General features: G+C 66.9%; 43 protein-coding genes and 8 tRNA genes. 20 read left to right on the forward strand and 31 right to left on the reverse strand.

The features are described 5' to 3' along the window. Window positions 1–146 precede the first annotated feature (146 nt). Entirely contained in the window at window positions 147–1,895 is a 1,749-nt protein-coding gene (locus QM470_RS11360; RefSeq protein ID WP_283339349.1) for a M14 family metallopeptidase, read from the reverse strand. Window positions 1,896–2,060: 165 nt separating this feature from the next. Next, on the reverse strand, window positions 2,061–3,953 hold the full coding sequence (locus QM470_RS11365) for a DEAD/DEAH box helicase (RefSeq protein WP_283339350.1): 1,893 nt from the start codon (window positions 3,951–3,953) through the stop codon (window positions 2,061–2,063). A gap of 263 nt (window positions 3,954–4,216) precedes the next feature. Here QM470_RS11365 and ettA point away from each other — a divergent pair, with 263 nt between their 5' ends. After that, window positions 4,217–5,878 (forward strand): energy-dependent translational throttle protein EttA, encoded by a 1,662-nt coding sequence (gene ettA, locus QM470_RS11370; protein WP_066533469.1) that lies wholly within the window; start codon window positions 4,217–4,219, stop codon window positions 5,876–5,878. 273 nt (window positions 5,879–6,151) lie between these two features. Further along, window positions 6,152–7,147, forward strand: a complete 996-nt coding sequence (locus tag QM470_RS11375; protein ID WP_283339351.1) for a Bug family tripartite tricarboxylate transporter substrate binding protein — start codon at window positions 6,152–6,154, stop codon at window positions 7,145–7,147. 144 nt (window positions 7,148–7,291) lie between these two features. Here the strand turns inward: QM470_RS11375 and QM470_RS11380 are convergent, their stop codons facing one another. Then, window positions 7,292–8,293 (reverse strand): P1 family peptidase, encoded by a 1,002-nt coding sequence (locus tag QM470_RS11380; protein ID WP_283339386.1) that lies wholly within the window; start codon window positions 8,291–8,293, stop codon window positions 7,292–7,294. A 226-nt stretch (window positions 8,294–8,519) separates the two neighbouring features. On the opposite strand from QM470_RS11380, the gene QM470_RS11385 reads away from it, so the two are divergent. The 3 genes from QM470_RS11385 to QM470_RS11395 all read left to right on the forward strand — a co-directional run bounded on the left by QM470_RS11385 (window position 8,520) and on the right by QM470_RS11395 (window position 12,011). After that, entirely contained in the window at window positions 8,520–9,347 is an 828-nt protein-coding gene (locus QM470_RS11385) for a MetQ/NlpA family ABC transporter substrate-binding protein (RefSeq protein WP_283339352.1), read from the forward strand. 413 nt (window positions 9,348–9,760) lie between these two features. Then, on the forward strand, window positions 9,761–10,825 hold the full coding sequence (locus QM470_RS11390) for a porin (RefSeq protein ID WP_283339353.1): 1,065 nt from the start codon (window positions 9,761–9,763) through the stop codon (window positions 10,823–10,825). Between the two features lie 355 nt (window positions 10,826–11,180). After that, a complete protein-coding gene (locus QM470_RS11395) occupies window positions 11,181–12,011 on the forward strand; it encodes a MetQ/NlpA family ABC transporter substrate-binding protein (RefSeq protein WP_283339354.1) in 831 nt (276 codons plus the stop codon). 149 nt (window positions 12,012–12,160) lie between these two features. On the opposite strand, the gene QM470_RS11400 is transcribed toward QM470_RS11395, so the two are convergent. The 11 genes from QM470_RS11400 to QM470_RS11450 form a co-directional block, all read right to left on the reverse strand. Then, complete coding sequence (locus QM470_RS11400; RefSeq protein WP_283339355.1) at window positions 12,161–13,360, reverse strand: leucine-rich repeat-containing protein kinase family protein; 1,200 nt, start codon at window positions 13,358–13,360, stop codon at window positions 12,161–12,163. 127 nt (window positions 13,361–13,487) lie between these two features. Next, complete coding sequence (locus QM470_RS11405; RefSeq protein WP_283339356.1) at window positions 13,488–13,913, reverse strand: copper-binding protein; 426 nt, start codon at window positions 13,911–13,913, stop codon at window positions 13,488–13,490. Between the two features lie 17 nt (window positions 13,914–13,930). After that, window positions 13,931–14,443, reverse strand: a complete 513-nt coding sequence (locus QM470_RS11410) for a DUF411 domain-containing protein (protein ID WP_280014209.1) — start codon at window positions 14,441–14,443, stop codon at window positions 13,931–13,933. Window positions 14,444–14,465: 22 nt separating this feature from the next. Next, the gene (locus tag QM470_RS11415) at window positions 14,466–14,975 is read right to left on the reverse strand and encodes a cupredoxin domain-containing protein (protein WP_283339358.1); all 510 of its coding nucleotides are present in this window, start codon (window positions 14,973–14,975) and stop codon (window positions 14,466–14,468) included. A 13-nt stretch (window positions 14,976–14,988) separates the two neighbouring features. Further along, window positions 14,989–16,380, reverse strand: coding sequence for a multicopper oxidase family protein (locus QM470_RS11420; protein ID WP_283339359.1), 1,392 nt, complete (start codon window positions 16,378–16,380; stop codon window positions 14,989–14,991). A gap of 1 nt (window position 16,381) precedes the next feature. Next, on the reverse strand, window positions 16,382–17,818 hold the full coding sequence (locus QM470_RS11425) for a TolC family protein (protein ID WP_283339360.1): 1,437 nt from the start codon (window positions 17,816–17,818) through the stop codon (window positions 16,382–16,384). After that, entirely contained in the window at window positions 17,815–18,243 is a 429-nt protein-coding gene (locus QM470_RS11430) for a hypothetical protein (RefSeq protein WP_283339361.1), read from the reverse strand. The genes QM470_RS11425 and QM470_RS11430 overlap by 4 nt, the downstream gene beginning before the upstream one ends. 94 nt (window positions 18,244–18,337) lie before the next feature. Beyond that, window positions 18,338–18,913: a hypothetical protein gene (locus tag QM470_RS11435; RefSeq protein ID WP_283339362.1), complete on the reverse strand. Its 576-nt coding sequence runs from the start codon at window positions 18,911–18,913 to the stop codon at window positions 18,338–18,340. A 102-nt stretch (window positions 18,914–19,015) separates the two neighbouring features. Next, window positions 19,016–19,207: a hemin uptake protein HemP gene (hemP, locus tag QM470_RS11440; protein WP_192333659.1), complete on the reverse strand. Its 192-nt coding sequence runs from the start codon at window positions 19,205–19,207 to the stop codon at window positions 19,016–19,018. A 162-nt stretch (window positions 19,208–19,369) separates the two neighbouring features. Further along, complete coding sequence (locus QM470_RS11445; RefSeq protein WP_283339363.1) at window positions 19,370–20,026, reverse strand: DUF6198 family protein; 657 nt, start codon at window positions 20,024–20,026, stop codon at window positions 19,370–19,372. A gap of 357 nt (window positions 20,027–20,383) precedes the next feature. Further along, window positions 20,384–22,534 (reverse strand): heavy metal translocating P-type ATPase, encoded by a 2,151-nt coding sequence (locus tag QM470_RS11450; RefSeq protein WP_283339364.1) that lies wholly within the window; start codon window positions 22,532–22,534, stop codon window positions 20,384–20,386. A gap of 39 nt (window positions 22,535–22,573) precedes the next feature. Here QM470_RS11450 and QM470_RS11455 point away from each other — a divergent pair, with 39 nt between their 5' ends. Continuing rightward, window positions 22,574–23,029 (forward strand): Cd(II)/Pb(II)-responsive transcriptional regulator, encoded by a 456-nt coding sequence (locus tag QM470_RS11455; RefSeq protein ID WP_283339365.1) that lies wholly within the window; start codon window positions 22,574–22,576, stop codon window positions 23,027–23,029. A gap of 161 nt (window positions 23,030–23,190) precedes the next feature. Then, a complete protein-coding gene (locus tag QM470_RS11460; protein WP_283339366.1) occupies window positions 23,191–23,898 on the forward strand; it encodes an HAD family hydrolase in 708 nt (235 codons plus the stop codon). 88 nt (window positions 23,899–23,986) lie between these two features. On the opposite strand, the gene QM470_RS11465 is transcribed toward QM470_RS11460, so the two are convergent. From QM470_RS11465 to aat, 3 genes are all read right to left on the reverse strand, one after another. Continuing rightward, window positions 23,987–24,784: an IclR family transcriptional regulator gene (locus QM470_RS11465; RefSeq protein WP_066533436.1), complete on the reverse strand. Its 798-nt coding sequence runs from the start codon at window positions 24,782–24,784 to the stop codon at window positions 23,987–23,989. 79 nt (window positions 24,785–24,863) lie between these two features. After that, window positions 24,864–25,631 carry an arginyltransferase gene (locus tag QM470_RS11470; protein WP_283339367.1) on the reverse strand — a complete coding sequence of 256 codons (768 nt, stop codon included), beginning with the start codon at window positions 25,629–25,631 and terminating at the stop codon, window positions 24,864–24,866. Continuing rightward, entirely contained in the window at window positions 25,628–26,383 is a 756-nt protein-coding gene (aat, locus tag QM470_RS11475) for a leucyl/phenylalanyl-tRNA--protein transferase (RefSeq protein ID WP_283339368.1), read from the reverse strand. The genes QM470_RS11470 and aat overlap by 4 nt, the downstream gene beginning before the upstream one ends. 209 nt (window positions 26,384–26,592) lie before the next feature. On the opposite strand from aat, the gene QM470_RS11480 reads away from it, so the two are divergent. Beyond that, window positions 26,593–26,937, forward strand: coding sequence for a hypothetical protein (locus tag QM470_RS11480; protein WP_280011976.1), 345 nt, complete (start codon window positions 26,593–26,595; stop codon window positions 26,935–26,937). Window positions 26,938–27,030: 93 nt separating this feature from the next. Here the strand turns inward: QM470_RS11480 and QM470_RS11485 are convergent. The 5 genes from QM470_RS11485 to QM470_RS11505 form a co-directional block, all read right to left on the reverse strand. Then, window positions 27,031–27,106: transfer RNA gene (locus tag QM470_RS11485), tRNA-Asn, on the reverse strand. A gap of 43 nt (window positions 27,107–27,149) precedes the next feature. Beyond that, window positions 27,150–27,225: transfer RNA gene (locus tag QM470_RS11490), tRNA-Asn, on the reverse strand. Window positions 27,226–27,266: 41 nt separating this feature from the next. Further along, a tRNA-Asn gene (locus QM470_RS11495) sits at window positions 27,267–27,342 on the reverse strand. Window positions 27,343–27,388: 46 nt separating this feature from the next. Continuing rightward, window positions 27,389–27,464 (reverse strand) — tRNA-Asn (locus QM470_RS11500). An 84-nt stretch (window positions 27,465–27,548) separates the two neighbouring features. Beyond that, window positions 27,549–27,971, reverse strand: coding sequence for a YbaN family protein (locus tag QM470_RS11505; RefSeq protein WP_502846835.1), 423 nt, complete (start codon window positions 27,969–27,971; stop codon window positions 27,549–27,551). A gap of 129 nt (window positions 27,972–28,100) precedes the next feature. On the opposite strand from QM470_RS11505, the gene def reads away from it, so the two are divergent. After that, window positions 28,101–28,640 carry a peptide deformylase gene (gene def, locus QM470_RS11510; RefSeq protein ID WP_283339369.1) on the forward strand — a complete coding sequence of 180 codons (540 nt, stop codon included), beginning with the start codon at window positions 28,101–28,103 and terminating at the stop codon, window positions 28,638–28,640. 203 nt (window positions 28,641–28,843) lie between these two features. Here the strand turns inward: def and QM470_RS11515 are convergent, their stop codons facing one another. Continuing rightward, the gene (locus QM470_RS11515; protein ID WP_283339370.1) at window positions 28,844–29,869 is read right to left on the reverse strand and encodes an HD-GYP domain-containing protein; all 1,026 of its coding nucleotides are present in this window, start codon (window positions 29,867–29,869) and stop codon (window positions 28,844–28,846) included. Window positions 29,870–30,043: 174 nt separating this feature from the next. Continuing rightward, window positions 30,044–30,529: a YajQ family cyclic di-GMP-binding protein gene (locus QM470_RS11520; RefSeq protein WP_066533969.1), complete on the reverse strand. Its 486-nt coding sequence runs from the start codon at window positions 30,527–30,529 to the stop codon at window positions 30,044–30,046. 86 nt (window positions 30,530–30,615) lie between these two features. Here QM470_RS11520 and murB point away from each other — a divergent pair, with 86 nt between their 5' ends. Next, window positions 30,616–31,674 (forward strand): UDP-N-acetylmuramate dehydrogenase, encoded by a 1,059-nt coding sequence (gene murB / locus QM470_RS11525; protein WP_066533413.1) that lies wholly within the window; start codon window positions 30,616–30,618, stop codon window positions 31,672–31,674. Window positions 31,675–31,793: 119 nt separating this feature from the next. Here the strand turns inward: murB and QM470_RS11530 are convergent, their stop codons facing one another. The 7 genes from QM470_RS11530 to QM470_RS11560 form a co-directional block, all read right to left on the reverse strand. Next, complete coding sequence (locus QM470_RS11530; RefSeq protein ID WP_283339371.1) at window positions 31,794–32,489, reverse strand: Crp/Fnr family transcriptional regulator; 696 nt, start codon at window positions 32,487–32,489, stop codon at window positions 31,794–31,796. Window positions 32,490–32,610: 121 nt separating this feature from the next. After that, window positions 32,611–32,928, reverse strand: a complete 318-nt coding sequence (locus QM470_RS11535) for a DUF4148 domain-containing protein (RefSeq protein ID WP_066533405.1) — start codon at window positions 32,926–32,928, stop codon at window positions 32,611–32,613. Window positions 32,929–33,219: 291 nt separating this feature from the next. Further along, window positions 33,220–33,708 carry a hypothetical protein gene (locus QM470_RS11540; protein ID WP_280011968.1) on the reverse strand — a complete coding sequence of 163 codons (489 nt, stop codon included), beginning with the start codon at window positions 33,706–33,708 and terminating at the stop codon, window positions 33,220–33,222. 225 nt (window positions 33,709–33,933) lie between these two features. Continuing rightward, on the reverse strand, window positions 33,934–35,271 hold the full coding sequence (gene argG, locus QM470_RS11545; protein ID WP_283339372.1) for an argininosuccinate synthase: 1,338 nt from the start codon (window positions 35,269–35,271) through the stop codon (window positions 33,934–33,936). 135 nt (window positions 35,272–35,406) lie between these two features. Then, the gene (gene ppnP, locus QM470_RS11550; protein WP_280011965.1) at window positions 35,407–35,724 is read right to left on the reverse strand and encodes a pyrimidine/purine nucleoside phosphorylase; all 318 of its coding nucleotides are present in this window, start codon (window positions 35,722–35,724) and stop codon (window positions 35,407–35,409) included. A 211-nt stretch (window positions 35,725–35,935) separates the two neighbouring features. Then, a complete protein-coding gene (locus tag QM470_RS11555; protein ID WP_283339373.1) occupies window positions 35,936–36,682 on the reverse strand; it encodes a glycine zipper 2TM domain-containing protein in 747 nt (248 codons plus the stop codon). A gap of 403 nt (window positions 36,683–37,085) precedes the next feature. Then, window positions 37,086–37,448: an ArsC family reductase gene (locus QM470_RS11560; RefSeq protein WP_283339374.1), complete on the reverse strand. Its 363-nt coding sequence runs from the start codon at window positions 37,446–37,448 to the stop codon at window positions 37,086–37,088. 48 nt (window positions 37,449–37,496) lie between these two features. On the opposite strand from QM470_RS11560, the gene folC reads away from it, so the two are divergent. The 10 genes from folC to QM470_RS11610 all read left to right on the forward strand — a co-directional run bounded on the left by folC (window position 37,497) and on the right by QM470_RS11610 (window position 45,302). Continuing rightward, window positions 37,497–38,819 carry a bifunctional tetrahydrofolate synthase/dihydrofolate synthase gene (gene folC / locus QM470_RS11565; RefSeq protein WP_280011964.1) on the forward strand — a complete coding sequence of 441 codons (1,323 nt, stop codon included), beginning with the start codon at window positions 37,497–37,499 and terminating at the stop codon, window positions 38,817–38,819. 32 nt (window positions 38,820–38,851) lie between these two features. Continuing rightward, on the forward strand, window positions 38,852–39,766 hold the full coding sequence (locus tag QM470_RS11570) for an SPOR domain-containing protein (RefSeq protein ID WP_283339375.1): 915 nt from the start codon (window positions 38,852–38,854) through the stop codon (window positions 39,764–39,766). Window positions 39,767–39,786: 20 nt separating this feature from the next. After that, entirely contained in the window at window positions 39,787–40,281 is a 495-nt protein-coding gene (locus QM470_RS11575; RefSeq protein WP_066533394.1) for a CvpA family protein, read from the forward strand. Window positions 40,282–40,364: 83 nt separating this feature from the next. Continuing rightward, a complete protein-coding gene (gene purF / locus QM470_RS11580; protein WP_280011961.1) occupies window positions 40,365–41,873 on the forward strand; it encodes an amidophosphoribosyltransferase in 1,509 nt (502 codons plus the stop codon). 259 nt (window positions 41,874–42,132) lie between these two features. Beyond that, window positions 42,133–43,347 carry an O-succinylhomoserine sulfhydrylase gene (locus QM470_RS11585; protein WP_280011960.1) on the forward strand — a complete coding sequence of 405 codons (1,215 nt, stop codon included), beginning with the start codon at window positions 42,133–42,135 and terminating at the stop codon, window positions 43,345–43,347. After that, the gene (gltX, locus tag QM470_RS11590; protein ID WP_283339376.1) at window positions 43,344–44,750 is read left to right on the forward strand and encodes a glutamate--tRNA ligase; all 1,407 of its coding nucleotides are present in this window, start codon (window positions 43,344–43,346) and stop codon (window positions 44,748–44,750) included. The genes QM470_RS11585 and gltX overlap by 4 nt, the downstream gene beginning before the upstream one ends. Before the next feature lie 72 nt (window positions 44,751–44,822). Beyond that, window positions 44,823–44,898, forward strand: a tRNA-Ala gene (locus QM470_RS11595). Window positions 44,899–44,939: 41 nt separating this feature from the next. Continuing rightward, window positions 44,940–45,015 (forward strand) — tRNA-Glu (locus QM470_RS11600). A gap of 48 nt (window positions 45,016–45,063) precedes the next feature. Continuing rightward, window positions 45,064–45,140 (forward strand) — tRNA-Asp (locus QM470_RS11605). A gap of 86 nt (window positions 45,141–45,226) precedes the next feature. Further along, window positions 45,227–45,302: transfer RNA gene (locus tag QM470_RS11610), tRNA-Glu, on the forward strand. Window positions 45,303–45,400 lie beyond the last annotated feature (98 nt).

The raw sequence follows: 45,400 nt of genomic DNA on the forward strand, positions 1-45,400 counted from the left end.
GCAGCCCCGCCAGCGATAAAAAAGCCCCGGAGCCTGAGCGCCGGGGCTATTTGTTGGGGTGGGATGTCCGGGGGCTGCCGATGGGCCGCGCCGCTGTGCCTGCGCACCGCTGCGCATCATTGCGCCTGGGGCTGCTTCAGTCCTATTCAGTCTTCTTCGAACACCAGGGTGGTGGGCGCCATCACGCGGGCCAGATCGCCCAGTGTGGGGATGATGCCCTGCTTCACATAGCTGTAGGGCGTATCGGGCTCCAGCGCGGCGGCGGCCACATTGGCCAGCGGCTGGTTCATGCTGATGAAGTAGCTGCCGGGCACGGCGTCGATGGCGTTGCGCACCACGCTGATCTTGGCATCGGCACCGGCGGCGGCATAGCCGTCGCTGAGCACCGGGGCCTGTTCGGCCACGCGCTGCACCTGCACGCCCAGCAGGCGCAGGCGTTCCACCGCGCGGTCGCTTTGCGGCGACAGCCAGTAGCCGCAGGGGCGGGGGCGCTGCAAGGAGGGGCGCAGTTCCTGGCTGGAACGCCAGGCGGCGCGCACCGTCTTGTCGGCGCCAGTCAGCGGATCCAGCATGACCACATCGCGCTGGGTCTGCTGTGCCTGCGCGGCCACGGTGAGCTGGCCCTTGCAGGCCTGGGAAGCCACATCGCGGGTCACAAAGGACTGCACCTTGCTCAGATCGTCGGCACGGGCAATGGTGTCGTTCAGCGCGGCCGTCAGTGCCGTCACCTGGGTGTGGACCCGGCGCTGGATGTGCAGGCGCTGCAGGTCGGCGCCGCGGCTTTGCACCGTCAGGCTGGGCAGGTTCTTCAGCGCCGCCATGTTGAACAGGCTGGTGGGCGCAGGGCTGCCCGTGCTCAGCACCTTGTCGGTGGGGCTGGCCGTGTAGGCCCAGTCCACGCGCTGTCCGGCCTGGGTCAGGCTGTCGGTGATGGGGCGGTGCAGCCACTCGCGTTCGGCCTTGGCCACGAACTCGTGCACATTGGGGCTCAGGCCGTACTGCAGGCCGGCATCGTCGGCGCGCAGGGCGTCGAACTGCTCCAGCGTGGGGTGGATGGCGGCAAATTCCTCGGCATTCACCACCACGGTGGGGCGGTAGTCCCGCACCAGCTTGGCCAGTGCGCGGGCTTCGGGGGTTTGTAGCAGCAGGTGATCCTGCGTCAGCAGCGTGCCGTCCGCAGTGGCGGCGCTGCCGGCTTCAAAGCCATCGGGGTTGGCGCGGGGCACCAGCACCACATTGACCTGGCCCAGCAGGGGGTGCAGTCGGCCACCGGCATCCAGTTCCTGGCTCATGGCCAGCAGCGCCTCGGTGGGGGCAAAGTCCGTGCCTTGCTGGCCGGCCACGATCAGTACCGTGGGGCGGCGGGTCTCGTCCAGGGCTTCGGGGTTGATGGCGCTGGCCTTGGCGGCCACCAGCGCATGGATGGGGCGGCCTTGCTGGCTGGTGCCGATGGTGATCAGGCCCAGGCGCACGGGCTGGCCCAGTGTCTTGGTGGACAGGGTCTGCAGCAGCGTGCTCAGCTCTTCATTGGTGGTGAAGCTGCGGCGGCCGTTTTCCAGGCCGGGCGTCTGGTAGCGCACGGCGGGATCGGGGAAGCGCAGCGCCACTTCACCGGCGTAAGGCAGGGCTTCCAGCGCAGGGGCTGGGGCGATCGGCGTGGTTTGCGCCGTCGACAGAATGGAGGAGGGCGAGCCGCCGGCGGCCTCGGGTGCGGGTGTGCGCGCCGGGGCCGGAGCGGGCGCGGGCCGGCTGGGTTGCCAGACGGGCAGCGGGGTACTGGCACAGCCGGCCAGCACCGTGGCGGCGCCCAGGACGCTCAGCCACCGCAAGGGGGCAGAACGGGCTTCCGAACGATCCTGAAGGGAGGAGGGGGCGAAAGTGGAGGGCGTGGTCATGGTGTGCGGGTACCTCGGGTCACGGTCAGGCCATTCCGCAGCCGCAAGGGCGTGCGGGTGGCGCAGGGGCAATGCTAGCTGCAGCGTGGGGAGTCCGTGTGTCAGCGCAGGGCGCGCTGCTGCAGTTCGAAAACCTGCAGGCGCAGGGCCTGCAGGTGGGCGGGATCAGCGGTTGTAACCGCCGCCACCGCCACGGCGGTTGCCACCGCCAAAGCCGCCGCCGCCATTACCGCCACCGCCGCCATTGCCACCGCGGCGGTTGCCGCCGCCGAAGCCGCCACGGCGGCCGCGATCGGCCATGCTGTCCACGCTGGTGCGCATCGGGTCAGGCTGGCCGCCATTGCCGCCGCCGCCATTGCTGCGCGGAGCGGCATTGCGGATCACGCCCACATGGGTGCCCAGGTGGGCGTTGGCGCGAGGGGGTTGGTCGTCAAAACGGCTCGGCCCTTCGTAACCGTCGCGGATCTGGCGCTGGGGTTGGCTGCGCGGTGCGCGTTGCTCGTCGCGGGGGAAGTCGCTGCGCGGTGCATCGGCACGCGGGTTGTCACGCGAGGGGCGTTGGCGCGAGCGATTGAAGCCCTGGCCGCTGCGGCGTTGCTGGGCGTCGCCCTCACCGGCGAATTCGGGGCGCGGTGCACGGGCCTGGTCGTTGCCACGGCGGTTGCTGCCGTTGCTGTGACCCTGGCGGCGCTGGCCGTCTTCGGATGCCGCGGCACCCTGGCCACCTGCGGCGGGGCGGGGGCCCTTGCCCTTGCCGGCGGCACGGTCGCCACCCTGGGCCACCTTGTTGGTGCGGATGCGGTCCATCATTTCCTGGCGCGCAGCCTTGGCGGCGGCCTGCATCACGTCGCGGCTGGGGGGCTTGCCGGCGCCGCCCCAGATGGTCTGGCGGCCCATGGCGATGGGTTCGGCCTTCTCATCGGCTTCGGGGCCGAAGCCTTCGAGCACCTGCACCGGGATCTCCTGCTTGGTGAAGCGCTCGATCTCCATCATGAAGCCTTCTTCGTCCATGCACACCAGGCTGACGGCATGGCCTTCGCGGCCGGCGCGGCCGGTACGGCCGATGCGGTGCACGTAGTCTTCAGGGACGTTGGGGATCTCGTAGTTCACGACGTGCGGCAGCTCGTCGATGTCGATGCCGCGGGCCGCGATGTCGGTGGCCACGAGGGCGCGCAGCTCACCGGTCTTGAAGCCGGCCAGTGCCTGGGTACGGGCGCTCTGGCTCTTGTTGCCGTGCAGCGCCATGGCGCTGATGCCGTGCTTGGTCAGGTAGTCGGCCACATTGTTGGCGCCGAACTTGGTGCGGGTGAACACCAGCACCTGGCTCCAGTTGTGTTCCTTGATGATGTGCAGCAGCACTTCCTTCTTCTTGCCGCGGCCCACGGGGTGGATCACCTGGGTGATGCGCTGCACCGTGGTGTTGCGCGGCGTGACCTGGATGGACTGCGGGTTCTTCAGCAGGCTGTTGGCCAGCTCGCGGATGTCGTCGCTGAAGGTGGCGGAGAACAGCAGGCTTTGCTTGTCCTTGGGCACCAGGTTCAAGACCTTCTTCACGTCATGGATAAAGCCCATGTCGAGCATGCGGTCGGCTTCGTCCAGCACCAGGATTTCGACCTGGGACAGGTCCACCAGACCTTGCTGCTGCAGGTCCAGCAGACGGCCGGGGGTGGCCACCAGAATGTCCACGCCCTTGCGGATGCGGTCCACCTGGGGCTTCATGCCCACGCCGCCGAAGATGACGGTGGAGGTGACGTCCAGGTACTTGGCGTAGCTGACGAGGTTTTCGTTGATCTGGGCAGCCAGCTCGCGGGTGGGCGAGAGCACCAGAGCGCGGATGCCGCCGGCCGGAGCCTGGGTGCCGCCTTGCGTGAGGCGGTGCAGCATGGGCAGCGAGAAGGCAGCCGTCTTGCCGGTGCCGGTCTGGGCGCCGGCCAGCAGATCCTGGCCGGTCAGCACAGCGGGAATTGCCTGTGCCTGGATAGGTGTCGGGTTTTCGTAACCCTGTTCGAGCACGGCCTTGACAATGGCGGGTGCCAGGTTCAGTTCTTCAAATGTCATTCTTGTCGATACGCCCGTCCGGGGCGCTGGGTATCAGCCTGTCGGGGCAACCTGCGTTGGTTGCCGGGCCAGTCTTAGGCAGATGATTTCAAGGAATGGGAGCCTGGAGCAGCGTCCGTCGTCCCCAGCTGAAATGCTGATGCCAAGGGCAACTGGAGCTCTTGGCTATGCATATTGTCGCATGCGTCGATAATCATGGTTGGTCGGCAGCCTCCGGTTGCCCAGATTTCTCACCAAAACCCAGATTTTTTTCGTAAGCATCCATGGCCCAATACGTCTTTTCGATGAACCATGTCACCAAGACCGTGCCGCCGAAGCGGCAGATCTTGAAGGACATCTCCCTCAGCTTCTTCCCCGGCGCCAAGATCGGCGTGCTGGGCCTGAACGGCTCCGGCAAGTCCTCGCTGCTCAAGATCATGGCTGGCGTGGACAAGGAAATCGAAGGCGAAGCCATTCCGATGGCCGGCCTGTCGATCGGCTACCTGCCCCAGGAACCCCAGCTGAACCCCGAGCACACCGTGCGCCAGGCCGTGGAAGAAGCCATGGCCGAGGTGAACAACGCCAAGGCACGTCTGGAAGAGGTGTATGCCGCCTACGCCGAGGAAGATGCCGACTTTGACGCCCTGGCTGCCGAACAAGGCCAACTGGAAGCCATCATTGCCGCCGCCGGTACCGACTCCGAACACCAGCTGGAAATCGCCGCCGATGCACTGCGCCTGCCCGCATGGGACGCCGTGATCGGCCAGCTCTCCGGTGGTGAAAAGCGCCGCGTGGCCCTGTGCAAGCTGCTGCTGTCCAAGCCCGACATGCTGCTGCTCGACGAACCCACCAACCACTTGGATGCCGAATCCGTGGAATGGCTGGAGCACTTCCTGCACCGTTTCAGCGGCACTGTGGTGGCCATCACCCACGATCGCTACTTCCTGGACAACGCGGCCGAGTGGATTCTGGAACTCGACCGTGGCCACGGCATCCCCTACAAGGGCAACTACTCCGACTGGCTGCTGCAAAAGGGCAACCGTCTGGAAGCTGAACAAAAGGGTGAAGAAGCCCGCGCCAAGGCCTTGAAAAAGGAACTGGAATGGGTGCGCCAGAACGCCAAGGGCCGCCAGGCCAAGTCCAAGGCCCGTATCGCCCGCTTCGAGGAACTGAGCGATTACGAATACCAACAGCGCAACGAAACCCAGGAAATCTTCATTCCTGTGGCCGAGCGTCTGGGCTCCAAGGTCATCGAATTCAACAATGTCTCCAAGGCCTTTGGCGACCGTCTGCTGATCGACAACCTGTCCATGAACGTGCCTGCGGGCGCCATCGTCGGCATCATCGGCCCCAACGGCGCCGGTAAGTCGACCCTGTTCAAGCTGATCGCCGGCAAGGAACAACCCGATTCCGGTACCGTGGACATCGGCCAGACCGTGAAGATGGCCTTCGTGGACCAGCACCGCGATGCGCTGGCCAACGACAAGACCGTGTGGGAAGACATCTCCGGCGGTCTGGACATGATCAACGTCGGCAAGTTCACCATGGCCTCGCGTGCCTACGCCGGTCGCTTCAACTTCAACGGCCAGGACCAGCAAAAGAAGGTCGGCAACCTCTCCGGTGGTGAGCGCGGCCGTCTGCATCTGGCCAAGACCCTGATCCAGGGCGGCAACGTGCTGCTGCTGGACGAACCGTCGAACGACCTGGACGTGGAAACCCTGCGTGCCCTGGAAGACGCGCTGCTGGAATACGCCGGCACCGTGATGGTGATCTCCCACGATCGCTGGTTCCTGGACCGTATCGCCACCCACATCCTGGCCGCCGAAGGCGATTCGCAATGGGTGTTCTTCGACGGCAACTACCAAGAGTACGAAGCCGACAAGAAAAAGCGCCTGGGCGAAGAGGGCGCACAGCCCAAGCGCTTCCGCTACAAGGCCCTCAAGTAATTCTTGCGGTCCTGCAAAAAGGCTCCTTCGGGAGCCTTTTTTCATGGGAGATGGGGTGCAGCAAGTACCGGCGGCCCGTGTGCACGCCCCGGGGGCCGGCGGTGCACGGCGTGGCTTCCCCTGTCGCTGGCGCGACCGGGCGCTGCCGGCGCAGGGGCAAATCCCAGTGCCACGGAAGGCGCAGGCCGCCTAGATTCGCGGGGTACCGCGGCCCAGGCGGGGGCAACACCCAGCCATGCCGCACCGTCCTAGCATCTTCCGGAGACTCTCCCCATGCCCGTTTCTTCTTCTCTGCCCCTGTCACGCCGCGGCATTGCCCGTGCCGCAGCCGCCTTGCTGGCCACCTGCGCGCTGGGTGCCGGCGCGCAGACTGCCTACCCGAGCAAGCCCGTGCGCGTGGTGGTGGGCTTTTCGGCCGGCGGCACCACCGACGTGGTGGCGCGCATCATGGCCAAGGAGCTGACGCAGGCCCTGGGCCAGACCTTCATGGTGGACAACAAGCCCGGTGGCGGCAGCAACATCGCCACCGATCTGGTGGCCGCCGCCCCGGCCGATGGCTACACCCTGCTGTTTGTGGCCGTGACCAGCGCCATCAACCAGACCCTGTACCCGAATGTGAAGTTCGACCTGAACCGCGACTTCGAGGCCGTGGCCCTGGGTGCCAAGGTGCCCAATGTGCTGGTGGTCACGCCCAATGTGCCGGCCAAGAATGTGAAAGAGCTGATCGCCTGGGCCAAGGCCAACAACGACAAGGTGTCCTACGCCTCATCGGGCAGCGGCACCTCCATCCACATGGCGGGCGAGCTGTTCAAGGTGCGCACCGGCCTGCAGACCCAGCACGTACCGTACAAGGGCAGCGCGCCGGCGCTTACCGACCTGATGGGCGGGCAGGTGCAGTTCATGTTCGACAACATGCCGTCTTCCTGGCCCCAGGTGCAGGGCGGCAAGCTGCGCGCGCTGGCGGTGACCACCAAGACCCGCTCGCCCTCGGCGCCGGACCTGCCCACCATGGAAGAAAGCGGCGTGGCGCCGTTCGACGTGAGCAGCTGGTTCGGCCTGATTGCCCCCAAGGGCACGCCCAAGGACATTGTGGACAAGCTGAACAAGGCCATGAACGCCGCCTTTGACAAGCCCGAGGTCAAGGAAGCCTACGCCAAGCTGGGTGCCGTGGCTGAGCACAATACGCCGGCCCAGTTCAGCAGCTTCATCCGCTCGGAAGTCAGCAACTGGGCGCCGGTGGTCAAGGCCTCGGGCGCCAAGGTGGACTGAGGCAGCCCTCCCAGTCCCCATCTCCGCCCACCGGCCACCCGGTCCGTCCGGGTAGGCGGTGGATGCGTGATGCCGGCATGTTCCCGGCGTGCACCCGGCGTGTGCCCGGTACCCTGCCCGCTGTGGGGCCGCAGGGTTAGCGGGCTAGCGGGCAGGGCGCAGCCCGTCGCTCCAGCACGGCAGCCCGGCCTGACCGGGGACCTCCACCGCGCCGGCCAGCAGGATGGCGCGGGCCGTGGCCACGGCCACGGCTTCGGCGGCCAGGGTGAACAGCGTCATCAGGCCCAGCGTCCGGCCGGACTGGCCCGTGCCCAAAGCAAACAGGGTGTCGCCGTCGCTCATGGTGTGCACCGGGTTGATGGCGCGCGCCAGGCCGTCGTGGGCCACGGTGGCCAGGCGCTGGGCCTGGGGCTTGGTGATCTGGGCATCGGTGGCCACCACGCCGATGGTGGTGTTGCTGCCGGCCAGAATGGTCTGCGGACTGTCGCCGCGCAGCAGGGCATCGCGGGCGCACAACAGAGCGGCGCCATCGGCCGTGCGCGCACCGGCCAGCAGCTCGCCGGTGGTTGGGTGGTAGACATCGCCCAGGGCATTGCAGGCCACCAGGGCGCCCACGGTAACCCCATCAACGGTGAAGCTGGCCGTGCCGATGCCGCCTTTCATGGCCCGTGCAAAGCCAAAGATCTTGCCCACCACGGCGCCAGCGCCGGCGCCCACGCTGCCTTCGGCCGGGCGTTCGCGGGTGGCGGCCTGGCAGGCCGCATAGCCGGCGGCGGCATCCGGGCGTATGGCCATATCGCCCAGCATCACATCGAACAGCACGGCAGCGGGCACCAGCGGAATGCGCCCCACGCCAATGTCCAGCCCGGCACCCTGGGCTTCCAGCCAGCGCACCGTGCCGCTGGCGGCATCCAGCCCCCAGGCGCTGCCGCCCGCCAGGGTGATGCCGTGCACCTGCTGCACCAGGTTGGAGGGGGCCAGCAGATCCGTTTCGCGGGTGCCGGGGGCGGCGCCGCGCACATCCACACCGCCCACGGCGCCCTGCGGGCACAGCACCACGGAGCAGCCGGTGGGGCGGCGGGTGTCGGTGTGGTGTCCCACGCTGATGCCCTGCACCCGGGCGATGTGGCCGGGATGCTGCAGCAGGTCGAGAACAGCGGCGGAAGGCGCAGAAGCGGCGGGGAAGAAAGCGGTCACAGGCAGGCTCCGTCAGGGCGATGGCCGGGTTTATATGGGATGGGTGATAAACAAATAGTTTTTTTATCTCTAGGGTTTACCCATGGCGGCGCGATACTGAAGGGCGACCGCCACCGTCCGGTGGCCTGGATTCTCTCCCCCCATTCTCTCTTTTGTCCCTTTTGCGAGTTTTCCCATGACCTCCCGCTTTGTTTCCCGCCGCGCCGTGCTGGCCGCTTCCACCCTGGCCCTGGTGGCCGCCCTGGGCACACCCGCGCTGGCGCAGGACGCCGCCAAGAAGAAGCTGCTGATCGGCGCCACCGCCGGCTCCAACTACGACCTGCTGCAAAAAGGCATCCTGCCCCAGCTGCAGAAGAAGGGCTACCAGATCAAGCTGGTGGAGTTCAACGACTATGTGCAGCCCAATCTGGCCCTGAGCGACGGCTCGCTGGATGCCAACTTCTTCCAGCACCGCGCCTACTTTGACCAGTTCACCGCCGACCGCAAGCTGGCGCTGAGCGCCATCGTCCAGGGCCCTGTGGCCCCCATGGGCGTCTACAGCAAGAAGCACAAGTCGCTGCAAGGCATCCAGAACGGCGCCAAGGTGGCCCTGCCCAACGACCCCAGCAACCTGGCGCGCGCGCTGCTGGTGCTGCAGCAGGCCGGTCTGGTGCAGGTCAAGTCGGGCGTGAACCCCGCCCGCATCTCCGAGCTGGACCTGGCGGCCAACCCGCACAAGCTCAAGTTCCTGCCGTTGGAAGCCGCCCAGCTGCCGCGCGTGCTGGAAGACGCCGACTACGTGGTGGTCAACGGCAACTTCGCCATCTCGTCCGGCCTGAAGCTGAACGACGCCGTGGTGCTGGAAAAGACCCCCGAACAGTACCTGAACGTGGTGGCCGTGAAGACCGGCAACGAAAACAGCCAGTGGGCCAAGGACCTGGCTGCCGCCTACCGCTCGGCCGAGTTCAAGGCCGTGGTGGACAGCCAGTTTGCCGGCTACGCCAAGCCGGCCTTCCTGCAGTAAGCATCTGCACGGGCCGCTGCTGCGGTCTGCCGGCCTGAGGGCCTGACTGGCTGGCACCAGGCACCAAAAAGGGACTGCAGGGCAGTCCCTTTGCTTTGGGCGACGTTTTGCTGCGGGGCAGGGCACAGGGCGTGCTGGAGGGTGTGGCGCTGCCGGTGCCTGAAGAGGGCGGAAAGGGGGCAGATAAGCCGCGAAAAGGGCGCCGCAAGGAGAAATGTCCGCGGTGTTGCCAAACCATGGGTTGCACCAAGCTGGTGCGAAAGCAGCGGCTTTGTCGGCGCTTTGGCCGCGAATTGTTGCTTTTTTGCTTCAATTTTTCCGCTCAGGGCAAAAAAAGCGGGCTCCAGCCTCTTGCATGGTGACGCCCTCTGTGCACACAGCAGAGAATCGCCGCATTGTCACAAGGAAACAACATGAAAAAAACTCTCATCGCCTTCGGTGCTGCGCTGACATGCCTGGGCGCTGCCCACGCACAAAGCAATGTCCAACTGACCGGCCTGGTCGACATGTATGCCGGCTCCATGAAGCTGGCCGGTGAAGACCGCAAGAGCGTGGTCGGCTCCGGTGGCATGTCCACCTCCTGGTGGGGCGTGCAAGGCTCGGAAGACCTGGGCGGCGGACTGAAGGCCGGCTTCATGCTGGGTGCTTTCTTCCGTGGCGACACGGGCTCTCCCGGTCGTTACGACCTGGCTTTTGGTGAAACCTTTTTTGCCCGTGACGCGAATGTGTCGCTGGCTGGCAGCTTCGGTAAGCTGACCCTGGGCCGCACCTCTGCGCCCAACTTCCTGCCTTCCGTGTTTGCCAATCCGTTCGGCGATTCCTTCACCGTGTCTCCGCTGATCCTGCACGAGAACATGTGGACGGACTACTCGCGCGCCGATCTGAAGGCACTGAATACCTCGCCGGCTGACACCGGCTGGAGCAACCAGATTCTGTACTCGTCGCCTGACTTCGGTGGTCTGAGCTTCAACCTGGCTTACCAATTCGGTGAAGTGGCCACGGCCAACAGCAAGAAGAACGTGGGTGTGAACGCCACCTACCGCACCGGCGGCCTGATGCTGACCGGCTTCTACGAACGCGCCCAGGTGCAGAACCCCACCGGCGGTCTGCTGGCCAGCGGTACCAAGCAGGACTGGATGCTGGGTGGCTCCTATGACTTCAAGGTCGTGAAGGTCTACGGTACCTACGGTCAAGCCAAGACCAAGGACAACGACAACTACGAAGGCAAGACCGTGTCGCTGGGTCTGGACGTGCCTGTCAGCTCGGCCGGCACCATCAAGGCCGCCATCGCCCGCACCAAGATCGAAACCCGTGTGGCCGGCGTGCTGGACCTGGATGGCAACCGTACCACCACCACCATTGGCTACGACCACAACCTGTCCAAGCGCACCGACCTGTACGGCGTGGTCATGAATGACCGCCTGAGCGGCCTGAAGTCCGGCACCAGCTTTGCTGTCGGCATGCGCCACCGCTTCTAAGCAGTTGCAGACCTTGTGTCTGCCCTGCTGGACCTACCCGGCCTCGGCCGGGTTTTTTTATGTCTGCGCGCCACGGCGCACGCCGCAGGCTCCCCCTCCCCGTGGCATACCTTCCGCCAACGGTTCAGTCTTCATATGAATAATTGAATAAGGATTGGAATTTTTATTGGTTGGAGATTGAAGCGACTCTGGACATACTGCCGCCAGACGTTTGCAGCAGGCCGGCACCACCGGTTTCCTTCGTGACAGAAGCGGGGGCTGAACCAGCCCCCGACACCCGCGCTACCTGCACAGACAGACCGTTTTTCAAGACCCGCGCCGCAAGACGGCCAGAGAGATCCCAGGAGAAGCCACCATGTCCCGTTTGTTCACCACCCGCCGTTCCATCCTGGCCGCTGCCGTGCTGGCTGCCGCCTCGGTCGGCCTGTCGGCCCCGGCGCTGGCCCAGGACGCCAGCAAGAAGCAGCTGGTGATCGGCGGCACGGCCGGCTCCAACATCGACCAGCTGCAGTACGGCATCGTGCCCCTGCTGCAGAAGAAGGGCTACAAGGTCAAGCTGGTGGAGTTCAACGACTACGTGCAGCCCAACCTGGCCCTGGCCGATGGTTCGCTGGACGCCAACTTCTTCCAGCACGAGGTCTACTTCAACCAGTTCAAGGGTGACCGCAAGCTGGACCTGGTGGCACTGACCCAGGGCCCCATCGCCCCCATGGGCGTGTACAGCAAGCAGCGCAAGAGCCTGGCCGACCTGAAGGAAGGCGACCGCGTGGCCCTGCCCAACGACCCCAGCAACCTGGCGCGTGGCATCCTGCTGCTGCAGCAGGCCGGCCTGGTCAAGATCAAGGAAGGCGTGAACCCGCTGCGCGTGTCGGAGCTGGACCTGGCATCCAACCCCAAGAAGATCAAGCTGGTGCCGCTGGATGCCGCCCACCTGCCGCGCGCTCTGGATGACACGCAGTTCGCCATCATCAACGGCAACTTCGCCATCTCTTCCGGCCTGAAGCTGACCGAAGCCGTGCTGCTGGAAAAAGTGCCCAACCACTACCTGAACATCGTGGCCGTGAAGACCAAGGACAAGGACACCCAGTGGGCCAAGGACCTGGCCGAAGCCTACCGCTCCGCCGACTTCAAGGCCGTGATCGACAGCAAGTTTGCCGGCTACGCCAAGCCAGCCTTCCTGCAGTAAGCCCTGCCGCAAGGCGCTTGCCCAAGTACACCAGGGACCGCCATGCGGTCCCTTTTTGCTTGCATGGTTCGTTCGTGATGCTGCCGATGCACTGCGCCGTGCGGGCCGCCGGGCCACCGGGCCGGGACCGAAAGCCGTGCTCGCTGCTGTCAGCGCGCTACGGCGTAAAGCTCGTCGCGCAGGATGTGGAGCGCGCGCAGCTCGATCTGCTGCAGCGCCCGCACCTGGGCGGTCGGCAGTCCCCGCGTCAGCAGGGCGGCGCCCAGGTCGCTGAGCATGGCGGCCCCGGTCTGCGGGTTCCACAGGATGTTGTGCGCATACAGATCGCCATGCAGCACACCGCTGTAGTGCAGGTGGCGCACGGCGCCGCTGATCTGCGCCAGGATGTGCTGGGCCGCTCCGGGCGACAGCGGCAGGCCGGGCGCATAGATATCGCGCGTGCAGCTGCGCAGGCTGGGCGGGCCGGCCAGCGGCTGCATGCCTTCGGGCAGCAGCGGCAGGGCCATGGCCAGCTGGCCCTGGGGAAGGCCGCTGACGGTGGCCAGCGGGGTCAGCAACTGGGGGTGGGGCGCCACCGCCATGCCCGCCGCCAGCTCGGACTGGGGTGTGCCGTCGCTGGTGTGGGCGGCCTTGAAGACCTTGAGCGCCAGCTCCGTTCCGCTGCGCGTGTTGCGGGCGCGGTAGATATGGCCGCTGGCGCCTTCGCCCAGCAGCGCACCCACCTCCAGGTCCGCAAAGGGCAGGGCCTTGTCGGCAGCGGTGGCATGCAGCTGCTGCTCGCCGGCCTGGGTCAGCGGGTTGCCGGCCAGTGCCGGCCAGGCCAGCTGGGGCAACTGCAGCAGCACCTCGGGCACGGCGGTGAAGCGGTTGCTGGCCATGCGCAGCAGCTCCAGCCGGTTGCAGCGCACCAGGCTGGCGGGCAGGGCGGTCAGCTGGTTGCAGGACAGCATCAGCTTCTGCAGGCGCGGGCGCTCGCCCAGTGCGTCGGGCACGCTGGTCAGGCAGTTGTCGGTCAGGATCAGCCAGCGCAGGCGTGCAGGCAGGCTGTGCGGCGGGACCTCGGCAATCCGGCAGGCACGGAAGCCCACCATCTCCAGCTCCGGCAGCTGGCCCAGCACGGGGGGCAGCTGGGTGAAGGGGTTGTGGGAGGCAAACAGCACGCGCAACCGTGCAAAGCGCACGAATTCGGCGGGCAGGGAACTGAGCTGGTTGCCGGACAGGTCCAGCAGCTCCAGGGTATCGGCCAGGGCGAACAGGGCCGGCGGGATGGTCGTCAGACCCTGGTTGCAGAGTCTCACCTCGCGCGCTCCGGCCAGCGCGCCACTTTCTAATTGATCCAGGGTATGCATGCGGGCGCCAAGTGTAGGCGCCCGCCTGTCACCTTCCCGGCAAGATGGGTGGGCCCACGCGGATTTTTTTCTCGGCGTGGGCCGGCCTTGATGTACCGCAGCCCGGGGCCGCGGCTGCGACCCGGGTTCAGTGCACGGCTTCGATGTGGGTGATCAGCAACTGGCCTTGGGCGTCTTCCACATGAAAGCGCACCTGGTCGCCAGGCTTGAATTGCGCCAGCTGGGTGTGGTCCTTCAGCGCAAACACCATGGTCATGGCCGGCATACCCAGGTTGGTGATGTCGCCGTGGCGAATGGTGAGCTTGGCGCCGCGGGCGTCGACCCGGGTGATTTCACCGGAGGTCAGCACCGTGGTGGGGTCGGCCGCAGCCGCTGCCTGCGGGGTTGCAGGGCTGTCTGCCACCGCAGCGCCGTGGGCGCCATGCTGGCTGTGGTCCATGGGCGCGGCGGCACCCTGGGCCTGGGCGCTGCCCCAGGCCAGGCCCAGTGCCAGCAGGGTGGCGCCCAGGGCCGGGGTGCGCAGGGAACGTGTGGAGGGGGAAAAAGCAAACATGGCAGGTCCTGGGTGCATCAACGGTAGCTGGAGAAGACGCGGGTGCCGACACCGCTGCCCATCAGATTCTGGGTGACCAGCAGCACATCGAACGGGTCCTTGCGGCCACCGTATTCGGGGCCGTCCATGCCGGGGCTGCCCACGGGCATGCCGGGGACGGTGATGCCCAGCGCCTTGGGCTTGTCCTTGAGCAGCTTGAACACATCGGCCGCAGGCACATGGCCTTCGACCAGGTAGCCGCCCACCAGGGCGGTGTGGCAGGAGCCCAGGTTCTGCGGCAGGCCCAGCTTGGCGCGCACGGCGCTGTTGCCGCTGTCGTGCACGGTCACGGCAAAGCCGGCTTTTTCCATCAGGGCGATCCAGTCCTTGCAGCAGCCGCAGTTCGGGTCTTTCCAGACTTCCATCGGTGTCTTGGCGGGTGCGGCGGCCAGTGCGGGCAAAGCGCCCAGACCGGTCAGGCCGGCGAGGCCAGTGGCGGCCAGCAGGCCCAGGGCGTGGCGGCGGCTCGTGCTTGTGTTGGTGGTACGCATGGTGTGTCCTTTTTTGAGGGGGTTATTCGGTGACCGTGAAACGGCCTTGCATGCCGGCCTGGTAGTGGCCGGCAATCAGGCAGGCAAAGTCGAAGCTGCCTGCGCGGTTGAAATTCCAGACCAGCTCTTCGGTCTGGCCCGGGGCCACATGGGCCATATAGGGCTCGGCGTGCTCCATGCCGGGGTACTTCAGCATCATCTGGGCATGCGCGTCCAGCGAGTCCCGGGTGCCCAGCACCGCTTCGTGCATCACCTGGCCTTGGTTGACCACGCGCAGGCGCACGGTTTCGCCCCGCTTCACCTGGAAGTGGTCGGGGCTGAAGCGCATGTCATCCGTCATGGTCAGGGTGATGGTGCGCTGGGCATGCTGGCCATCGCCGGCCAGGCCCCAGTCTTTTTGCACCGGGCTGGGGGTGGGGCGGCTGGCACCGGGCGCCGCATGGGCGTCCGTGCCGTGGGCCCAGGCGGGAAAGGCGCCGGCGGCCGCGCTGGCGGCCAGCACCAGGGCCGCCATGCAGGGAAATGTCTTCATGGGAGTCTTCCTTTCAATGCGCATGGCCTGCCGCCGGGGGCAGGGATTCCGGTTTGTGCACGCTGGCAGCGCCCGGGGCCGTACCCGGCGCGGTCTGGCGCGGGGCCTGGGCATCCAGCGGTGCGCCCTGCCATTCATAGGCCACCGTGCCCTTGGGGTAGCGGTACCAGCCCGGGTCGCGGTAGTCGTTGGCCCCCAGCTGGCTGCGCACCTTGAAGGTGGTGAACATGCCGCCCATCTCGATGTTCCCGAACGGCCCCTGGCCCGTCATCATCGGGAAGGTGTTGTCGGGCAGCGGCATCTGCATGGCGCCCATGTCGCCCATGCCGCGCTCGCCCATCAGCATGTAGTCGGGCACGATCTTCTGGATCTTGCCCACCAGACCCTGGTGGTCGACGCCGATCATGGTGGGCACGCCATGCCCCATGGCCCCCATGGTGTGGTGGCTCTTGTGGCAGTGCAGCGACCAGTCGCCCGGCGCATCGGCCACCAGTTCCAGCTGGCGCATCTGGCCCACGGCCACATCGGTGGTCACCTCCGGCCAGCGCGCCGTCAGCGGTACGGGGCCGCCATCGGTGCCGGTCACCTCGAACTCGTGGCCGTGCAGGTGGATGGGGTGGTTGGTCATGGTCAGATTGCCCACGCGGATGCGCACCCGGTCCCCCTGTTTGGCCACCAGCGGGCTGATCGCCGGGAAGGCGCGGCTGTTGAAGGTCCAGATATTGAAATCCGTCATCTCGTTGACCCGGGGCGTGGCGGCGCCGGGCTCCACCGCGTAGGCGGCCAGCAAAAAGGCGTAGTCGCGCTGCACCTCGGCAATCAGCGGGTGGCGGGCCTTGGGGTGGGTGATCCACAGGCCCATCATGCCCATGGCCATCTGCACCATTTCATCCGCATGCGGGTGGTACATGAAGGTGCCGGGGCGGCGCGCCTCGAACTCGTAGACAAAGGTCTTGCCGGGCGGAATGGCCGGCTGGTTCAGGCCGGCCACACCGTCCATGCCATTGGGCAGGCGCTGGCCGTGCCAGTGGACGGTGGTGTGCTCGGGCAGGCGGTTGGTGACGAAGATGCGCACCCGGTCGCCTTCCACCACCTCGATGGTCGGCCCCGGCGACTGACCGTTGTAGCCCCACATGTTGACGAAAAAGCCGGGCGCCACTTCGCGCACCACGGGCTCTGCCACCAGGTGGAATTCCTTGACCCCGGCGTTCATGCGCCAGGGACAGGTCCAGCCATTGAGCGTGACCACCGGGTGGTAGGGGCGGCCGTTGGGGGGCGTGAGCGGCGCAGCGGTGTCGGCACTGGCCTGGATCACGGGCTCGGGCAGCGCGGCCATGGTCACGCGGCTGACGGAAGCGGCGGCCACGGCCGTGGCGGCGCCAGTGAAAAAGGATCGGCGTTGCATATCAGTGGCCTGCCTCGGTGGTGGCAGCCGGCGCTGCGCTGGGGGTGGCTGGGGAGGGCGGCGTTCCGGGCGAGGTGCCCGTCAGCGCCAGCTGCAGGTCCACGTCGGCCAGCCAGAAGTCGCGCTGGGCCTCGGTGGCGGTGGCCACCGCCTGGGCGGTGCTGCGGGCCTGGGCCAGCAGTTGCCAGACGCTGATGAACATGCCGTTGTAGCGGTACACCGCTTCGTCCTGCAGAAAGCGCGCCAGCGGCACGGCCTCGGTCTGCTGCTGCTGGGCCAGGTCATAGGCCGTGCGGTAGCGCAGCCAGTGGCTGCGGGCCTCGCTGCGCGCGCGCAGCGCGGTCTCGCGCAACTGTGCGGCATTGCGCTGCAGGGCGGAGCGGGCGCCTGCGCTGGCGGCGCCGCCCCAGTCGAACAGCGGCAGCGGCAGCTCCAGCTCCCAGCCGCGCGTGATGTCGTCATGGCCGCTGGCGCGTTCGGTGCTGGTGTTGCGGCTGTAGCTGGCGCCGATATCGCCAAACATCGCACCCACGCGGGCAAAACCGTTGCGCTCGGCCGTGGTGTCCAGCTCACGGCGCAGGGCGCGCAGGTCCAGGCGCTCGCGCAGGGCCGTGGCTTCGGCATCGTCGCCGGCGCGCAGTGCGGCGGCGGCGGGCAGCGGCGGCAGGGTGGCCGGCAGCACAAAGTCCGCTTGCGTGCCCCACAGGCCCATCAGCCGGGCCAGCTGCTCGCGCTCCAGCGCGGCATTCAGGCGGGCGCGGGCCAGGTTGGCGGCGGCCTCCTGCTGCATGCGCAGCTCCTGGGCCTGCTCCAGCTTGCTGAAGTTGCCCACGCGCGCCATGCGCCGGGCCAGCTCACTACCGGCGGCAGCGGCTTCGTGCAGGGTCTGCGCCGTCTGCAGCTGCTGCTGTGCGGCCACGGCGCGCAGCCAGGCGCGGCGCGTGTCGGCAGCATGCAGCAGCACCTGCTGGGCGGTGATCAGCGTGGCCTGCTCCAGCTGCCAGCCTTGCCAGCGGGCTCGCCAGGGCAGGGTGATCAGGCTGACCAGACCAAAGCTGAGCTGGCGCTCGATCTCGCGTTCCTGGGCGTTGACAAAGCGCCCCAGCGTGAGCGTGGGGTTGGGCAGGGTCAGCGCCTGTACGCGCTGGGCATCCTGCACCCTCAGCGCGGCCACCTGGGCTTCCAGGGCCGGGCTGTTGAGCAGGGCGATGCGCACGGCGGTGTTGGCATCCACCGGTTGCTGCAGCCAGGCCGCCATCTGTGCACGGGCGGCAGCGCGGGCCTGGGGGGCGGGGTCGGCCAGCTGGCTGCCGGCGGGCAGGCGGCCTTCCGTATGGGTCGTGACGGCGCTGCGCTGGCCGTCCGGCGCCACGCTGGCGCAGCCGGCCAGCACCAGGGCCGCGACCACGGGGGTGAGGCGAAGCAGGCGCGGGCTCATGGCTGGCCTCCGTGGTGGTGACCCAGGTGAGCACCTGCCGCAGGTGCTGCAGTGGGCGCAGCCGGGGTGTGCGGGCGGTGGGCGGACCCGGCGGGGGTGGTGCCCGCCTGGGCTTTTTCCCGCTGCAGCACATCGGCATGGCCGCGGGGGAACTGGGCGACGGCGGCATTGGCGGCCTGCCAGGGCGTGCTGGCCTGCTCCACGCCGCCGCTGGCGGGCAGGGGCTGGTGCTGCAGCGGCCGGCTGGGGGCCGTGGGTTGCAGCCAGTCCGGCAGGCGGTAAGGCGGGGCCGCCTCTGCGCCTGGGGCTGCGGCCATGTGGTCGGCAGGAGTGGGCGCGGCCGTCTGGGCCCAGGCGCCGGGGGGCAAGGTGGTCAGGGCGGCAGCCGCCATCCACCAGGGGGTGAAAGAGTGCGCAAAGCGCATGCAAAGTCTCCTGCAACGTGACAAACACGGCGTCCTGCCGGGTGGTGTGCACAAGGCCACCGCACGGCTGCGGACGCACTTCGGGCGTCAGGTCTCAGGAGATGGGGGGTTTGGATGCCTGCAGCGGCTGGGCGCTGGCAAAGCGTGCAGCGCCGCCCACGGGCTGGGCGTGGGGCGGGGTGTCGTTCGCGGCCAGGGGCAGCGACATGGGAGAAACGGCGGAGTGGCAGACCACACAGGCGGCGCAGGGCGCACCGTGGCTGTGCTCGCAGCCGGAAGCAGACTGCGCCCCCGGGGCCGCACACCGGTCCGATGGTGTCAGTGCGGCATGCAGGTCCGCGCCATCAGCGGGTGTGGAATGGTGCGGCACCACCGCATCGCGGTCGGCATGCTCCGCGTGGTGCCCCACCAGCGGCCCTTGTGGCCCATGCGCCATGCCATGGGAGTCCGCCTGCGTGGCACTGGCAAGGAAAGAAGAGGGGGAGGGGGTGCCGTGGTCCATGCCCGGCATGCTGTGGTGCACGGCCGCCGTGCTGGCGCCCATGGCCGGCAAGGTGCCCATGGCCATGGCATCGCCTGCCAGACCCCGCAGGGCCAGCAGAACCACCAGGAAAAAGGACAGCATGCGGCGCATGCAGGGAATGATACCGCCCACGTCGGGAAGTTCCACGGTCGGAGTGATCGGGGCGGTGGGCACGGGCCGCACGGCCAAAATGGGGCGTGGCGCCCGGTGCGGCATGCCGGGTCCGGCCAAGGGGGCCGGACCGTCGGCTTACTTGGTCAGGATCAGCTTGCCCAGCTTGGTGGCCTGCAGGCGGTAGGTGGAGCCGTTGTGCACGATGGTGACGGCCTTCTGGCCTTGCAGCAGCTCGGCGCTGTCCAGCTGCATATGGGCCGGGGACGCAGCCACGGGCAGGATGGAGGTGGAGGAAGAGGTGGTGCGCAGAGCGGGCTGGGTGTGCATGGTGGGATCCCGAAACGGTTGAGTTGTGCGAATGATAATAATTCTTATTTGATAACGCAACCACCCTGCTGACAATCGGGCTTTATCGCGGCGTATCCATAGCCGCCGCCTTCACTGCAAGCACCGCCATGGCCGCAACCCCCGCCGTGCGACCGCTGCGGCTCACACCACCTGGTAGCGCCCCGGGCGGTGGTTCATGGTCAGTGCCAGGTTCAGCGTGATGGCGGCCACGATGGACCAGCCCACGCGCGAGGGCTCCACCGTCACGCAGGCGGCCAGCAGGATCAGGCAGTCCAGCGCCATCTGCACCTTGCCGGCGCGCCAGCCGTAGCGGTCCTGCAGGTAGAGTGCGGCAATGCCGATGCCGCCCAGGCTGCCCCGATGGCGGAACAGCACCAGCATGCCCACACCCAGCAGCAGGCCACCCGCAATCGCCGCGTACAGCGGGTGCAGCGGGCCCAGCTGCATCACATGGGGCTGCAGATCGGTCAGCAGCGACAGCAGCAGCACGGCGGCAAAGGTCTTGAGGGTGAAGGCGCGGCCCATCTTCTTCCAGGCCAGCCAGTAGAACGGCAGGTTCAGCGCAAAGAACAGCTGGCCTATAGGCAAGTCGGTGGCGTAGTGCAGCACAAAGGCCAGGCCCACCATGCCGCCGGTCAGCAGCTTGGCACCCGAGCACAGGGCGATGCCCACGGAAATCAGCGTGCAGCCGGTGAACAGGGCGGCAGCGTCTTCCACCAGCGTATGGGGCACGGCCGGCGTGGGTGGAGCGGGAATGGTCGGTGTCACGGAGGCCGTGGCAGGGCGGGGCGCGGTCATGGCAGAGGCAGTGTGAAGCGAAAGCGCAGCCAACCCGGCCGGGGCGATCCGACCCTGCGCCGCACCGCCGGAGGGCCCCGGCGGCGTGGAACACACAAAGCCCCCGGACTGCTGCAGCAGGGCGGGGGCCAGAGAGAGCGGGCGGACAGCGACCCGAAAAGCGACGGCATAGCCGCCGCCCGGGTCGGATTGATTGCTATTTAATTGATAGCGATTGGCAAAAGTTTAGCTGGCGCGCCACGCAGTTTTCATGCAAAACACAGCCGGTCCGCCGCGGCCGTGGCGTGGGGGCGACAGCGCGGGCCGCCGCCCGTGCAGGCCGCAGCCAGCCCGGCATCGGCCACTGCGCCCACCGCATCAACCGCGCCAGCGGCGCAGCCGCAGACCGTTGGCCACCACCAGCAGGCTCACGCCCATGTCGGCCACCACGGCCATCCACATGGTGGCCATGCCGGCCACGGCCAGGGCGAAGAACGCAGCCTTGATGCCCAGGGCCAGGCCGATGTTCTGCCACAGCACGGTGTGCGACTTGCGCGACAGGCGGATGGTCTCCGGAATGCGGCGCAGATCGTCGTTCATCAGCACCACGTCGGCCGTCTCCATGGCCATGCCGGTGCTGTGGCGCCCGCCCATGGCAAAGCCCAGGTCCGACTGGGCCAGGGCCGGCGCGTCGTTGATGCCGTCGCCGGTCATGCCGGTGGGGCCCACATCGCGCTGCAGCACGGCCATGGCGTCCAGCTTGTCCTGGGGCAGCAGGCTGCCGCGTGCATCGGCAATGCCGACCTGGGCGGCAATGGTCTGCACCGTGGCCTGGTTGTCGCCGCTCAGCACCACGGGCGTCACGCCCAGGGCCTGCAGCTGGGCCACGCCTTCGGCCGCCTGGGGGCGCAGCGGATCGGCCACGGCAAACAGGGCGCGCACGGCCTGGTCGTCGGCCAGCAGGGTCACGGTGCGGCCCTGGGCTTCCTGGGCCTCCAGCACGGCTTCCAGCGCCGGGGTGGACAGGGACTGCTCGCGCGCCCAGCGCAGATTGGCCAGGGTCCAGCGCTGGCCGTCGATCCGGGCCTGCACGCCGCGGCCGGGCAGGGCCTGCAGTTCCTGCACCGCATCGGCGCCCGTGCCGGCAGGCAGACCGGCGGCAATCGCCCGCGAGACCGGGTGGTCCGAGCCGCTGGCCAGCTGCCAGGCGGTGCGGGCCAGATCGCCGGGCTGCGAGGCTGTGGTATCGGCGGCATCGGCGGCCTGCCAGTGCACCAGGGCCGGGCTGCCGCTGGTCAGCGTGCCGGTCTTGTCCAGCGCAATGGCGCGCAGCAGGCGGGCGGTTTCCAGCGAACGGCCGCCTTTCATCAGAATGCCGCGCTGCGCTGCAGCGGTCAGCGCGCTGACCACGGTGACGGGCGTGGACAGCACCAGCGCGCAGGGGCAGGCAATCACCAGCAGGGCCAGGGCCTGGTACAGGGCGTCGTGCCAGGTCCAGCCCAGCAGCCAGGGCGCCAGCACGGCCAGCAGCACGGCCAGCACCAGCACGATGGGGGTGTAGACCTGGGCAAAGCGGTCCACAAAGCGCTGCGTGGGGGCGCGCGTGGCCTGGGCCTGCTCCACGGCGTGGACGATGCGCGCCAGCAGGCTGTCGGTGGCGGGCGCCGTCACCTCCATGGTCAGCTGCCCGTGCTGGTTCACGCTGCCGGCAAACAGGGCGTCGCCCGGGGCCTTGTCGGCCAGCGCACTCTCGCCGGTGATGGGCGCCTGGTTGACGCTGCTCTCACCCTGCACCACGGTGCCGTCCAGCGGCACGCGGGCGCCGGGGGCAATGCGCAGGCGCGCACCCAGGGCCACCCGGGCTACGGGGGTGGCGGCCACGCTGCCGTCGGGCTGCAGCACATCGGCGGTTTCCGGGGCCAGCTGCAGCAGGTTGCGGATCGCCTGGCGGGCGCGGTCCATGGCCTGGTCTTCAATGCGTTCGGCGGCGGCGTACAAGGCCATCACCATGGCCGCTTCGGGCCACTGGCCGATCAGAAAGGCGCCGGTCACGGCCACGGCCATCAGCGCGTGGATGCCCAGCTTGAAGCGGGCCAGGTCCTTCAGCCCGGCCTTGTAGACGCCCAGGCCCGACAGGCCGATGGCCACCACGGCCAGGGCCATGCCGCCATAGCTCAGCCAGGGGTGCAGCGACGCGCCCCAGTGCGCGGCCTCGGCCAGCACGGCCAGCACCAGCGCGGCGGCAATGCGCGGCCAGCCCGGCAGCACGCCGTGGTCGTGGCCGGCATGGGCATCGGCAGCAGCGGCATCCGTGCTGTCCTCGCCGTGGCGGTGGTCGTGGCCTGCATGCTCGCCGTGGTCATGGTCATGGTCATGGTCATGGTCATGGTCATGGTCATGGTCATGCCGGGCGGGGCGCGCTGCGCCCTGCGGGGGGATGGAGGGAGAGGGCTGGGGGGCGCAGCTGCCGCCTCCGCAGCCGCAGCTGTGGACATAGGCCTCTTCGTGGCGCGGGTGGTTCTTGCTCATGCGATGATTGGAAACCTGAAACCCACTTCAAGGTCAAGCATGTCCCAGTATCGTATTGGTGAAGCGGCGCGGCTGTCCGGTGTCTCGGCCGCCAACATCCGCTATTACGAGCGCGAAGGCCTGGTGCGCCCCAGCGGCCGTGCCGAAAACGACTACCGCTTCTTCACCGACGCCGACCTGCACCGGCTGCGCTTCATCCGCATGTGCCGGGCGCTGGACATGTCGCTGGACGAGGTGCGCACCCTGCTGGCGCTGGACCTGAACAGCAAGCAAGACTGTGCGGCGGCGAACGCCACGGTCAACGGCCACCTGCAGCATGTGCGCGAGCGCCTGCACGAGCTGCAGATCCTGGAGCAGGAGCTGCTGGCGCTGCGCGGGCGTTGCGATGGCAGCGACGCCCACTGCCACATCATCGAAGCGCTGCACGCCCAGGCCGATGCGCCGTTGGAAGAAGCCCGTCCCCCGGCGGCCGGCGCCAGCAAGCGCCACGTCTGACCGACCGCAAAGGGGGACGCCGGCACCGCAGTGCCGCGCGCGGGTATGGGCGGCGCTGCCACGCGGTCGTCATGTTGCAGTGCAAAATTAACCATGGATGCGTGGCGGCCTGCGCCCGCGTCCGCCCATGTTTTCAACCCATGACAGGAGGGGCGCTGCCCATGTCCATGCCGCAATCGCCCGTGCAGTGGCACCAGGTGAAGGCCTGGGTCTTCGATCTGGATGGCACGCTGCTCGACAGCCGGCCCGACATTCTGGCCGCCGCCAGCGACACGCTGGTGGACTACGGCCATGCCCCGCTGCCGGCGGGCTACCAGCTGCCCAATCTGTTCGGCACCGCCGGAGAGCTGGTGCGCGATGTGTTCGTGGAACGCGGCTACCCGGCGCCCACCGATCTGGTGCGCCTGCGCGCCGAGTTCGAAGCCCATTACGCCGCCCAGAACCCCAGCCAGGCCCGCCTGTACGATGGGGTGCCGCAGTGGCTGGACTGGGCGCGCCAGCATGGCGTGGCGTTGGGCATCTGCACCAACAAGCTCGAGCGCCTGGCGCGCGACGGCATGCAGCAGCTGGACATTGCCGAAGGCTTTGGCGCCATCACCGGCTCGGACACCTACGGCGTGGGCAAACCCTCGCCCGAACCGCTGCTGCGCACCCTGGCGCAGCTGGGCGTGGCCCCGCAGGAGACGCTGTTCTTTGGCGACACCCATGCCGACGCGGCCTGCGCCCAGGCGGCCGGCGTGCGCTTTGCCTGGCACAGCGTGGGCTATGGCGATGCCCGGGTGCAGGCCCTGCCCCAGGTGCTGCGCTACGCCGGCTACGGCGAGCTGCTGTACCAGGTGGCGACCCAGCAGCCGGCGCTGTCTCTGTAAGGCGCAGGCCCCAAAGTCCAACGCCCTGCAGGGCAGGGCGTTGTGGCACGGGCAAGGCCCCGGCAAGGGGCTAGAGCGCGGGAGTGGCTTACAGATCGCGGCGGCGGTCGCCCGAAAAACCCAGCGAGGCCGAGATATCGTGCGCAGCCTGCTGCAGCTTGGGCAGCCAGCCTTCGTCCAGGCGGTCGGCGGGGGCGGAAATCGACAGGCCGGCCACCAGCTTGCCCTGGTCGTCGTAGATGCCGGCGGCCATGCAGCGCACGCCCAGCTCCAGCTCCTCGTTGTCGCGGGCAATGCCGTACTGGCGGGCCTTGGACAGTTCCTGCTCCAGCGCATGCAGCTGGGTGATGCTGTTGTGGGTGTTGCCGGCCAGACCGGTGCGCATGGCGTAGGCGCGCACGCGCTGGGGGTCGTCGGCCGCCAGGAACAGCTTGCCGTTGGAAGTCAGGTGCAGCGGCGCATGGCCGCCGATGGCGCGCACCACCTGCATGCCCGAGCGTTCGCTGTAGGCACGCTCCACATACACAATCTCGTCGCCCTGGCGCACGCTCAGGTTCACCGGCTGGTGGATCTGCTTGTGCAGGGCGCGCATCGGGCCCAGCGCCGCTTCACGCACGCTCAGGCGGCCCTTGACCAGATTGCCCAGCTCCAGAAAGCGCATGCCCAGGCGGTAGCTGCCCGACTCGGGGCGGTCCACAAAGCGGCCGATGGCCAGGTCGTTGAGGATGCGGTGGGTGGTGGAGGGGTGCAGCCCGGTCTTTTCGCTGATTTCCTTCAGGGAAACGGCTTCTTCGCGCGAGGCCAGGACATCGATCAGGATGAACATGCGCTCCAGCACCTGGACGCTGGGCTTGGCAAGGGAATCGTGATCGGTTTTGTTGGTCATGGGCTCTTGTTATGCTGCGTTGGGCGGATTCTATGCCGCGTTTGCGGCACCGCACAAAAGTTGTGCCGGTGCGCGGCACTCAATCCGGGGTGTGGGGTCGCTCGGGCGACGTCTCGACCCGCTCCCAGAGCTGGTCGTGCAGCACCTCGTGGGGCAGAAAGAGTGCTTTGTAGCGCATCTTGGCGCTTTGTGCGATCCAGTAGCCCAGATACAGATACGGCAGGCCCATGCTGCGCGCCTGCGCAATCTGCCACAGCACGTTGTAGGTGCCGTAGCTGGCGGTGGGGTCGGGCTCGTAGAAGGTGTAGACGGCCGAGATGCCGTCGTCGAGCGCATCCAGGATGGACACCATGCGCAGCACGCCGGGCGCATCGCCCACGGCGGGCTCCCGGAATTCCACCAGGCGGGAGTTGACCCGGCTTTGCAGCAGGAACTGGGTGTACTGGTCCACGCTGTCGTGGTCCATGCCGCCGCCGCTGTGGCGGGCGTGCTGGTAACGCTGGTAGAGGTCGTAGTGCTCGGCCGAATAGCTCAGCCGCTGGATGCTGGCCTCCAGCTGGGCATGCTGCTTCCAGGCCCGCTTCTGGCTGCGGTTGGGCTGGAACTCGTTGGTCAGCACCCGCAGCGGCACGCAGGCGCGGCAGCCGCGGCAGTAGGGCCGGTAGGTGAACATGCCGCTGCGCCGGAAACCCTGGGCCACCAGCTCCGAATAGATGCCGGTCTGGATCAGGTGGCTGGGCGTGGCCACCTGCGAACGGGCTTCTTTGCCCTCGATATAGCTGCACGGGTACGGGGCCGTGGCATAGAACTGCAAGGTGTGCAGCGGAAGATCGTTCGGATGCGTCATGCGGAATCAACAGAGGACGACAAGATGGCATCCCAGTATACGGAATGAAACCGCCAATCCATATCCGGCTGCTTGCGCTGGCGCCCGACCTCGATCAGGAACAGGCTGCGGGGTATCTCGTGTGCCCCCAGCGACGCCAGGTGGCGCGTGGCCTGCTGGCAATCGATCTGCGTGGCGCCCTGGTGGCGGCACAGGCCCACCAGCGCCGACAGCGCAATCTTGGAGGCATCGCTGGCATGGGCGAACATGGATTCGCCGAACACCGCGCGGCCCAGTGCCACGCAGTACAGGCCGCCCACCAGCTTGCCGTCGATCCAGGTTTCCACGCTGTGGGCCTTGCCCTGGCGATGCAGCGCGGTGTAGGCCGCCACGATGCGGTCCACGATCCAGGTGCCATCCTGGCCGGGGCGCACCGTCTGGGCGCAGTGGCGCATGACCTGCTCGAACGCGGTGTCGATGCGCACCTCGCAACCCGGCGTCTTGCGGAATTTCTTCAGCGTCTTGCGCAGCGAAGGGTGCAGGCGGAAATTCTCCACCTGCAGCACCATGCGCGGGTTGGGGGACCACCAGAGCACGGGCTGGCCCTCGCTGAACCAGGGGAAGATGCCCTGGGCGTAGGCGGTCTGCAGGTTGTCGGCATCCAGCCGACCGCCGGCGGCCAGCAGGCCGGGCAGCGGATCATCCAGGCCCCAGGCGCTTTGCACAGGGGGGAAGACATCGTTTTCCGAAAGCCAGGGCAGCTGGTGGGTCATGGCTCAATCAATTTCGCTGAATCAAATCGTCACACAGAACCGGTACTCAGGTTTGTACGCTGTGTGCAGTAGTGGGGTAAGGGCTGTTCCTACAAATGTAGGTGCGGTCAAGGGACAAGACAGCCGGTCGGCGAACCGTATGCTGGACCTTATCGCTTCTGGCAGTTGTCGGTATGCTTGTGTTAGGAAATTGTGAAGGAGTCCAGCTTATGTTCTTCCGCAAAATTTTCAGTGGCAGCTTGACGGAGCCGCGCTATATCCGTCGCACCCGCGCCTACCTGGAGGAAGCGCGCATGGCCATGCTGGAGCACTCCATTGCGGCAGAGCACTACCAGTCTTCGGCCGACATGTATGCCGAGCGCGCCCGCCGGCTGGAAGCCGAACTCGAACACTGGGAAGCCCAACGGGACGCAGAGCGCGATGCGGCCCGCAGCAAGCGCAATGGTGAAGAGAGTGTGGCGGCCACCAAGCAGATGGGACCGCCCAAGCTGGAGGCAGCGCCGGTGGTGACCCCTGCACAGCCGGCCGCGGTGGGCATTGTGCGGGCGGCGTAGGCCGCAGCCGCTGCGGCCTGTCATGGGGCGGTGTGGGGTTCCGTGCGCATGCGCCAAAGAAAAAAGGCTTGCATTGCTGCAAGCCTTTTTATATGGCTCCCCGACCTGGGCTCGAACCAGGGACCTGCGGATTAACAGTCCGTCGCTCTACCGACTGAGCTATCAGGGAACATTTCGGTAGGGCCGCGTGCGATTGCGCAGCCCGAAGTTTTTGGCTCCTCAACCTGGGCTCGAACCAGGGACCTACGGATTAACAGTCCGGCGCTCTACCAACTGAGCTATTGAGGAAAAAGGTGTATGGTTGCGTGCGATTGCGCAGCCAGAAAAAGTGGCTCCCCGACCTGGGCTCGAACCAGGGACCTGCGGATTAACAGTCCGTCGCTCTACCGACTGAGCTATCAGGGAACATTTCGGTATGGCTGCGTGCGATTGCGCAACCAGATCAATTCGGTGGCTCCTCAACCTGGGCTCGAACCAGGGACCTACGGATTAACAGTCCGGCGCTCTACCAACTGAGCTATTGAGGAACAAGACCTAGATTATATACATAGAAAAAATACGCTCCGGACAAAGCGCTACAAAAAATCAAAAGACCGCCTGATGCGCCCCTCTCAGGGCTCGGGGCGGCACCACAGCCAGGCCAGCACGCAGGCCATGCAGCTGCAGGCCAGCCAGCGCACCCACAGCGGGGTGGGCGCCAGCCACAGCACGGCGGCGCACAGGGTCATCATGATGCTGGCGCTGTACTTGGCCCGGCGGCTGACCTTGCCGCCCTGGCTCCAGTTGACCAGCATGGGCCCGAACAGTCGGTGCTGCCACAGCCAGCGGTGCAGGCGCGGGGAGCTGCGGGCCGCCGCCCAGCCGGCGATCAGAATGAACACGGTGGTGGGCAGGCCGGGGATGAAGACCCCGGCAATGCCCAGGGCCAGGCTGGTGACGGCCAGCGCACGCAGAAGAAAGCGGACCAGCCAGTGGGCCACAGGCTGGTGGGGCGGCGGCGCGACAGGCGGTGAGACGGAATCGGGATCGGGCACGAAAACAGCAGTCAGCAGGGATGGTGGCATTGTGCATGGGTTGCACGGCCTGGCGCTATGCTTTGCCCCATTCCCGCTGCGGTTCTGCGCTGCAGGCGCATGCGGCGGGCACCACTGAAAGAATTTGCCATGGCGATTTGCACCATCCTCAAGATGGGAGATGCGCGGCTGCTGGAGCAGGCGCAACCCGTACAGACTTTTGACACCCCGCAGTTGCATGCGCTGATCGCCGACCTGCGCGACACCATGCGTGCCGCCAACGGCGCCGGCATTGCGGCGCCGCAGATCGGCGTGGGCCTGCAGGTGGTGATCTTCGGCTCGGACCAGCGCAACCCGCGCTACCCCGACCGCCCGCTGGTGCCGCCCACCGTGCTGATCAATCCCACCATCACGCCGCTGGGCGATGCCGAAGAGGGCGACTGGGAAGGCTGCCTGTCCGTGCCGGGCATGCGCGGCTGGGTGCCGCGCTGGCAGCGCATCCGCTACACCGGCTGGGATCCGCTGGGCCAGGTGATCGACCGCACGGTTGACGGTTTCCACGCCCGGGTGGTGCAGCACGAATGCGACCACCTGTGGGGCAAGCTCTATCCCATGCGGGTGCGCGACTTCACCCGCTTCGGGTTCACCGAGGTGCTGTTCCCGGACATCAGCGCGGCCGAGGACGATTGAGGCCTTGGGGCGCTGAGTGCCTCCCCCGGGGCTTGCCGCCCCTGGCGTCTGTGCTACAGGGCTGGCGCAGTCTCTCTATAAGTGAGGGAATCAGCAAGGGCGCAAGCAGGCAAGGGAAAAACGCAGCGCAGCCGTGCGCCGACATACGGCGCGGTGCACGGGGGCCGTGCCGGCCGTGTAACGGCAGTGCGGTCCGGGGCCGCTCAGTGCGTCCCCGGCAGCTGTACCAGGTGCTGCAGCCCTTCGCTGTAGCGCGCGGCGTACAGGCCCAGCTGCACCATGGCGAAATGGTTCACGCGCAAGCTGACTTCGGTGTGGGTCAGGGCGCCGCTGATCCGCGCATCGCTGGCCTGCAGGTGCACCAGCCGGGGCTGGCGCAGCGCAAAGCCCTGGGCCGTCAGCACCTGGGCGACCAGCGGGGCCTGGGCCGTGGGGCTGCGGCGCAGCACGATGGCGGTTTCATCGTTGTCCAGGCGCACGAACACCCCGGGCGGGTAATGGCCGGCGCACTGCACCAGCGCCTGGCCGGCTTCATCAAAGACGCCCGAAGGTCCCTGGGTCACCGCCAGGGTTGAATCCACCACCGAACGCCCGGGGCGCGACTTGCGCGGGCTGATCATGGCCGCATAGCGGTCGGTGGTGGCCAGAATCCGGGCCAGCCGTTCGGCCACGGGCTGCTGCAGCAAAGGCAGCTGCGTGGGCGGCACCGCATGGTGCAGGCTGACGATGTCCAGCCACAGCGCATCGTTCACCCCCTGCTCCTCCAGCAGACGGCGGCTGGCCTGCGGGTGCTGGTCGATCGCCTGCTGCTGGGCCGGGCTGGGGCGGTCGCGCTGCAGGGACAGCTGGTCCTGCAAGGTGGTCATGCCGATGTTCATGGTCAGCGCGGCGCGCACCAGGCTGTGGCGTTCGTGCGGCGGCAGCTCGAAGGAGGTGGACAGAATCTGGCACAGCGTGGCGCAGACCAGGGCGTGCGAAGCGCTGTAGCCCACGGTGGACGTGCCCGCCAGCTGGAACATCAGGTACAGCGCCGCGTCGGTGTCGTGGGCCACCAGGTCGCGCATCCAGGTTTCCAGCTGCTGGATCTTGGCCGGCAGCTCGGGCACCAGTGCGGGCGAGGTCAGGACCAGGTGCAGGCTGGCTTCCAGGTCGGACCACAGACCCAGCAGGTCTTCGTAATGGTCATCGTCCGTGGCAAGGGCTGCGGGCAGAAGGGAAGAAGTGGGCATGGTGGTGCGACTCGGCAGCGCGGGGGAGCCGCGCCATCCGGCCATTGTGGCGCGGCAGGGGGCAGACGGCCAGTGGGCAGGACCAAAGGCAGGTGCTGCCATCACAGCAGGCAGGGTGGCCGCCGCGGGCCACCGCTGCACGCGGCAGAGGGGCGCCCCGTCGGGGCGCCGGGCTCAGTCGCGGAAGTTGTTGAACGACAGCGGGTGGTCCGCCAGGTCCTTGCGGATCAGGGCCATGGCGGCCTGCAGATCGTCGCGCTTGGCGCCGGTGATGCGCACGCTTTCGCCCTGGATGGAGGCCTGCACCTTCATCTTGCTGTCCTTGATCAGCTTCTGCAGCTTCTTGGCCAGCTCGGACTCGATGCCGTTCTTGATCTTGACGACCTGCTTGACCTTGTCGCCGCCCACCTTCTGGGGCTTTTCGATGTCCAGGAAGCGCACGTCCACATTGCGCTTGGTGAGCTTGTTGCGCAGCAGGTCTTCCACCTGTTGCAGCTGGAACTCGGCATCACCGTACATGGTGATTTCCTTGTCTTTCAGTTCCACGGCAGCCGATGTGCCTTTGAAGTCAAAACGGGTGCCAATTTCCTTGGAGGCGTTTTCGACGGCGTTCTTGACTTCGACGAAGTCGGCTTCCAGCACGGTGTCAAAAGAAGGCATGGGGTCACTCTTTCCTTGAATGGGGTTCACGGGGCCATCCGCCGGCGGCGCCATGGGCGGCATGCGGCGGTGCGACAATTGCAGGGATGTTAGTCGAGAAAAACACCCCCCTGCAGGACTGCAACACCTTTGGCATCGTGGCCAGTGCCGACACGCTGGTGCGTGTGCGCAGTGTGGCCGATGTCCAGGATTTTGCCGCCAGTCCCGTCTACCGCGGGCGGCGCAGTTTTGTGCTGGGCGGCGGCAGCAACATCGTGCTGACCGGGGATGTGGTGCGTGCGGTCGTGGTGAAGGTGGAAATCCCGGGCATCCGCCTGCTGGAAGAGACCGAGCGCCACTGGATCGTGGAAGCCGGCGCCGGCGAGCGCTGGCACGACGTGGTGGCCTGGACCGTGGCCCACGGCTACCCCGGTCTGGAAAACCTGGCCCTGGTGCCCGGCACCGTGGGAGCGGCGCCGGTGCAGAACATCGGCGCCTACGGCATCGAGCTGCAGGACCGCTTCCATTCGCTGGACGCCGTGGACCTGCGCAGCGGCGCCGTGTTCTCGCTGGACGCCGGGCAGTGCGCCTTCGGCTACCGCGACTCGGTCTTCAAGCATGCGCCCAGCAGCAACGGACTGGGCATGGGGCTGGCGGGCTGCGCCGTGATCACCACCGTGCGCCTGGCCCTGCCCAAACCCTGGAAGCCCGAGCTGAGCTACCTGGATCTGCAGCGCCGCCAGCAGGAAGAAGGGGTGGAGCAGCCCACGGCACAGCAGATCTTCGACTGGGTCTGCGCCATCCGCCGTGCCAAGCTGCCCGATCCGGCCGTCATCGGCAACGCCGGCAGCTTCTTCAAGAACCCCACGGTCAGCGAAGACCAGTGCCGCGACATCCTGGCGCGCGAGCCCAAGATCGTGCACTACCCCATGGACGACGGCAGCATCAAGCTGGCGGCCGGCTGGATGATCGATGCCTGCGGCTGGAAGGGCAAGTCCCTGGGCCATGCCGGCGTGTACGACAAGCAGGCCCTGGTGCTGGTCAACCGCGGCACCGGCGGTGTCAACGTCACCGGTGGCGAGGTGATGACCCTGGCCAGCGCCATCCAGACCAGCGTCTACGAACGCTTCGGCATCCGGCTGGAACCCGAGCCGGTGGTGGTGTAAGCGCGGGCGCTTTCCAGCTCTCCAGACCGCCGCGCCGTGTGCGGGGCATGCCCCTGAACTGAACTTGCTGACCTGAACGCAACGGGCCTGACCCGGCGCTGTGCGGGGGCTAGCTGCTTTTATTCGCCCGCCATCACCCGGCGGCGCAATGCATCCACATCCAGCACGCTCAGGCTGTGCGCCCCGGTCTTGCGCACCAGGCCTTGTTTGGCCAGCGCATTCAGGGCGCGGGTCACCTGTTCGCGGTTGGCGCCGATCATGCTGGCCAGAATGGCGTGCGAAGGCAGGGGCTGCAGATGGGCCTGTCCCTGCGCGTCGGTGCCGGCGGCCTCGCACAGGCGCAGCAGCTCGGCATGCAGGCGGGCGGGCACGCCCAGGGTACTCAGCTGCACCACCCGCTCGCTCAGGCGCCGGATGCGGGCGGTGAGCGAATGGATCACCCGGTGGGCCAGCAAGGGCTCCTGGTGCAGCAGCTCCGTGAAGGCATCGCGGTCCAGTGTGGCCAGCACCGTGGGCTCCAGCGTGGTGCCGAAGGCCGTGCCGGTGTGGCCTTCCAGCGCGGCAATATCCCCGATGTGCGACCCCGCACCGCGTTCGCTGAACGACACCTCCTTGCCGTTGGCGGAATAGGTGGCAATGCGCAGGCTGCCGGAGCAGACAAACGCCACCTGCTGGTTCTGCAGCAGTTGGGTGTGGGGCTCCAGCACCCACCACGCGCAGCGGTTGGCAATGTGCTGCAGGCAGGCGGGACTGAGGCCGCGGAACAGTTCGATGGACTGCAAGGCCAGTCCGGAGCGTGGGGGCGAAGGCTGCATGGGGACCAGCCCGCGCGCCGTGGGCGCGCAGGCAAGGAAAGACCTGAAAGATCTGAATGGCCTGAAAGGCATGCCGGTGGCGCAGGCCGTGGACTGCACGGCCCCCGCCACCGGCACGGGGTCAGTGGACCGAGGTGCTGGCATCGCCGCTGGGGATCAGGCCAGCGCGCAGCGCCTGGGCCGCTTCGGCACGCACCGTGGCGCGGTCCAGGTGGCTGGCGGCGCTGGGGGCGATGTACATCTGATCGCCCTGCATGGCCAGGGTTCCATGGTCGCGTGCGGCCTGGGTGTCGGCCTGCACCTGTGCACGGCTCAGCGGCGTGCCGCCCTGGGGCAGCGGCGGCCAGTCGCTGCCTTCACCGGCAGGGCCGCCGGCAAAGGCGGTGCCGGCAGCACAGGCCAGCAGGGACAGGGTCAGGATGGTGCGAGGGGATGGCATAAGGGTTCTCCGGTTCTGGTGGTCAACATGCGTGGGAGGCCTCCATGCATGGCTGCAGTGTCGACCGCACCGGGCCTGCGTGTATGTGCCAAAACGCACACTTTCGCGCGAAAGCGAACCAGAAAACAGGCCGAGCGAATGCCGGGCGCAATGCCGAACGCAATGCTGGGCGGAATACCGGGCCGGCAGCCCGGGGCCATCGCCCATGGGCCCATGAAAAAAGCCGCCGGCACGGGCCAGGCGGCTTTGGGGCGGCGGCTGCACGCACCGGGCATGCAGCGTGCGCGCGGTTTACTTTTTCCAGTAGCCGGGGCGGATCAGCAGGCTGTGGATGCGGTAGGGGGCTTTTTCTTCCACGGCGATGTCCATGGGCACAAAAGCCTTGTCGCACTGCAGCAGATAGCCGGCGGCGTAGGAGGTGGGCACGCGCATCTGGGCGGTCACGCGGCAGGCGCCCACGCTCTGGTGCACCTGTTGCAGCACTTCCTTCATCTGCTCGGGCGTGACCTGCTTGTTGAACTCTTCGGAGAAGCTCTTGCTGTCCGGCAGGGCGGCCTTGCCTTCAAAGGCGGCAAAGATGGACTGGAAGCGTTGGCCCAGTGCCTTTTCCGCGGCGGGATTGGGCTTGGGGGCTTGCTGCTGTTGCTGTTGCGGTGCAGCAGCGTCGGCCGGGGCGGGCGCTGCGGCAGGTGCCGGATCGGCGGCAAAAGCAGGGGCTGCCAGGGCAGCGGCCAGGATGAACAGGGCCGGTTGGCTCCAGCGGCGGGTAGAACGGGACATCAGCGCTCCTTTGCGCAATTACGTTGGTTGCCACTGTAGCCGCTGCCAGGGTGCACGGGGTAACTCTTCGTTTTGGTAGCGGCCTGTGTACGGTTTTGCGGCATTTCAACGACAAACCTGCTGGAAATCAAGGCTGCACAGGCATTGACTGCTCATAAAAAAAGCCGCTGCAGGGGCAGCGGCTTCCGTGTAAACCCTGATTTTTCGGACCAGGGCTGGCAGAACTTACTTCTTGTCGCCGCCCAGCTGGGGCAGGGCGCTGGTGCTGCTCACGCTCAGCAGGCCGGCCTTGGAGTAGATGGCCAGCTTGTCGCGGGTGTCGATCAGGTCCAGGTTGCGCATGGTCAGCTGGCCGATGCGGTCCACCGGGCTGAACGGCGCGTCTTCCACCTTCTCCATCGACAGGCGCTCGGGAGCGTAGGTCAGGTTGGAGGATTCGGTGTTCAGGATGGAGTAGTCATTGCCGCGGCGCAGTTCCAGCGTCACGGTGCCGGTGATGGCGCGGGCCACCCAGCGCTGTGCGGCTTCGCGCAGCATGATGGCCTGGGGGTCGAACCAGCGGCCCTGGTACAGCAGACGGCCCAGCTTCAGGCCGTTCACACGGTACTGCTCGATGGTGTCTTCGTTGTGGATGCCGGTCACCAGGCGCTCGTAGGCGATGTGCAGCAGGGCCATGCCGGGGGCTTCGTAGATGCCGCGGCTCTTGGCTTCGATGATGCGGTTCTCGATCTGGTCGCTCATGCCCAGGCCGTGGCGGCCGCCGATGCGGTTGGCTTCCAGGAACAGGGCCACGGCGTCGTCAAAGCGCTGGCCGTTCAGGGCCACGGGGCGGCCTTCTTCGAAGGTGACCGACACTTCTTCGGCCTTCACTTCGACTTCGGGCTTCCAGAACGCCACGCCCATGATGGGGTTCACGATGCGGATGCCGCTGTTCAGCTGCTCCAGATCCTTGGCTTCGTGGGTCGCGCCCAGCATGTTGGAGTCGGTGGAGTAGGCCTTTTCGACCGACATCTTGTAGCCGAAACCTTCCTTGATCAGGAATTCCGACATTTCGGTACGGCCGCCCAGCTCGTTGATGAAGGCGTTGTCCAGCCAGGGCTTGTAGATCTTCAGCGCCGGGTTGGTCAGCAGACCGTAGCGGTAGAAACGCTCGATGTCATTGCCCTTGAAGGTCGAACCGTCACCCCAGATGTTGACGTCGTCTTCCTTCATGGCGGCCACCAGCATGGTGCCGGTCACGGCGCGGCCCAGCGGGGTGGTGTTGAAGTAGGTGATGCCACCGGTGCTGATGTGGAAGGCGCCGGCCTGGATGGCGGCAATGCCTTCGTTGGCCAGCTGGGTGCGGCAGTCGATCAGGCGGGCCTTTTCAGCGCCGTATTCCATCGCCTTGCGGGGGATGGCGTCGTAGTCCTCTTCGTCAGGCTGGCCCAGGTTGGCGGTGTAGGCGTAGGGCAGGGCGCCCTTGTTCTTCATCCAGCGCAGGGCGGCCGAGGTGTCCAGGCCACCGGAGAAGGCAATGCCGACCTTCTGGCCGACGGGAACGTTTTGCAGGATGGTTTCCATGGTGTGCTTCTCAATCAAAAGACAGCTGCTGGTGCGCGCGGCGAGCCCGGGGCTCTCAGCGTGCCAGCGGCCAAAAACGGGTGCAACGACCGGCTGTGGCGATTGCAGGGGCGTTGGAGTGTCGCCCCCTGGCGCTCAGGCGTAGTGGCAGATGTAGTGGTAGGCCTCGGCCACGCGGATGTCGAACTTGGAGTTCGCAGGGATGTGGAAGCTCTCGCCCGCCACGGACTTCTTCCATTCATCGCTGCCGTCCAGCTTGTACTCGCAGGCACCGCCCACGCATTCCATGATCTCGGCGGCGGCCGTACCAAAGGTCAGCGTGGCAGGCAGCACCACACCGACGGACTTCTTGGTGCCGTCGGCCAGGGTGAAGCTGTGGCTCACGCATTTGCCGTCAAAGTAGACATTGGCCTTGGTGGTCAGGGTGACGCCGGAGAATTGGTCGGTGCTCATGGAGTAATGCGCGCGGTGCGACAAAGGTGGTCGAAACCGATCATTTTAGGCCAGCGTAGCGCTGGACGGGCGCGAAGGGGCGCACAAGAAAAAGCCCCTGCCGGAAAGCAGGGGCTGGATGGGGGCGTGAGTGGGGGGGTTGACGGAGGTATTGGCGGGGACAAGGGCGGCTGCCGCAGCGTGCTGCGCGCCCCGTGCCTGCGCCCCTGCCTCAGTAGCCGTAACCGTAGCCGCGCGGCTGGGGCCGGCCTGGATAGGGCGGGTAGGCGGGGTAGCCCGGATAGCGCGGGTCCACATTCACATCCACCACGATGGGGATGTTGGACTGCGGCGCTTCGTAGGTGATGCTCTCGGTCACCGTCACGCCGGGCGGGGCCGAGCTGTAGGTGCCGCTGGGGCCGACAAAGCCGCTGCCGGTCACCGACGAGCTGCTGTAGCTGCCACGGGGCTGCACCTGCACCGGCACCCAGCGGCCGGGATCATGGTCCATGCGGGCGGTGTAGCGGCGGCCGGCGTATTCATAGGTCACGTCGTAGCCCACGGTGCGGTTTTCGTACACCGTCTCGTTGGTGCAGCGGCGCACCGTCTGGTAGGCCGGTGTGCCGCCGTTCATGCCTTCCACCTGGTTGCCGATCAGGCCGCCGGCCACCGCGCCGATGATCGTGGTGGCACCCCGGTTGGAGCCGTAGTACTGGCCGTGGCGGCCATAGTGGCCGCCTGTGCCCAGGGCATTGCCGGCCACGCCGCCCACCAGCGCGCCGATCACGGCGCCGGCGCCCGACGTCTGCTGGCCGCGGTAGACGGGCTCATCGCCGCAGACCTGCTGCGGTATGCCCACCTGCTGCACCACGGGGACGGATTGCAGCACGCGGCCACGTTCCTGGGCGTTGGCAGTGCCGCAGGCCAGGCCTGCAGCAGCGGCCAGCGTGCCCCAAGTCAGCCAATGTGTGATCCTCATGGAATGCTCCTTGTCCAATCTGTGTGCCACGGCGCTCCGGAGACCGGCTGCCTTGGCTGTCTACAACGCAGGGCGCCTGCCCCGTGTTGACATGGGTGCTGCTTGCGCTGTCCCATGCCTTGCAGTCTAGACCCGGTGTGTGAACGCTCGCCCGGGCCGGGGTAAAGTTGCGCAAAGCCCGTGTGAGGGTGTGCAACCGGGCTGCGGCGCGCCCGGGCGGCGGCGGTCTGTGCTGTCGCACAGGGCTACATCCATGCCCATCCCCATGCGCCTTTGTCTGCATGTCCTTTCCCCCGTTAGGGTGGGGCGCAGTGCGCAAAGTTCCCGTGCGCCCCGGCCGCGCGGTACCGACGGCGGGGGCGCCGGGCATACGGGCGTCGGGCTTACGGGCGCCGGGCCTGGGTCAGCGGCCCAGGGCGGCCGCCCAATCTTCCGCCTTGAAGCCCACGGTGGTGCGGCCGTCTGCCCATTCCACCACCGGGCGCTTGATCACGCTGGCGTTGTCCAGCACCAGCCGGGTGGCGCTGGCATCGTCCTGCACCGCCGCCTGCACGGCCGCGTCCAGCTTGCGCCAGGTGGTGCCCTGGCGGTTGACCAGCTTTTCCCAGCCCACGGCCTGCAGCCAGCGCGGCAGGTGGTCGGCGGGCACGCCTTGCTTCTTGAAATCGTGAAAACTGTAGGCAATGCCTTGCCCGGTCAGCCAGGCGCGGGCCTTTTTGACGGTGTCGCAATTGGGAATGCCGTAAAGAATGGTCGTGGTACTCATGCCCTCCATCATCAGGGATACGGAGGGTGGGCGACAATAAAGCCTCGTATGCACACCACCCCGAACACCTTGACCGAGTGGCTCGCCCATTGCGAGCAGATTCATCCCCAATCCATCGCCATGGGCCTGGAGCGCGTACAGGAAGTCGCGCGCCGCATGGAGCTGCGCTTCGACTGCCCGGTCATCACCGTGGCCGGCACCAATGGCAAAGGCTCCACCTGCGCCATGCTGGAAGCCGTGGCCCTGCAGTCCGGCTACCGGCCCGGGGTCTACACCTCGCCCCACCTGGTGCACTTTGAAGAGCGCTGCCGCATCCACGGCGAAATCGCGCTGGCCGACGACTTTCTGCCGCATTTCGCCGCCGTCGAGGCCGCCCGCCTGCAGGGCGAGGAAGTGCTGCTGACCTATTTTGAATTCACCACGCTGGCCATCCTGCGCATGCTCAGCCTGGCCAAGCTGGATGTCGCCATCCTGGAAGTGGGTCTGGGCGGCCGCCTGGATGCCACCAACGTGATCGACACCGACTGCGCCATCATCACCAGCGTGGACATCGACCACGCCGCCATCCTGGGCAACGACCGCGAGACCATCGGCCGCGAAAAGGCCGGCATCATGCGCGCCGGCCGCCCGGTGGTGGTGAGCGACCCGGTGCCGCCGCAAAGCGTGCTGGACCATGCCGAGGCCATCGGTGCCGAGCTGTGGCGCTTCGGCCGCGACTTTAATTTCGAGGGCGACAAGCAGCAATGGGGCTGGGCCGGCCGCGGCCGCCGCTATGCCGGTCTGGCTTATCCGGCGCTGCGCGGTGCCAACCAGCTGATGAACGCCTCGGGCGTGCTGGCAGCGTTCGAAGCCATCCGCGACCGCCTGCCCGTCACCGCCCAGGCGGTGCGCACCGGGCTGGCCATGGTCGAGTTGCCGGGGCGCTTCCAGATCGTGCCCGGCCAGCCCACGCTGGTGCTGGACGTGGCGCACAACCCGCATTCGGTGGCGGCGCTGACTGCCAACCTGGACGCCATGGGCTACTTCCCCACCACGCATGCGGTCTTTGGCGCCATGGCGGACAAGGACCTGGCCCCGATGCTGGCCAAGGTCGGTCCGCTGATCGACCGTTGGTACTTCACCGACCTGCCCACCCCCCGGGCAGAGACCGCCGCCAGCCTGCAGGCCAAATGGAATGCGGTGCAGATGGTGGCCGGCGGCCAGCGGCAAGTCAGTACCAGCCTGCACGCCAACCCAGAGGCCGCGCTGCAGGCGGCCGTCGCTGCGGCGGAGCCGGCTGATAGAATCGTGGTCTTTGGCTCGTTCTATACGGTGGGTGGTGTGCTGCAGCATGGCATTCCCCGACTGGGCGCCAAGCACCTGGAAGCCTGACGTCCTCCAACGGCCCACACGCATCGCACTCCATGGCATTTTTCAAGTTCCGCTGGCCCGGCCAGAAAGAAGAGGCAGAACAGCCATCTTCCCGGCGCTCATCCCGCAATGCACAGGGGGACAGCGTCGAATCGCTGCGCCGCCGTGCGCGCCACCGCCTGATCGGCGCGGCGGTGCTGGTGCTGGTCGGTGTGGTGGGCTTCCCCCTGCTGTTTGACACCCAGCCGCGCCCGATCGCGGTGGACGTGCCCATCGAAATCCCGGATCGCAACCAGGTCGCCCCCATGGTGGTGCCCGGTGAACACACGACCATGGCGGCCAATCCGCGCGCCACGGCGCCGGCCACGCCCGCGCCTGAGCCCACCGCGCCCGTGCGCACGGAAAACAGCCTGGGAGCCGGTGAGGAAGTGTTTGCGCCGGCCGTGCCCGTGCCGCCGCAGCCCCAGCTGGCGCCCAAGCCCGAACCCAAGCCGGAGCCGAAACCCGAGCCCAAGCCCGAGGTGAAGAAGCCGGAACCCAAACCCGAGCCCAAACCCGAGGTGAAAAAGCCCGAGCCCAAGGTGGAGCACAAGCCGGAGCCCAAGGCCGAGGCCAAGCCGGAACCCAAGCCCGAACCCAAAAAGTCGCGCGACGACGACGCCGAGCGCGCCCGCGCGCTGCTGGAAGGGCGTCCGGCATCCACCGCTGCGGCCAAGCCCGAAGCGGCGGCCAAGCAGGAAGGCAAGTTCATCGTGCAGGTCGGCGCCTTCGGCGATGTCGACAAGGCCAACGAGGTGCGCCAGAAGCTGGCCGGTGCCGGTCTGAAGGCCTACACCCAGACCGTGAATGCCGCCGCTGGCAAAGTGACGCGTGTGCGCGTGGGACCGTTCAACGGCCGTGCCGAGGCGGACAAGGCCGCATCCCGCATCAAGGGGCTGGGTCTGCCGGCGTCGGTGCAACCCGGTTGATGGCGGGCCGATAGCGACGCATGGCAACCTTGGACGCGGTTTTGCTGGTGGTGTGCTGCGCCTCCCTGATGCTGGGAGCGTGGCGCGGTCTGGTGTATGAATTGTTTTCGCTGGTGGGCTGGGTCGCAGCCTTCTGGATTGCCCGCCTGTTCGCAGGCGATGTCGGTGCCTGGCTGCCCGTGGATGGCTTTGACCCCACGGTGCGCTATGCCGCAGGATTTGTCGCCGTCTTTGTGGTGGCGGTGTTCGCCTGGGGGCTGCTGAGCGCCCTGGCCAAGAAACTGATCGAGGTCGTGGGCTTGCGCCCGGTCGACCGCACACTGGGCGCGCTGTTCGGCGTGCTGCGCGGCATGGTGCTGGTGCTGGTGGTCACGCTGGTGGTGGTGAACACCCCGCTGCACCAGCAGGACTGGTGGGTCCAGTCCTGGGCCGGGCCGCAGCTGGCCGATCTGGCGCGCACGCTGGTGCCGTCGCTGCCGCAAGAGCTGGGCAAGTACCTGACGGCCCCGGTGTAGCAAGAGTTGAGAAGGTCGCGGGGCAGTGCAAGCCGCCCCGCATAAACACGCAGGACCCAGTCCTGCCATGATGGAAACGCAATATGTGTGGAATCGTCGGCGTGGTCAGCACCGCGCCCGTGAATCAACTGATCTATGACGCCCTGCTGCTGCTGCAGCACCGCGGGCAGGATGCCGCCGGCATTGTCACGCAGCAGGAACGCAAGTTCTTCATGCACAAGGCCAAGGGCATGGTGAAGGACGTGTTCCGCACCCGCAACATGCGTGCGCTGCCCGGCTCGGTGGGCCTGGGCCAGGTGCGCTACCCCACGGCGGGCAACGCCTCCAGCGAAGAAGAGGCCCAGCCCTTCTACGTGAACGCGCCCTTCGGCATCGTGATGGTGCACAACGGCAACCTCACCAACGCCAAGCAGCTGCGCAACGAGCTGGCCGAGACCGACCACCGCCACACCAACACCGAGAGCGACTCGGAAGTGCTGCTGAACGTGCTGGCGCACGAAATCGGCCGTGCCTCCAGCGGCGCGCCGCTGAAGACCGAAGACATCTTCCGCGCCGTGCGTGCCGTGCACCTGCGCCTCAAGGGCTCGTATGCCGTGGTGGCGCTGATCGCCGGCTACGGTCTGCTGGCCTTCCGTGACCCCTATGGCATCCGCCCGCTGTGCATCGGCAAGGGCGCGGACGGCACGCGCATGCTGGCCAGCGAATCCGTGGCACTGGAAGGCACGCTGCACCAGTTCGAGCGCGATGTGGCGCCCGGCGAAGCCGTGTTCATCAGCAACGACGGCACCCTGCACAGCGAACAGTGCGCCGCCAAGAGCGAGTTGCACCCCTGCGTGTTCGAGTACGTGTACCTGGCCCGCCCGGACTCCACCATCGACGGCATCTCGGTCTACCAGGCCCGTCTGAACATGGGCGAGACGCTGGCAAAGCGCGTGATCTCCACCGTGCCGCCCAGCGAGATCGATGCCATCATCCCGATCCCCGAATCCAGCCGCCCCAGCGCCATGCAGCTGGCGCAGCTGCTGGGCATTCCCTACCGCGAAGGGTTTGTGAAGAACCGCTACGTGGGCCGTACCTTCATCATGCCGGGCCAGGGCGCGCGCAAGAAGTCGGTGCGCCAGAAGCTCAATGCCATCGGCAGCGAGTTCAAGGGTCGCAACGTGCTGCTGGTGGATGACTCCATCGTGCGCGGCACCACCTCCAAGGAAATCGTGCAGATGGCACGCGACGCCGGTGCCAACAAGGTCTACCTGGCTTCCGCTGCGCCTCCCGTGCGCTACCCCAATGTGTACGGCATCGACATGCCCACCCGCTCCGAGCTGGTGGCCAGCGACCGCACCGTGGAAGAGATCCGCCAGGTGATCGGCTGCGACGCGCTGATCTACCAGGACGTGGATGCTATGAAGCAGGCCGTGGGCAAGATCAACCCGGCGGTCAAGGGCTTCGAGGCCTCGTGCTTCGACGGCGTCTACATCACCGGCGATATCTCCAGCGCCGAGGTGACGGCCCTGAACGAAGGCCGCAACCGCGGCGGTGAAGAAGAGCAGGAAGATACTTCCCGCCTGTCGCTGCCCAACGCCCAGGAAAGCTGATGCACCCGGTGTGCAAGGTGGGCGACAGCGCCGCCTTGCACACTGTGTCCGGAAGCGAGAGCTTCAGAAACATGAGCTAATTGCGCTGGATTACCAAGACTTTCACAATGTTTCTTGCTGAAAAGTCTGGTGACGACAGCGCGATCAGCTCATTTTTTTGTTTTGTTGAGATGCGGTGCAAGCGCGCTTCGTGTGGAAGCGTGCATGCCGCGGCCGGCGGGTGAGAGACCGCCGGTGCCACCTGCAAGGACCAAGTACCGTGACCGATCACTCCCTGCCTCAGGGATTGCACCCTGAGACCCTCGCCGTGCGCGAGGCCGTGGAACGCAGCCAGTGGGGCGAGCACAGCGAAGCCCTGTACCTGGCCAGCAGCTTTGTGCAGCCCAATGCCGAAACGGCCGCGCGCCGCTTTGCCGCCCAGGAAGAGGGCTACACCTACAGCCGCACCAGCAACCCCACGGTGACCAGCTTCGAGCGCCGCCTGGCGGCCATGGAAGGCACGGAATGCGCCGTGGCCACGTCCACCGGCATGTCGGCCATCCTGCTGGTGGCGCTGACCGCGCTGAAGACGGGCGACCACGTGATCTGCTCGCAGTCCATGTTCGGCTCCACCATCAAGCTGCTGGGCACCGAAATGGCCCGCTTTGGCGTGGAAACCAGCTTTGTGTCGCAAACCAACATCGACGAGTGGAAGGCGGCCATCCGCCCCAACACCCGCATGCTGTTTGCCGAAACCCCCACCAACCCGCTGACCGACCTGTGCGACATCGCCGCGCTGGCCGAGATCGCCCACGCCCATGGCGCGCTGCTGGCCGTGGACAACAGCTTTGCCACGCCCATCCTGCAGCAGCCCGCCAAGCTGGGTGCGGACGTGGTGGTGCACTCCGGCACCAAGTTCCTGGACGGCCAGGGCCGCGTGATGGCTGGTGCCGTCTGCGGCACCGTGGCGCTGGTGGACAAGGTCATGGGCACCTTCCTGCGCAGCGGCGGCCTGAACCTGGCGCCGTTCAACGCCTGGGTGGTGATGAAGGGTCTGGAAACGCTGGCCCTGCGCGTCAAGGCCGAAAGCGCATCGGCGCTGGAGCTGGCCACCTGGCTGGAAGCCCACCCCAAGGTGGCACGCGTGTACTACCCCGGTCTGGCCAGCCACCCGCAGCACGCGCTGGCCATGCGCCAGCAAAACGGCATGGGCGGCGCCGTGATCGCCTTCGATGTGATCGGGCAGGGCGCCGAGCAACTGCGCGCCAACGCCTTCCATGTGGTGGACAGCACGCAGGTGTGCTCCATCACCGCCAACCTGGGCGATGTGAAGACCACCATCACCCACCCGGCCAGCACCTCGCACGGCCGCCTGACCGAAGAGCAGCGCCAGGCCGCCGGCATCGGCCAGGGCCTGATTCGTATTTCCGTGGGCCTCGAGCACCTTGATGACTTGAAGGCCGATCTTTCTCGCGGACTGGATACCTTGAAATGACAACCAAAATTCGTACCCGTTTTGCCCCTTCGCCCACCGGCTTCATCCACCTGGGCAACATCCGCTCGGCGCTGTACCCCTGGGCCTTTGCCCGCGCCAATGGCGGCGACTTCGTGCTGCGCATCGAAGACACCGACCTGGAGCGTTCCACCCAGGCATCGGTGGACGTGATCATCGAAGGCATGCAATGGCTGCAGCTGGACCATGACGAAGGTCCGTTCTACCAGATGCAGCGCATGGACCGCTACAAGGAAGTGCTGGCCACGCTGCAGGCCAAGGGCCATGTCTACCCCTGCTACATGAGCATGGAAGAGCTGGACGCCCTGCGTGAAAAGCAGATGGCCGCCAAGGAAAAGCCGCGCTACGACGGCACCTGGCGCCCCGAGCCCGGCAAGGTGCTGCCGGCCATCCCCGAAGGCGTGAAGCCCGTGCTGCGCTTCAAGACCCCCAAGGACGGCGTGGTGGGCTGGGACGACAAGTGCAAGGGCCATATCGAGTTCCAGAACTCCGAGCTGGACGATCTGGTGATCGCCCGCCCCGATGGCACGCCCACCTACAACTTCTGCGTCTGCGTCGATGACATGGACATGCGCATCACCCACGTGATCCGCGGCGACGACCACGTCAACAACACCCCGCGCCAGATCCACATCTTCGAGGCCCTGGGTGCCGACGTGCCCGTGTTCGCCCACCTGCCCACCGTGCTGAACGAGCAGGGCGAGAAGATGAGCAAGCGCAACGGCGCCAAGGCCGTGACCCAGTACCGCGACGAAGGCTATCTGCCCGACGCCATGGTGAACTACCTGGCCCGCCTGGGCTGGAGCCACGGCGACGATGAAATCTTCAGCCGTGCCCAGTTCCTGGAATGGTTCAACCTGGACCACCTGGGGCGCAGCGCCGGCCAGTTCGATGAAGCCAAGCTGCGCTGGGTCAATGCCCAGCACCTGAAGGCCATGGATGATGCGGCGCTGGCTGCCCTGGTCACGCCTTTCGTGGTCAAGGCCGGTGTGGACGCCGCCGTGCTGCAGGCCGACGACCGCCTGGTGCGCATCGTGGCCCTGTTCAAGGACCGCTGCGACACCCTGGTGGACCTGGCCAACTGGGCCAAGGTCTTCTATGTGGACGGTGTGGAGCGCAATGCCGAAGACTATGCCAAGCACGTGACGGAAGCCGCCGCCCCGGTGCTGGACGCCTTTGCCGCTGCCATGCAGGGCGTGGAATGGACCAAGGAAGCCATTGCCGCCGCCATCAAGGAAGTGCTCAAGGCCCAGGGCGTGAAGATGCCCGCGCTGGCCATGCCCGTGCGCGTGCTGACAGTGGGCACGGCCCACACGCCGTCGGTGGATGCGGTGCTGGAATTGCTCGGTCGCGAAAAAATTCTGACGCGTTTGAAAAACCGCTAAAAACCTGTCTATAATTCGAGGCTCTGCACAACGCGATTGAATAAAAGTCGCGTTGTCAAGAGTGAGAATTTTGGGGGTATAGCTCAGCTGGGAGAGCGCTTGCATGGCATGCAAGAGGTCATCGGTTCGATCCCGTTTACCTCCACCAAAAAACAGACGCTGGCTGGAGACAGCCAGAGTTCTAGGATTGACCCTATCGTCTAGAGGCCTAGGACATCACCCTTTCACGGTGAGTACCGGGGTTCGAATCCCCGTAGGGTCGCCAAGTTTGAAACGCTGGTAGCTACTTAAAAAATAGCGAAGTTTCCTGCCAGGAGTGGTAGTTCAGTTGGTTAGAATACCGGCCTGTCACGCCGGGGGTCGCGGGTTCGAGTCCCGTCCACTCCGCCAGTTTGGCCAGTCGCTTGATTAAAAAAGCGCCTTTGAATCTGAAGGCGCTTTTTTAATCGGAGCTGAAAAGCAAAGATTCTAGGTATGACCCTATCGTCTAGAGGCCTAGGACATCACCCTTTCACGGTGAGTACCGGGGTTCGAATCCCCGTAGGGTCGCCAAGTTTGAAACGCTGGTAGCTATCTAAAAAATAGCGAAGTTTCCTGCCAGGAGTGGTAGTTCAGTTGGTTAGAATACCGGCCTGTCACGCCGGGGGTCG

The organism is Comamonas sp. 17RB (genome assembly GCF_030056555.1).
In the GTDB taxonomy this organism is placed as follows: Bacteria; Pseudomonadota; Gammaproteobacteria; order Burkholderiales; family Burkholderiaceae_C; genus Comamonas; species Comamonas terrigena.

Excerpts from the sequence above, each read along its gene's own strand:
- QM470_RS11360 (WP_283339349.1), bottom strand. The coding sequence starts at position 1,895 with ATGACCACGCCCTCCACTTTCGCCCCCTCCTCCCTTCAGGATCGTTCG.
- QM470_RS11365 (WP_283339350.1), bottom strand. The coding sequence starts at position 3,953 with ATGACATTTGAAGAACTGAACCTGGCACCCGCCATTGTCAAGGCCGTG.
- ettA (WP_066533469.1), top strand. The coding sequence starts at position 4,217 with ATGGCCCAATACGTCTTTTCGATGAACCATGTCACCAAGACCGTGCCG.
- QM470_RS11375 (WP_283339351.1), top strand. The coding sequence starts at position 6,152 with ATGCCCGTTTCTTCTTCTCTGCCCCTGTCACGCCGCGGCATTGCCCGT.
- QM470_RS11385 (WP_283339352.1), top strand. The coding sequence starts at position 8,520 with ATGACCTCCCGCTTTGTTTCCCGCCGCGCCGTGCTGGCCGCTTCCACC.
- QM470_RS11390 (WP_283339353.1), top strand. The coding sequence starts at position 9,761 with ATGAAAAAAACTCTCATCGCCTTCGGTGCTGCGCTGACATGCCTGGGC.
- QM470_RS11395 (WP_283339354.1), top strand. The coding sequence starts at position 11,181 with ATGTCCCGTTTGTTCACCACCCGCCGTTCCATCCTGGCCGCTGCCGTG.
- QM470_RS11400 (WP_283339355.1), bottom strand. The coding sequence starts at position 13,360 with ATGCATACCCTGGATCAATTAGAAAGTGGCGCGCTGGCCGGAGCGCGC.
- QM470_RS11405 (WP_283339356.1), bottom strand. The coding sequence starts at position 13,913 with ATGTTTGCTTTTTCCCCCTCCACACGTTCCCTGCGCACCCCGGCCCTG.
- QM470_RS11410 (WP_280014209.1), bottom strand. The coding sequence starts at position 14,443 with ATGCGTACCACCAACACAAGCACGAGCCGCCGCCACGCCCTGGGCCTG.
- QM470_RS11415 (WP_283339358.1), bottom strand. The coding sequence starts at position 14,975 with ATGAAGACATTTCCCTGCATGGCGGCCCTGGTGCTGGCCGCCAGCGCG.
- QM470_RS11420 (WP_283339359.1), bottom strand. The coding sequence starts at position 16,380 with ATGCAACGCCGATCCTTTTTCACTGGCGCCGCCACGGCCGTGGCCGCC.
- QM470_RS11425 (WP_283339360.1), bottom strand. The coding sequence starts at position 17,818 with ATGAGCCCGCGCCTGCTTCGCCTCACCCCCGTGGTCGCGGCCCTGGTG.
- QM470_RS11430 (WP_283339361.1), bottom strand. The coding sequence starts at position 18,243 with ATGCGCTTTGCGCACTCTTTCACCCCCTGGTGGATGGCGGCTGCCGCC.
- hemP (WP_192333659.1), bottom strand. The coding sequence starts at position 19,207 with ATGCACACCCAGCCCGCTCTGCGCACCACCTCTTCCTCCACCTCCATC.
- QM470_RS11445 (WP_283339363.1), bottom strand. The coding sequence starts at position 20,026 with ATGACCGCGCCCCGCCCTGCCACGGCCTCCGTGACACCGACCATTCCC.
- QM470_RS11450 (WP_283339364.1), bottom strand. The coding sequence starts at position 22,534 with ATGAGCAAGAACCACCCGCGCCACGAAGAGGCCTATGTCCACAGCTGC.
- QM470_RS11455 (WP_283339365.1), top strand. The coding sequence starts at position 22,574 with ATGTCCCAGTATCGTATTGGTGAAGCGGCGCGGCTGTCCGGTGTCTCG.
- QM470_RS11460 (WP_283339366.1), top strand. The coding sequence starts at position 23,191 with ATGTCCATGCCGCAATCGCCCGTGCAGTGGCACCAGGTGAAGGCCTGG.
- QM470_RS11465 (WP_066533436.1), bottom strand. The coding sequence starts at position 24,784 with ATGACCAACAAAACCGATCACGATTCCCTTGCCAAGCCCAGCGTCCAG.
- QM470_RS11470 (WP_283339367.1), bottom strand. The coding sequence starts at position 25,631 with ATGACGCATCCGAACGATCTTCCGCTGCACACCTTGCAGTTCTATGCC.
- aat (WP_283339368.1), bottom strand. The coding sequence starts at position 26,383 with ATGACCCACCAGCTGCCCTGGCTTTCGGAAAACGATGTCTTCCCCCCT.
- QM470_RS11480 (WP_280011976.1), top strand. The coding sequence starts at position 26,593 with ATGTTCTTCCGCAAAATTTTCAGTGGCAGCTTGACGGAGCCGCGCTAT.
- def (WP_283339369.1), top strand. The coding sequence starts at position 28,101 with ATGGCGATTTGCACCATCCTCAAGATGGGAGATGCGCGGCTGCTGGAG.
- QM470_RS11515 (WP_283339370.1), bottom strand. The coding sequence starts at position 29,869 with ATGCCCACTTCTTCCCTTCTGCCCGCAGCCCTTGCCACGGACGATGAC.
- QM470_RS11520 (WP_066533969.1), bottom strand. The coding sequence starts at position 30,529 with ATGCCTTCTTTTGACACCGTGCTGGAAGCCGACTTCGTCGAAGTCAAG.
- murB (WP_066533413.1), top strand. The coding sequence starts at position 30,616 with ATGTTAGTCGAGAAAAACACCCCCCTGCAGGACTGCAACACCTTTGGC.
- QM470_RS11530 (WP_283339371.1), bottom strand. The coding sequence starts at position 32,489 with ATGCAGCCTTCGCCCCCACGCTCCGGACTGGCCTTGCAGTCCATCGAA.
- QM470_RS11535 (WP_066533405.1), bottom strand. The coding sequence starts at position 32,928 with ATGCCATCCCCTCGCACCATCCTGACCCTGTCCCTGCTGGCCTGTGCT.
- QM470_RS11540 (WP_280011968.1), bottom strand. The coding sequence starts at position 33,708 with ATGTCCCGTTCTACCCGCCGCTGGAGCCAACCGGCCCTGTTCATCCTG.
- argG (WP_283339372.1), bottom strand. The coding sequence starts at position 35,271 with ATGGAAACCATCCTGCAAAACGTTCCCGTCGGCCAGAAGGTCGGCATT.
- ppnP (WP_280011965.1), bottom strand. The coding sequence starts at position 35,724 with ATGAGCACCGACCAATTCTCCGGCGTCACCCTGACCACCAAGGCCAAT.
- QM470_RS11555 (WP_283339373.1), bottom strand. The coding sequence starts at position 36,682 with ATGAGGATCACACATTGGCTGACTTGGGGCACGCTGGCCGCTGCTGCA.
- QM470_RS11560 (WP_283339374.1), bottom strand. The coding sequence starts at position 37,448 with ATGAGTACCACGACCATTCTTTACGGCATTCCCAATTGCGACACCGTC.
- folC (WP_280011964.1), top strand. The coding sequence starts at position 37,497 with ATGCACACCACCCCGAACACCTTGACCGAGTGGCTCGCCCATTGCGAG.
- QM470_RS11570 (WP_283339375.1), top strand. The coding sequence starts at position 38,852 with ATGGCATTTTTCAAGTTCCGCTGGCCCGGCCAGAAAGAAGAGGCAGAA.
- QM470_RS11575 (WP_066533394.1), top strand. The coding sequence starts at position 39,787 with ATGGCAACCTTGGACGCGGTTTTGCTGGTGGTGTGCTGCGCCTCCCTG.
- purF (WP_280011961.1), top strand. The coding sequence starts at position 40,365 with ATGTGTGGAATCGTCGGCGTGGTCAGCACCGCGCCCGTGAATCAACTG.
- gltX (WP_283339376.1), top strand. The coding sequence starts at position 43,344 with ATGACAACCAAAATTCGTACCCGTTTTGCCCCTTCGCCCACCGGCTTC.